This is a genomic window from Streptomyces sp. NBC_00568, assembly GCF_026341855.1.
GTDB lineage: Bacteria > Actinomycetota > Actinomycetes > Streptomycetales > Streptomycetaceae > Streptomyces.
In genome coordinates, this window is the sequence record NZ_JAPENW010000001.1 from 6,034,993 (window position 1) to 6,092,663 (window position 57,671).

Sequence of the window (57,671 nt, forward strand, 5' to 3'; positions counted from 1 at the left end):
CGCCGCATCGCCGAGGGCGCGGCCATGATCCGCTCCAAGGGCGAGGCCGGCACCGGCAACGTCGTCGAGGCCGTCCGTCACCTGCGCCAGATCAAGAACGAGATCGCCAAGCTGCGCGGCTTCGACAACAACGAGCTCTACGCCGCCGCCAAGGAGCTGCGCGCCCCGTACGAGATCGTCAAGGAGGTCGCCGAGCTCGGCAAGCTCCCGGTCGTGCTGTTCTCCGCCGGTGGCGTGGCCACCCCGGCCGACGCCGCGCTGATGCGCCAGCTCGGCGCCGAGGGCGTCTTCGTCGGCTCCGGCATCTTCAAGTCCGGCGACCCGGCCAAGCGTGCCGCCGCCATCGTGAAGGCCACCACCTTCTACGACGACCCCAAGATCATCGCGGACGCGTCCCGCAACCTCGGCGAGGCCATGGTCGGCATCAACTGCGACACCCTCCCCGAGACCGAGCGCTACGCCAACCGCGGCTGGTAGTCACCCATGAACACTCCTGTCATCGGTGTCCTGGCTCTCCAGGGCGACGTACGGGAGCACCTCATCGCCCTGGCCGCGGCGGACGCCGTGGCCAGGCCGGTGCGGCGCCCCGAGGAGATCGCGGAGGTGGACGGTCTGGTCATACCCGGCGGCGAGTCCACCACCATCTCCAAGCTGGCCGTCCTCTTCGGAGTGATGGAGCCCCTCCGCGCGCGCGTGCGGGACGGCATGCCCGTCTACGGCACCTGCGCCGGCATGATCATGCTCGCCGACAAGATCCTCGACCCGCGCTCGGGCCAGGAGACCATCGGCGGCATCGACATGATCGTGCGCCGCAACGCCTTCGGACGGCAGAACGAGTCCTTCGAGGCGGCGGTCGACGTCCGGGGTGTCGAAGACGGTCCTGTGGAGGGCGTCTTCATCCGCGCCCCCTGGGTCGAGTCCGTGGGCGCCGAGGCCGAGGTGCTCGCCGAGCACGGAGGCCACATCGTCGCGGTACGCCAGGGCAACGCGCTCGCCACGTCGTTCCACCCGGAGCTGACCGGCGACCACCGTGTGCACGGCCTGTTCGTCGACATGGTCCGCGCGAACCGGACAGCCACCTCCTAGTAGGATCTGGAGGTCCCCCCAGGCTCGCAACGTCCGGGGGAGTTCGTACCGGTTGGGTAACGCGAAGGAGACAGGCAGATGTCCGGCCACTCTAAATGGGCTACGACGAAGCACAAGAAGGCCGTGATCGACGCCAAGCGCGGCAAGCTCTTCGCGAAGATGATCAAGAACATCGAGGTCGCGGCCCGCACTGGTGGCGCTGACCCGGCCGGAAACCCGACGCTGTTCGACGCCATCCAGAAGGCCAAGAAGAGCTCGGTCCCCAACAAGAACATCGACTCCGCGGTCAAGCGCGGCGCCGGCCTCGAGGCCGGCGGCGCGGACTACGAGACGATCATGTACGAGGGCTACGGCCCGAACGGTGTGGCCGTGCTCATCGAGTGCCTCACCGACAACCGCAACCGCGCGGCCTCGGACGTCCGCGTCGCCATGACCCGCAACGGCGGGAACATGGCCGACCCCGGCTCCGTGTCGTACCTCTTCAACCGCAAGGGCGTCGTCATCGTCCCCAAGGGCGAGCTGGCCGAGGACGACGTCCTCGGCGCCGTGCTCGACGCGGGCGCCGAAGAGGTCAACGACCTCGGCGAGTCCTTCGAGGTCCTCTCCGAGGCCACCGACCTGGTCGCGGTGCGCACCGCGCTCCAGGAGGCCGGCATCGACTACGACTCCGCCGACGCCAACTTCGTCCCGACCATGCAGGTCGAGCTCGACGAGGAGGGCGCCCGGAAGATCTTCAAGCTGATCGACGCCCTGGAGGACAGCGACGACGTGCAGAACGTCTTCGCCAACTTCGACGTCAGCGACGAAGTCATGGAGAAGGTCGACGCCTGAGGGCTTGCGCAGCGCGACGGGCCGACGGGACACACCCGTCGGCCCGTCGCTTTGTCAGTGGCACCCGATAGCCTGCACGAACTGGGGAATCTCCCGGTGGTGAGCGGGGGACGTCGAAGGAGGGGCTCGGGTGCGGGTGCTGGGTGTTGACCCCGGGTTGACCCGGTGCGGTGTCGGGGTGGTCGAAGGAGTCGCCGGCCGGCCCCTGACCATGCGCGGCGTCGGCGTCGTACGCACCCCGGCGGACGCCGAGTTGGGCCTGCGGCTGGTCGCCATCGAGCAGGGCATCGAGCAGTGGCTCGACGAGTACGAGCCCGAATTCGTCGCCGTGGAGCGGGTGTTCAGCCAGCACAACGTCCGCACGGTGATGGGCACCGCCCAGGCCAGCGCCGTCGCCATGCTCTGCGCCGCCCGGCGCGGCATCCCCGTGGCCCTGCACACCCCGAGCGAGGTCAAGGCCGCCGTCACCGGCAGCGGCCGCGCGGACAAGGCCCAGGTCGGCGCCATGGTCACCCGCCTGCTCCGGCTCGCCGCGCCCCCCAAACCCGCCGACGCGGCGGACGCCCTCGCGCTCGCCATCTGCCACATCTGGCGCGCCCCCGCCCAGAACAGACTCCAGCAGGCCGCCGCGCAGAACCGGCCCCAGCAGGCCGTCGCGCAGAACAGACTCCAGCAGGCCGCAGCCGCGCACGCCTCGCACCAAGCATCGAAAGGCCGTACCGCATGATCGCCTTCGTCAGCGGCCCGGTCGCCGCCCTCGCCCCCGACTCCGCGGTCGTCGAGGTCGGCGGTATCGGGATCGCCGTCCAGTGCTCGCCCAATACGCTCGCGGGGCTCCGCGCGGGACAGCAGGCCAAGCTCGCCACCTCCCTCGTCGTCCGCGAGGACTCGCTCACCCTCTACGGCTTCGCCGACGACGACGAACGCCAGGTCTTCGAGCTGCTCCAGACCGCGAGCGGGGTCGGCCCGCGCCTGGCCCAGGCGATGCTCGCCGTGCACAGCCCCGACGCCCTGCGCCGTGCCGTGTCCACCGGCGACGAGAAGGCGCTCATCGCCGTCCCCGGCATCGGCAAGAAGGGCGCACAGAAGCTGCTGCTGGACCTCAAGGACCGGCTCGGCGAGCCCCTCGGACCCGGCGGCCCGGCCATCGGCACGGCGGTCACCGCCGGCTGGCGCGACCAGCTGCACGCCGCGCTCGTCGGCCTCGGGTACGCGACCCGCGAGGCCGACGAGGCGGTCTCCGCCGTCGCCCCGCAGGCCGAGGCCGCCGAGGGAACCCCGCAGGTCGGCCAGCTCCTCAGGGCCGCCCTGCAGACCCTGAACCGAGCCCGCTGAACGGCCCCGGCCCCCGGGACGGCCGCGCGCCCCGGTGCGGTCCGCGCCCGCCCACCCGCCGACCGCCCCACCACCACGAGACCGCGAGGCACCACCGATGAACTGGGACGACACGACCGACGAAGCCGCCGCCGAGGGGCTCGTCGGCCCCGCCGCGGAGCGGTTGGTGGGATCGGTCGCCGACCGTGAGGACCAGGCCGTCGAGGCCGCGCTGCGCCCCAAGGACCTGGACGAGTTCATCGGCCAGGAGAAGGTCCGCGAGCAGCTCGACCTGGTCCTGCGGGCCGCTCGGGCGCGCGGAGCCACCGCCGACCACGTGCTCCTCTCCGGAGCTCCCGGCCTCGGCAAGACCACCCTCTCCATGATCATCGCGGCCGAGATGGGCGCCCCCATCCGCATCACCAGCGGCCCCGCCATCCAGCACGCCGGAGACCTCGCCGCGATCCTCTCCTCCCTCCAGGAGGGCGAGGTCCTGTTCCTCGACGAGATCCACCGCATGTCCCGGCCCGCCGAGGAGATGCTCTACATGGCGATGGAGGACTTCCGCGTCGACGTCATCGTCGGCAAGGGCCCCGGCGCCACCGCCATCCCGCTGGAGCTGCCCCCGTTCACCCTGGTCGGCGCCACCACGCGCGCGGGACTGCTGCCGCCGCCGCTGCGCGACCGCTTCGGCTTCACCGCGCACATGGAGTTCTACGAGCCCGCCGAGCTGGAGCGCGTCATCCACCGCTCCGCCGGCCTCCTCGACGTCGAGATCGACACCGAGGGCGCCGCGGAGATCGCCGGACGCTCCCGCGGCACGCCCCGTATCGCCAACCGCCTGCTGCGCCGTGTGCGCGACTACGCGCAGGTCAGGGCGGACGGGAGCATCACCCGGGAGATCGCCGGGGCGGCGCTCAAGGTCTACGAGGTCGACGCGCGGGGCCTGGACCGTCTCGACCGCGGTGTCCTCGACGCCCTGATCAAGCTTTTCGGCGGCGGCCCTGTCGGATTGTCCACACTCGCTGTCGCTGTGGGGGAGGAGCGTGAGACGGTGGAAGAGGTCGCCGAGCCCTTCCTCGTACGAGAGGGACTCCTCGCCCGTACTCCCCGTGGCCGGGTGGCGACACCCGCGGCATGGACACATCTCGGCCTCACGCCGCCGAGCCGCTCAGCAGGCGGAAACGGACAACAGGACCTGTTCGGGGCGTGACGGCGCGCGTAGGTACCGGGGCAGGAACCCCGGTGCCATGCTGAGCGTTGTTCCCTGAGTGCGGACTCGCTTAGACTCCGCCGATGCCGCCCTTGTCGACGGCATACATACCCCCATCCAGCAGGCCGTTCACCATTGCGGTCGAAGAAGGAAGTTCCGACCCGTGAGTCTCGTGACCCTCCTCCCGTTCATCGTGCTCATCGGGGCCATGTTCCTGATGACCCGGTCGGCCAAGAAGAAGCAGCAGCAGGCGGCTTCCATGCGCAACGAGCTGCAGCCCGGCTCCGGCGTGCGCACGATCGGCGGTATGTACGCCACAGTCAAGGAGGTCAACGAGGACACGGTTCTCCTTGACGCCGCCCCGGGCGTGGACCTGCTCTTCGCGAAGAACTCGATCGGCGCCGTCCTCACGGACGACGAGTACAACCGCATCGTCCACGGCATCGAGCACGACCTGAAGCACGACGGCTCCGTCGTGCCGGACGACGCCTCCTCCCTCACCGAGACCGACGAGCCCGCCGCCGACGCCTCTTCCGACGCCTCCGACGACAAGCCCCTCGACCTCGGCAAGAAGGACACGGCGGACAAGCCGGCCGACGAGGTCGCCGAGGCGAAGGCCGAGAAGGCCGCCGACATCGACGCGGCAGAGGCGAAGAAGACCGACGGCGAGGCCGACGCGAAGTAGTCACGACCCGGGAGCACGGCGCGACCGACCGCGCCGGCACCTCCCGGGACGTGCTGTTCTCGCACGGAGTCCCGACACCATGGCATGGCCGTCCCGCGCTCACCCGGCGCAGGGCGGCCCGAGAGGGAGTACGAGAAGGTGGCAGCACCGAAGAAGGGCCGGAGCGCGAGCGCCCAGAGCAGGCCGGGGCGCTCGCTGGCCCTGATCCTGATCGCCATCGCGGCGCTCACCGGGGGGATGTTCGCCTCCGGGCAGACGACTCCGCGTCTCGGCATCGACCTCGCCGGCGGCACGAGCATCACGCTCACGGCGAAGAACGAGCCGGGCCAGCCCAACGCGATCAACAAGACCAACATGGACACCGCGGTCGACATCATGAACCGCCGTGTCAACGGTCTCGGTGTCTCCGAGGCCGAGGTTCAGACCCAGGGACGCGACAACATCATTGTCAACATCCCCAAGGGCACGAACTCCAAGCAGGCCCGTGAGCAGGTAGGCACCACCGCCAAGCTCTACTTCCGTCCCGTGCTGACCACCGAGGTCTCCGGGGCCGACGCGTCGGCAAGCCCGTCGCCGAGCGCCTCCGGCAAGGCGACGGACAAGGCGACGGACAAGGCCACGGACAAGGCGACCTCGTCCTCCTCGGCCTCCGCGACGCCGTCGGCCACCGCCACCTCCCAGGGCCGTGCGGTCACCGACGCCCTGAAGGCCGACTCCACGCCGTCGGCGAGCGGCTCCCCGAGCTCCTCGGCCTCCTCCAGCGCCTCGCCCTCCGCGAGCGCCAGCGTGGACCCCGCGACCGCAAAGCTGCAGGCCGCGTACGCCGCGCTCGACTGCTCGAAGGCGGACGTCCGCGCCAAGGCCGGTGACGGCGCCAAGCCGTCCGAGCCGACCGTGGCCTGTGGCCAGAACTCCTCGGGCCAGTGGCAGAAGTACGTCCTCGGCCCGGCCGAGGTCGCCGGCACGGACATCAAGAAGGCCGGCGCCGTCTTCGACACCCAGAGCGCCGCGGGCTGGAAGGTCACCATGGACTTCACGTCCGGTGGCTCCAAGAAGTTCGCCGCCATCACCGGCAAGCTCGCCCAGCAGCAGCCCCCGCAGAACCAGTTCGCCATCGTCCTCGACGGCGAGGTCGTCTCCGACCCGTCCGTCAGCCAGTCGCTGAGCGGAAGCGCGGAGATCTCCGGCAGCTTCTCCCAGACCGAGGCCGAGGACCTGGCCAACATGCTGAAGTACGGCGCGCTGCCGCTCAGCTTCAAGGAGTCCAGCGTCACCACGGTGACCGCCGCGCTCGGCGGCGAGCAGCTGCACGCCGGTCTGATCGCGGGCGCCATCGGCCTCGCCCTGGTCGTCATCTACCTGGTGATCTACTACCGGGGCCTGTCGATCGTCGCCATCGCCTCCCTGCTGGTCTCCGCCGTCCTCACGTACGTGCTCATGGCGCTGCTCGGCCCGGCCATCGGCTTCGCGCTGAACCTTCCGGCCGTCTGCGGAGCGATCGTCGCGATCGGAATCACAGCGGACTCGTTCATCGTGTTCTTCGAACGCATCCGGGACGAGATCCGCGAGGGACGCTCCCTGCGGCCCGCCGTCGAGCGCGCCTGGCCGCGTGCCCGGCGCACGATCCTGGTCTCCGACTTCGTGTCGTTCCTCGCCGCCGCGGTGCTCTTCATCGTCACCGTCGGCAAGGTCCAGGGCTTCGCGTTCACCCTCGGTCTGACCACGGTCCTCGACGTCGTCGTCGTGTTCCTGTTCACCAAGCCGCTGATGACGATCCTCGCCCGCAAGAAGTTCTTCGCGGAGGGTCACAGCTGGTCCGGCCTCGACCCGAAGCGACTGGGCGCCAAGCCGCCGCTGCGCCGCACCCGTCGCGCGTCCGCCCCCGTCGACACGAAGGAGGCGTGAGATGTCGAAACTCGGCACCCTCGGCGCCCGGCTCCACCGCGGCGAGATCGGCTACGACTTCGTCGGCAAGCGCAAGATCTGGTACGGCATCTCGATCCTGATCACCATCACGGCCATCCTCGGCCTGACGGTGCGGGGCCTGAACATGGGCATCGAGTTCCAGGGCGGCGCCGTCTTCACCACCGAGAAGACCAGCATCTCGGTCAGCCAGGCGGAGACCTTCGCGGAAGACGCCTCCGGTCACGACGCGGTCGTCCAGAAGCTGGGCAACGGCGGACTGCGCGTCCAGATCGCCGGCATCGACACCGACAAGTCGGACACGATCAAGGACCAGCTCGCCAAGGACCTGAAGGTCGACTCCGAGTCGATCAACGCCGACCTGGTCGGTCCCAGCTGGGGTGACCAGATCGCCAACAAGGCCTGGCAGGGTCTGGCGATCTTCATGGTCCTCGTCGTGATCTACCTGGCCATCGCCTTCGAGTGGCGCATGGCCATCGCGGCGCTGGTCGCCCTGATCCACGACATCACCATCACGGTCGGCATCTACGCCCTGGTCGGCTTCGAGGTCACCCCGGGCACCGTGATCGGTCTGCTCACGATCCTCGGTTACTCGCTCTACGACACGGTCGTCGTCTTCGACAGCCTCAAGGAGCAGACGAAGGACATCACCAAGCAGACCCGCTGGACCTACAGCGACGTCGCCGACCGCTCGATCAACAGCACCCTGGTGCGTTCCATCAACACCACGGTGGTCGCGCTGCTGCCGGTCGCGGGCCTGCTGTTCATCGGTGGCGGCGTGCTCGGAGCGGGCATGCTCAACGACATCTCGCTGTCGCTGTTCGTCGGCCTCGCGGCCGGTGCGTACTCCTCGATCTTCATCGCCACGCCGCTCGTCGCCGACCTCAAGGAGCGCGAGCCGCAGATGAAGGCCCTGCGCAAGCGGGTCCTCGCCAAGCGGGCCCAGGCCGCAGCCAAGGGCGAGTCCCTGGAGCCGCAGGTCGCGGGCGCCTCGTACGAGGACGACGAGCCGGAGGACGCCACCCCGGCGGTCGTCGGCCCCCGCAACCAGCCCGCGTCCCGCGCCCGCGGCCGCGGCCGGCCCTCGGGGAAGCGCCGATGACCGGCATCGAAGAGCTGTTGTCCAGCCGTATCCGTGACGTGGCGGACTACCCGGAGCCGGGTGTGATGTTCAAGGACATCACCCCGCTCCTGGCCGACCCGGCCGCGTTCGGCGCGCTGACCGACGCCCTGGCGGACATCGCCGTGAGCACTGAGGCCACCAAGATCGTCGGTCTCGAGGCCCGTGGCTTCATCCTCGGCGCACCGGTCGCCGTCCGCGCCGGGCTCGGCTTCATCCCTGTGCGCAAGGCGGGCAAGCTCCCCGGAGCGACCCTGTCGCAGGCCTACGACCTGGAGTACGGCTCCGCCGAGATCGAGGTGCACGCCGAGGACCTGAGCGCGGGCGACCGGGTGCTGGTCGTCGACGACGTCCTCGCCACCGGCGGCACCGCCGAGGCCTCGCTCCAGCTCATCCGCCGGGCGGGCGCCGAGGTCGCGGGCGTCGCCGTGCTGATGGAGCTCGGCTTCCTCGGCGGCCGCGGCCGTCTGGAGCCGGCTCTGGCCGGAGCTCCCCTGCAGGCGCTCCTCACGATCTGAGGCCCGTCCGCGCACCACCTGGGAGACGACCCAGGGAGAGGCCCCCGAAAGGCCTGAGACACCCGTAGGACACCGTGGAGGCGGGCCCGGAGGAATCCGGTGCCCGCCTCTGGCGTTCTCCTTGTACGAGACCGCCCCCGGCGGCCGACCGCGAGTCCGGCGCCCGGGATCGCTACCATGGGGTTTCCGGAGCCTGACCGGGGGACCCGGATCGCGCACGAGGAGCCCTCTTGCCAGACGAGGCCCAGCCACTCGCCCCCAGTGCTGAACGCCTGGGGGGAACCGCCTCCACCAAGCCCGAGCCCGCCTCGGACCCCGCGGCGACGCCCGCGGGGAACGCCGCGAGCGGGCCGGTGGAGCACGCCCAGTCGGCGCCCGACGACTCGGCGGCCGAGCAGCCACGTCCCAAGCCGGCCCCTCCCGAGCGCCCCGCGGCCACCCCGGCGGTCCGTCCCGCGGCGGGCCAGCCCGCGCGCTCCGGCGGATCGTCCAACCGCGTCCGCGCCCGCCTCGCCCGTCTCGGCGTCCAGCGCTCGAACCCGTACAACCCGGTTCTGGAGCCGCTGCTGCGGATAGTGCGCAGCAACGACCCCAAGATCGAGACGGCGACGCTCCGGCAGATCGAGAAGGCGTACCAGGTCGCCGAGCGCTGGCACCGCGGCCAGAAGCGCAAGAGCGGCGACCCGTACATCACGCACCCGCTCGCCGTCACCACCATCCTCGCCGAGCTGGGCATGGACCCGGCGACGCTGATGGCCGGTCTCCTGCACGACACGGTCGAGGACACCGAGTACGGCCTCGACACCCTGCGCCGCGACTTCGGCGACCAGGTCGGGCTGCTCGTCGACGGCGTCACCAAGCTGGACAAGGTCAAGTTCGGCGAGGCCGCCCAGGCCGAGACCGTGCGCAAGATGGTCGTCGCCATGGCGAAGGACCCCCGCGTCCTGGTCATCAAGCTCGCCGACCGGCTGCACAACATGCGCACCATGCGGTATCTCAAGCGCGAGAAGCAGGAGAAGAAGGCGCGCGAGACCCTGGAGATCTACGCGCCGCTCGCCCACCGCCTGGGCATGAACACCATCAAGTGGGAGCTGGAGGACCTCGCCTTCGCGATCCTCTACCCCAAGATGTACGACGAGATCGTGCGCCTGGTCGCCGAGCGCGCCCCCAAGCGCGACGAGTACCTCGCCATAGTGACCGACGAGGTCCAGTCCGACCTGCGCGCCGCCCGCATCAAGGCGACCGTCACCGGCCGCCCGAAGCACTACTACAGCGTCTACCAGAAGATGATCGTCCGCGGCCGTGACTTCGCGGAGATCTACGACCTGGTGGGCATCCGCGTCCTCGTGGACACCGTCCGCGACTGCTACGCGGCGCTCGGCACCGTCCACGCGCGATGGAACCCGGTCCCCGGCCGGTTCAAGGACTACATCGCGATGCCGAAGTTCAACATGTACCAGTCGCTCCACACGACGGTCATCGGCCCCAACGGCAAGCCCGTCGAACTCCAGATCCGTACGTTCGACATGCACCGCCGAGCCGAGTACGGCATCGCCGCGCACTGGAAGTACAAGCAGGAGACCGTCGCCGGCTCCTCCAAGATCCGTACGGACGTGCCCCGGGCGGCCAAGGGCAGCGCGGGCCAGGACACCGTCAACGACATGGCGTGGCTGCGCCAGTTGCTCGACTGGCAGAAGGAGACCGAGGACCCCAGCGAGTTCCTCGAGTCCCTGCGCTTCGACCTGTCGCGCAACGAGGTCTTCGTCTTCACGCCGAAGGGCGACGTCATAGCGCTTCCGGCCGGTGCGACGCCGGTGGACTTCGCGTACGCGGTCCACACGGAGGTCGGCCACCGGACCATAGGAGCGAGGGTCAACGGCCGGCTCGTACCGCTCGAATCCACCCTGGACAACGGCGACCTGGTGGAGGTCTTCACCTCCAAGGCGGCCGGCGCGGGCCCGTCCCGGGACTGGCTCGGCTTCGTGAAGTCGCCGCGCGCCCGCAACAAGATCCGCGCCTGGTTCTCCAAGGAACGCCGCGACGAGGCGATCGAGCACGGCAAGGACGCCATCGCCCGCGCGATGCGCAAACAGAACCTGCCGATCCAGCGCATCCTCACCGGCGACTCCCTGGTCACCCTCGCGCACGAGATGCGCTACCCCGACATCTCGTCGCTCTACGCGGCGATCGGCGAGGGCCATGTCACCGCGCAGAGCGTCGTCCAGAAGCTCGTCCAGGCGCTCGGCGGCGAGGAGGCGGCCTCCGAGGAGATCGACGAGTCGGTACCGCCCGCGCGGGGCCGCGGCCGCAAGCGGCGCAGCAACAACGACCCCGGTGTGGTGGTCAAGGGCGTCGACGACGTGTGGGTCAAGCTCGCCCGGTGCTGTACGCCGGTGCCGGGTGACCCGATCATCGGTTTCGTCACCCGCGGAAGCGGTGTATCGGTCCACCGCAGCGACTGCGTCAACGTCGACTCGCTGTCGCGCGAACCCGAACGCATCCTCGAGGTCGAATGGGCGCCCACCCAGTCCTCGGTCTTCCTGGTCGCCATACAGGTCGAGGCCCTGGACCGGTCCCGGCTCCTGTCGGACGTCACGCGCGTCCTGTCCGACCAGCACGTCAACATCCTGTCCGCGGCCGTCCAGACCTCCCGCGACCGTGTCGCCACCTCCCGCTTCACCTTCGAGATGGGCGACCCCAAGCACCTGGGGCACGTCCTGAAGGCCGTACGGGGCGTGGAGGGCGTGTACGACGTGTACCGCGTGACGTCGGCCCGCCGGCCCTCCGAGGCCTGACGCCCGCCGGTGCCCGGCCCGGTGGCCGGGCACCACGCGAAGGGGCTCCCGTACGGACCGTACGGGAGCCCCTTCGCGTGTCTGCGACGTGTCAGCCGCCGAACTCCTGAAGACCCTTCAGAGCCTGGTCCAGCAGCGCCTGACGGCCGTCCAGCTCCTTCTGGAGCTTGTCGGCCTTCGCGGTGTTGCCCGCGGAGCGCGCCGTCTCGATCTGGCCCTGGAGCTTGTCCACGGCGGCCTGCAGCTGACCGGTGAGACCCTCGGCACGCGCGCGTGCCTCCGGGTTCGTCCGGCGCCACTCGGTCTCCTCGGACTCCTGGAGGGCCCGCTCGACCGCGTGCATCCGGCCCTCGACCTTCGGGCGGGCGTCGCGCGGCACGTGCCCGATGGCCTCCCAGCGCTCGTTGATGGAACGGAAGGCCGCACGGGAGGCCTTCAGGTCCTGCACCGGGACGAGCTTCTCGGCCTCCTCGGCCAGCTCCTCCTTGAGCTTCAGGTTCTCCGTCTGCTCCGCGTCCCGCTCGGCGAAGACCGAGCTGCGCGCCGCGAAGAACACGTCCTGGGCGCCGCGGAAGCGGTTCCACAGGTCGTCCTCGTGCTCGCGCTGGGCACGGCCCGCGGCCTTCCAGTCCGCCATCAGCTCGCGGTAGCGGGCCGCCGTCGGACCCCAGTCCGTCGAGCCGGACAGCGACTCGGCCTCGGCGACCAGCTTCTCCTTGGTCTTGCGGGCCTCCTCGCGCTGCGCGTCCAGCGAGGCGAAGTGCGCCTTGCGCCGCTTGGAGAACGCCGAGCGGGCATGCGAGAAACGGTGCCACAGCTCGTCGTCCGACTTGCGGTCGAGTCGCGGCAGCCCCTTCCACGTGTCCACCAGGGCACGCAGCCGTTCACCGGCCGACCGCCACTGGTCGCTCTGCGCCAGCTCCTCGGCCTCGACGACCAAGGCCTCCTTGGCGTGCCGCGCCTCGTCGGACTGCTTGGCCCGCTGGACCTTGCGTTCCTCACGGCGCGCGTCGACCGTCTCCACGAGCTTGTCCAGCCGCACCTTCAGCGCCGCCAGATCGCCGACCGCGTGGTGGGCGTCCACCTGCTCACGGATGTGATCGATCGCGGTCTGGGCGTCCTTCGCCGACAGGTCGGTGGTCTTCACTCGCTTTTCGAGGAGGCCGATCTCGACAACCAGGCCCTCGTACTTGCGCTCGAAGTAGGCCAGCGCCTCATCAGGGGTGCCGGCCTGCCAGGAACCGACGACCTGCTCGCCGTCGGCCGTACGCACGTACACGGTCCCCGTCTCGTCGACGCGGCCCCACGGGTCGCTGCTCACAGCGCCTCCTCCACATGATGCCTGTGAGGGGCGTCACGCCCCCTGGCATCGTCCACAGTTTCGTCACGGCCAACATAGGCGACCGGCGGGGCGGCTGTCCGCATCCCGCGCGACCGAAATTAAGCAGCCGGCGGTCAGGATTTCGTCACGGTCATCTTGTTGATGACGACGGTCGCGTTGGGTGCGCCGTCGCCCTGGCCCGTACTCTCGCCGGCCGCCGCGACCTTCTTGAGGACCGTCATGCCGGACTTGGAAATAGTTCCGAACGGTGTGTAACTGGGCGGAAGCTTACTGTCCTGGTAGACGAGGAAGTACTGGCTGCCGCCCGTGTGCGCCTGGCCGGTGTTGGCCATCGCGATCGTGCCCGCCGGGTACACACCGTCCTTCAGGGTTTCGTCCTTCAGGTTCTCGTCCGGGATCGTGTAGCCGGGACCGCCGGAACCCTGGGCCGTCGGGTCACCGCACTGCAGCACGTAGATGCCGTTCGTGGTGAGCCGGTGGCACTTCGTGTGGTCGAAGTAGCCCTTGCCCGCGAGGAAGGCGAACGAGTTCACCGTGTGCGGGGCGGCGGACGCCTTGAGAGCGATGTCTATGTCGCCGCAGGTCGTCGCCATCTTCATCGTGTAGCCCGCGGACTTGTCGATGGTGACCGCCGGCTCCTTCTTCCAGCTCAGCGACTCCACCTTGCCCTCGGCGGGCTTCTCGCACGGATCGGGCGCCTTGCTCGGCGTGGCGCTCGGCGTCACCTCGGCGCCCGCGTTGGTCTTCTTGTCGTCGTTCTTGAAGACCCCGGTCACGTACGACAGCGCACCGCCCGCGACGAGCACGCCGACGACCGACGCGATCACCGCGTTGCGTGTATGGGTCTTGCGTCGCGCGGCCGTGCGGCGCTGCTGCTGTCGCAAGAACTTCTCCCGGGCGAGCTGACGCCGCCGCTGTTCCTGGCTGACCACCGGGTTTCTCCTCGTGCGTCTCGTACGTCGTGTGGGACGCGTGCGTCTTGTGAGCCGACCGCCTGCGTGTGCCCCGTACCGTATATGGGTTCGCTGAGGAATCGGCAGCGCCGGTAGGCTCTGATCCACAGCCACCCGCCCCGTACGACACCAGCGCGTACGCCACCACGAAGGACGATCGTGCTCATTGCCGGGTTCCCCGCCGGGGCCTGGGGGACCAACTGTTACCTGGTCGCCCCCGCCGCGGGTGAGGAGTGCGTGATCATCGACCCGGGCCATCAGGCCGCCCAGGGAGTCGAGGAAGCACTCGCCAAGCATCGGCTCAAGCCCGTCGCGGTCATCCTCACCCATGGCCACATCGACCACGTCGCCTCGGTCGTTCCCGTGTGCGGGGCGCACGACGTGCCCGCCTGGATCCACCCCGAGGACCGGTACATGATGAGCGACCCCGAGCGGGCGCTCGGCCGGTCCATCGGAATGCCGCTGATGGGCGAACTGACCGTGGGGGAGCCGGACGACGTGCGGACGCTGACCGACGGCACCGAGCTGAAGCTGGCGGGTCTCGATCTCTCCGTCGCGCACGCGCCCGGCCATACGAAGGGGTCGGTGACCTTCCGGATGCCCGAGAGCGCGGACATCCCGTCCGTGTTCTTCTCCGGGGATCTGCTCTTCGCCGGCTCCATCGGACGCACCGACCTGCCGGGCGGCGACATGGACGAGATGCTCGGCTCGCTGGGCCGCGTGTGCCTGCCGCTCGACGACTCGACCGTGGTGCTGTCCGGCCACGGCCCCCAGACGACCATCGGCCAGGAGCGCGCCACCAACCCGTATCTGCGGCAGGTGGCCGCCGGCCTGGGAGCGGACCCGACCTCCGCTCCTCGACGAGGAATGTGACGAGAGACTTCGTGAGCACCTTCAAGGCCCCCAAGGGCACGTACGACCTGATTCCGCCGGACAGCGCCAAGTACCTCGCGGTCCGCGAGGCGATCGCCGCGCCGCTGCGCAACTCCGGCTACGGCTACATCGAGACCCCCGGCTTCGAGAGCGTCGAACTGTTCGCGCGCGGTGTCGGTGAGTCCACCGACATCGTGACCAAGGAGATGTACGCCTTCGAGACCAAGGGCGGCGACAGGCTGGCCCTGCGCCCCGAGGGCACCGCCTCCGTGCTGCGCGCGGCCCTCGAGGCCAACCTGCACAAGCTGGGCAACCTCCCCGTCAAGCTCTGGTACTCGGGCTCGTACTACCGCTACGAGCGCCCCCAGAAGGGCCGTTACCGCCACTTCTCCCAGGTGGGCGCCGAGGCGATCGGAGCCGAGGACCCGGCGCTCGACGCCGAGCTGATCATCCTGGCGGACCAGGCGTACCGCTCGCTCGGCCTGCGCGACTTCCGGATTCTGCTCAACAGCCTGGGCGACAAGGAGTGCCGTCCGGTCTACCGGGCCGCTCTGCAGGACTTCCTGCGCGGCCTGGACCTCGACGAGGAGACGCTGCGCCGCGCGGAGATCAACCCGCTGCGCGTCCTCGACGACAAGCGCGAGGACGTCCAGAAGCAGCTGGGCGGGGCGCCGTTGCTGCGGGACTACCTCTGTGACGGCTGCAAGGCGTACCACGAGGAGGTGCGCGACCTGATCACGGCCGCGGGCGTCTCCTTCGAGGACGACCCGAAGCTGGTGCGCGGGCTCGACTACTACACGCGGACGACGTTCGAGTTCGTGCACGACGGTCTCGGTTCGCAGTCCGCGGTGGGCGGCGGTGGCCGCTACGACGGGCTGTCCGAGATGATCGGCGGCCCCGCGCTGCCGTCCGTCGGCTGGGCGCTCGGCGTCGACCGTACGGTGCTGGCGCTGGAGGCGGAGGGCGTGGAGCTCGAACTCCCCTCGTCCACCAGCGTGTTCGCGGTGCCGCTCGGGGAGGAGGCCCGCCGGACGCTGTTCGGTGTGGTCACCGAACTGCGCAGGCTCGGTGTCGCCGCCGACTTCTCGTACGGCGCGAAGGGGCTCAAGGGCGCGATGAAGAACGCGAATCGCAGCGGGGCGCGCTTCACGATCGTCGCCGGCGAGCGTGACCTCGCCGAGGGCGTCGTGCAGCTCAAGGACATGGAGTCCGGCGAGCAGGCGGCGGTCGCGGTCGACGCGATCGTGGCCGAACTGCGGTCGCGCCTGGGCTGAGGCGGGTTCTCCGCCCCGGCGGGCACCCCGCCGGGGCCGGTCTCCCGGCCGGCCCGGTCAGGTACCGGACCGCCTCTTGCGACGGGGTTCTCCCGGGGAGGTGGCGGCCCCGGCGACGTCGGGCCCGCCGGTGTCGGGCGGACGGTTTCCGCTGTCCGTCCGGCCCCGGGGCTCCACCCCGGACCCTCTCAGCGAACGCCGGAGAGGCTGGAGGACTTCAGCCCCTCCGGCCTCGGGGAAGCGGCAGGACCGGGCGGGGGAGCCTCACTCCAGCAACCCGAAGCGCATCGCGCTCGTCACCGCGGCCGTCCGGTCGTCCACTCCCAACTTCCCGAAGACCCGCAGCAGATGGGTCTTCACGGTGGACTCGCCGATGAAGAGCCGGCGTCCGATCTCCGCGTTCGTGCAGCCCTCGGCGACCAGCCGCAGCACCGCGGTCTCCCGCTCGGAGAGGCGGGGCCGCTCCGGCCTGGTGCGGAGCTGGTCGACCAGCCGGGCGGCGACGGAGGGGGCCAGCACGGTCTCGCCCCGCGCGGCGGCCCGTACGGCGTCCGCCAGTTCGGCACGCGGCAGATCCTTCAGCAGATACCCGGCGGCCCCGGCCTCCACCGCCCGCAGGATGTCCCGGTCCGTCTCGTACGTCGTCAGCACGATGACCCGGCACGGCAGCCCGGCCCGCGTCATCCGCACGATCGCGTCGACGCCCCCGCCCTCGGGCATCCGCAGGTCCATGAGCACGATGTCGGGCCGGAGTTCGGCGGCCAGCGCCTCCGCGCGGGGCCCGCTGGACGCGTCGGCGATCACCTCGAGATCGGGTTCGGCGCTGAGCATCGCGCGCAGCCCTTCGCGTACGACGGGATGGTCGTCGGCGAGGATGATCCGGATCACTCGTCACTCCCGGGGACGGGCAGGCACACGGTGACGGTCGTGCCGTCGCCCGGCGCGCTGCGGATCAGTGCCGTACCGCCCACCTCGGCGGCCCGCGCGCGCAGCCCTGCCAGCCCGTACCCGGCGACCGGCACGGCGGGGTCGAAACCCCGGCCGTCGTCGCGCACGGAGAGGGCCAGCGAGTCGGCGGTGTAGGCGAGGGTGACGGCGACCGCGGGGGAACTCCCGGCGTGCTTGCGGGTGTTGGCCAGGGCCTCCTGGCACGAGCGGAGGATCACCACCTCGGGGCCCGCGGGCAGCGGGCGTACCGGGCCGGTCACATCGAGGCTCGCGCTGTGGCGGGCGGCCAGCCGGCGCAACGCGTCGGGCAGCGTGGCGCCGTCCAGGTCGGCGGGCGCACCCCCGGTGACCAGGGCCCGCGCCTCGGCGAGGTTCTGCCGGGCGGTCTCGTTCATCAGGGCCAGATGGCGGCGGGCCTGCGGCAGATCGTGGTCGAGCTCGGCCTCGACGGCCTGGACCAGCATCAGCAGGCTGGTGAAGCCCTGGGCGAGGGTGTCGTGGATCTCCCGGGAGAACCGTTCGCGCTCGGCCAGCGCCCCGTGCGCGGCCGAGAGCCGGGCGATTTCGTGGCGGCCGGCGTCCAACTCGGTGATCAGCTCGGCCCGTTCGCGGCTCTGCTCCATGATGCGGATGATCCAGCTGCCCAGGGCCGCCGAGAACACGAGCGTGACCACGGCGAAGACCGTGTTGAAGAAGAGATCCTGCCCCTCGGGCCGCCACAGCAGGGCCCAGCCCGCCACCGGCGCGATGTTGATAAGGGTCGTGGCGGCGAACGCCCGGCGCAGCCGCAGGGCGATGAAGCACTGGGGGATGAGCGCGAAGGTCATCAGGCGGGTCTCGCCCACCAGCACCCCGGGCGGCAGGAACAGCAGGAACGCGCCCGCGATGTAGCCGAGTGCGCGGCGCTCGTCGGGTTCGTCGGCCGTGAGGACGGGGCGCCCGACCAGCAGGTACCACGGGATCAGCAGCAGAAGCAGCCCGCCGGCCGCGAGACGGACGCGCACCCCCGGGTGCGCCGTGCCGAGCACGAACACCAGGGTGGCCACCCACACGATCGCGAAGTACGAGTCCCAGAGCCGGAACGAGAGCTCCCAGGTGTTCGAAGCGCGGGCCGCGCCCGCCACCGGACCTGTCGGCGTCCCGTCCTGCACCGGCCCTGGCACCGGACCTGTCGGCGTTCCGTCCTGCACCGGCCCTGGCACCGGACCTGTTGGAGTCCTGCCCGGCACCGGCACGGGCCGCTCCTGGCCCGGCCCCGGCCGGGTCCCGCCCGACGCGGGGCGCGCGGGAGCCCCGCTCGGCTCCGGCGCCGAACGCACCGCGTCCGGAGCCGAGTCGGGGCGCGCGGCCGGAGTCCTCATCCGTCGCGCCGGTTCTTCCATCGGAAGGTCAGCAGGCACAGCAGCAATCCTCCGACGCACCATGCCCCGAGCACCAGGGCGATCCGCCCGAACTCCCAGCCGCCCGCCTGTTCGAGGACCTGGGCGGACTCGGGCAGGAACACCCCGCGCAGCCCCTGGCACATCCACTTGAGGGGGAACAACGCGCCGATGTTCAGCATCCAGTCCGGGATGGTGTCGATGGCGATGTAGACGCCGGAGATGAACTGGAGGACCAGGAAGGGCAGGACGACCACCGACGTGGCACTCTTGCCCGACTTCGGAACCGAACTGATCGCGATGCCGAGCAGGGCGCAGGCCGTGAGCCCCAGGACGAAGACCCAGGCGAAGTCCGCCCACTTGCCGGGGTCGGAGGGCAGGTCGACGTCGTACAGCGTGGTGCCGACGAGGAGCAGGATCGCCGTCTCCAGGGCGCCCGTGGCGAGAACAAGCCATATCTTGCCGAGGAAGTACGCGGCGGGCGGCATCGGCGTCCCGCGCAGCCGGCGCAGCACCTTCTCGTCCCGCTCGATCGCGATCGAGATGCCGAGGGACTGGAAGCTGGTCGACATGATGCCCGCGGCCATCATCGCCGGGACGTACAGCTGCGAGGCGGTGATGCCCGCGCCCGCCACGTCGTCGCTGAAGATCGACGCGAACAGGAACAGGAAGACGACCGGGAAGGCGAAGGTGAACATCACCTGGTCGCGCTGCCGGAAGAACTGCCGGATCTCCAGGGCGCCGCGCCGCAGCCCCAGCCCCCAGGCACCGGGCAGCCTGCCCGCCGCGGTCTTCGTGCGCACGCGTACGTCGGTGGTGGTCATCGCGCGTCCTCCAGGCCGGTCAGTCGCAGATAGACGTCCTCAAGGGTGGGGCGGCTCACCCGGAGCCCCGGGATCTCCCCGTCGAAGCGGCGCGTGAGCGCGGCGACGGTCCTGGTGGGGGTGTCCGTGCGTTCGCTGCGCGGGCTGCCGTCGGCCTCCGTCCACTCGACCGTGGCCTCGGTGCCGAAGCGCTCGCGGAGCGCGGCCGGTTCGCCCTCGGCGACGACACGGCCCCGCGCGACGACCGCCAGCCGGTCCGCGAGGGCTTCCGCCTCCTCCAGGTAGTGCGTGGTCAGCAGGATGGTCGTGCCCTCGTCGGCCAGCTTGCGGATCAGGTCCCAGAACTGCCGTCGCGCCGCCGGGTCGAAGCCCGTCGTCGGCTCGTCCAGGAGGAGCAGTTCGGGGCCGCCGATCACGCCGAGGGCCACATCGAGCCGTCGCCGCTGACCGCCCGACAGGGACTTGATCCTGCTGTCCGCCTTCTCCTCCAGACCGACCAGGCCGATGACTTCCTCCGGATCGCGAGGATTCGGGTAATAACGGGAGAAATGCCGCACCGTCTCGCCCACCGTCAACTCGGCGGGCGCGGATTCGTCCTGCCAGACGATTCCGACACGAGACCGCCACGCGCGCGAGGCGGTCGCCGGGTCCGAGCCGAGCACGGAGACCTCGCCCGCGTCCCGACGGCGGTTGCCCTGAAGGATCTCCACAGTGGTGCTCTTGCCCGCCCCGTTCGGTCCGAGCAGGCCGAACACCTCGCCCCGCCGGATGCCGAGATCGATGCCGTCGACGGCGGTCACGTCCCCGTACTGCTTGCGCAGCCCCCGTACGTCCACCGCGAGCCGGTCCGCGTCTGTTGTCATGACGGCGAGCCTCCCGCCGAACCGAACGCTCCGGGACGACCGTGCGTACCTTCTTATGTCCACCGAACGGTGGACAAGCGGGCGCGTGCGGCACAATGAGCCTGCCCCGCAGGCCCCTTCGAAGCTACGGAAACGGCGTGATGAGCAAGACGACAGTCAAGGACATCCCGACCGACCAGGAACGCCCCGCCGCTCCGCGGACGGCCGGCGGCAGCCGTGCCCTCGCCCTGCTGCTGGTGATCACGGGCGCGGCCGGCCTCCTTGCCGCGTGGGTCATCACGATCGACAAGTTCAAGCTGCTGGAGAACCCGAACTTCGTCCCGGGGTGCAGCCTGAACCCGGTCGTCTCCTGCGGCAACATCATGAAGAGCGACCAGGCCTCGGCCTTCGGGTTCCCGAATCCCATGCTGGGTCTCGTCGCCTACGGCATCGTGATCGGCGTCGGTGTGAGCCTGCTCGCCCGGGCCACCTTCCCGCGCTGGTACTGGCTGACCTTCAACGCGGGCACGCTCTTCGGCGTCGGATTCTGCACCTGGCTCCAGTTCCAGTCGCTGTACCGGATCAACTCGCTGTGTCTGTGGTGCAGCCTCGCCTGGGTCGCCACGATCATCATGTTCTGGTACGTGACCTCCTTCAACGTCCGCAACGGCTTCCTGCCCGCCCCGCGCTGGATGAAGAGCTTCTTCGGCGAGTTCACCTGGGTCCTGCCGACGCTGCACATCGGCATCATCGGGATGCTGATCCTGACCCGCTGGTGGGACTTCTGGACCAGCTGACGGTCCCGCGGGGATTGTCAGTGGGGTGACATAGGGTTTCGGACGTGGAGCCCGACCTGTTCACCGCCGCCGCCGAAGAGCGCCAGGAGAAGGACCCGTCCGCCAGCCCGCTGGCGGTGCGGATGCGCCCGCGTACCCTCGACGAGGTCGTGGGGCAGCAGCATCTGCTGAAGCCGGGCTCGCCCCTGCGCAGACTCGTCGCCGAGGGGAGCGGCGGCCCCGCCGGACCGTCCTCGGTGATCCTCTGGGGCCCCCCGGGCACCGGCAAGACGACCCTCGCGTATGTCGTCTCCAAGGCCACCGACAAGCGCTTCGTCGAGCTCTCCGCGATCACCGCGGGCGTCAAGGAAGTGCGCGCGGTCATCGAAGGAGCCCGCCGCGCCACCGGCGGCTACGGCAAGGAGACCGTCCTCTTCCTGGACGAGATCCACCGCTTCAGCAAGGCCCAGCAGGACTCCCTCCTCCCGGCCGTGGAGAACCGCTGGGTGACGCTGATCGCCGCGACCACCGAGAACCCGTACTTCTCGGTGATCTCGCCGCTGCTCTCCCGCTCCCTCCTGCTCACCCTCGAACCCCTCACCGACGACGACCTGCGCGGTCTGCTGCGCCGGGCGCTCGCCGACGAGCGCGGTCTCAAGGAGGCGGTCGCCCTCCCCGAGGACGCCGAGGAGCACCTGCTGCGGATCGCCGGCGGCGACGCCCGCCGCGCCCTGACCGCCCTGGAGGCCGCGGCCGGCGCGGCGCTCGACAAGGGCGAGCCGGAGATCACCCTCCAGACGCTGGAGGAGACGGTCGACCGCGCCGCCGTGAAGTACGACCGCGACGGCGACCAGCACTACGACGTGGCGAGCGCCCTCATCAAGTCCATCCGCGGCTCCGACGTGGACGCCGCCCTGCACTACCTGGCCCGGATGATCGAGGCGGGCGAGGACCCCCGCTTCATCGCCCGCCGCCTGATGATCTCCGCCAGCGAGGACATCGGCCTGGCAGACCCGAACGCGCTGCCCATAGCCGTCGCCGCCGCCCAGGCCGTCGCGATGATCGGGTTCCCCGAGGCGGCGCTCACCCTCAGCCACGCCACGATCGCCCTCGCCCTGGCCCCGAAGTCCAACGCGGCGACCATGGCGATCGGCGCCGCGATGGAGGACGTGCGCAAGGGCCACGCCGGCCCGGTGCCGACGCATCTGCGCGACGGGCACTACAAGGGCGCGGCCAAGCTCGGGCACGCCCAGGGGTACGTGTATCCGCACGACCTGCCGGAGGGCATCGCCGCCCAGCAGTACGCGCCGGAGGAGCTCAAGGACCGGGAGTACTACACACCGACCCGGCACGGCTCCGAGGCGCGCTACGCCGACGCGGTGGAGTGGACCAGGAAGCGCCTCGGTAGAGGACGCTCCTGAGCACCCTGTACGATGTCTCGAAGCGCTGAGTCCCGTGTCCGGCTCCGGTCGGCACCACCAGAACGGGACATCCAGCCGGAGCCCCCGCCTCCACGGGGGGATTCCAGGAGCGTCGCGCACCGTCGAAGGTGTCGCGGGCAGCCCATCACCACCCGGATCTCCGGGACCGGTCGGTGGGCCACTCGCGTGCTGCACTTATGTGCCCAGACCCAGGAGCGGCTGCCCGCCCCGTCCCCGTGGATCTTCACGGCGGCGAGGAGGGTTTCCCGGGCTGCGGATTGCGACCTCCCCTAACCCTGGTGAAGCCGTATTCGCATCAGAGACATGAGGTGTTTGGTTCATGGCGAACCAGTCCCGCCCCAAGGTCAAGAAGTCGCGTGCCCTCGGCATCGCGCTGACCCCGAAGGCCGTCAAGTACTTCGAGGCCCGCCCCTACCCGCCGGGCGAGCACGGCCGCGGCCGCAAGCAGAACTCGGACTACAAGGTCCGTCTGCTCGAGAAGCAGCGTCTGCGCGCGCAGTACGACGTGTCCGAGCGCCAGCTCGTCCGCGCCTACGAGCGTGCCGCCAAGACGCAGGGCAAGACCGGTGAGGCTCTGGTCATCGAGCTGGAGCGTCGTCTCGACGCGCTGGTCCTTCGTTCGGGCATCGCCCGCACGATCTACCAGGCCCGCCAGATGGTCGTCCACGGCCACATCGAGGTCAACGGCGGCAAGGTCGACAAGCCGTCGTTCCGTGTCCGTCCCGACGACGTCGTGATGGTCCGCGAGCGCAGCCGCAGCAAGACGCTGTTCGAGGTCGCCCGTGCCGGTGGGTTCGCCCCCGACGGCGAGACCCCGCGCTACCTCCAGGTGAACCTCGCCGCCCTGGCCTTCCGCCTGGACCGTGAGCCGAACCGCAAGGAGATCCCGGTGATCTGCGACGAGCAGCTCGTCGTCGAGTACTACGCCCGCTGATCTTCTTCCGGCGGACGTAGCACCACCTGCGCGTCAGTGTCAGCCCGTCGTCTCCCCGCCCTTCGAGGTGGGCGAGACGGCGGGCTTTCGCATGTCCGGAGGCAGCCTGCGCGGCGACGGCACCGCCCCGAGCGGCAGAGCCCCCGCCCCGCCGAGCGCACGGGCGACCGCCGCGTCCTGCCCAAGCAGCTCTCCCGCCCGTACGCACTCCTCGTACCGTTCGTCGCCCAGCCGCTGCCGGGCCAGGGCGGCGCAGCGCTCGTGCGGCGCGTTGTAGTACGCCGAGCCGAACAGCGGCAGGCCCACCGACGGCCACATCCGCGATGCCGCCCCCTGGAGCAGCGCCGCCTCCGCCGGATCGCCCTCCACCGCCGTGACCAGGGCGAGCAGCTCGACCGCGAGGACGGCGCCGAGCAGATCGTGGAAGGTGTGCGCGATACCGAGGCTCTGCTCCAGGAGGTCGCGGGCACGGACCTGATCGCCCTGGACCTGGGCCTCGTACGCCAGGACGTACAGCGCGTACGCCAGCGCCCAGCGTTCCCCGTGGTCCTCGCAGACCCGGCGGACGTCCTCGCACAGCTTCACCGCGCCCGGCAGATCGCCCTGGAAGGCGAGCGCCATCGCCAGCTCGACCTGGCCCATCAGGACATTGCTGTTGAGCTCGCCGATCTCGTGATAGCGGTCCAGCGCCGAGCGCAGCAGGGTCTCGGCGCGCGTCATGTCGTCCGTGACCAGGGCCAGACAGCCGGTGCGATGCTCGGCGTAGGCGACCGCCACGGCGTTCTTGGAGCGTTCCGCCTCCTCGCGGCACTCCTGGAGCGCGGACAGGGCGGGCACCGCGTCGCCCTGGAGGACCGCCACATAGCCGAGCACCCACAGGGCCTTCAGCCGTGACTGATCACGGTCGCCGTCGAGTTCGACACTGCGCTCCAGCCAGTGCCGGCCCTCCGAGAGCCGGCCGCAGCCGACCCAGTAGAACCACAGGGCACCCGCCAGGTACTGGCCCAGATGCGCCTCGTCCGGCTCGGTGAGCGAGTACTCCAGCGCGCAGCGCAGATTGGGCAGTTCCGTCTCGACGCGGACCGCCACCTCGCCCTGCCGCGGCGAGAACCAGTCCAGTTCGCACCAGGTGGCCAGTCCCATGTACCAGTCGCGGTGGCGGCGGCGCAGCCGCTCCGCGTCACCCGTCGCCGCCAGCCAGTCCGCGCCGTAGGCCCGGACCGTGTCCAGCATCCGGTAGCGCACCCCCGCCGCCGTCTCCTCGCGCGACAGCACCGACTGCGCGAGCAGGGCGCCGAGCACGTCGAGGACGTCGTCGGCGGGCAGTCCGTCCCCGCTGCACACGTACTCGGCGGCCTCCAGGTCGAACTGCCCGGCGAACACCGACAGCCGTGACCACAGCAGCCGTTCCTCCGGCGTGCACAGTTCATGGCTCCAGCCGATCGCCGTCCGCAGCGTCTGGTGCCGGGGCGGCGCGTCACGCCCCCCACCGGTGAGCAGCCGGAACCGGTCCTCCAGCCGGGCGAGCAGCTGAGCGGGGGAGAGGGCGCTGAGACGTCCGGCCGCCAGTTCCAGTGCCAGCGGGATTCCGTCCAGGCGCCGGCACAGCTCCTGTACGTCCGACCGGTTCCCGTCGTCCAGCGTGAACCCGGGCACCCGGGCCGCCGCCCGGTCCGCGAACAGCTCCGCCGCCTCCGCCGCGGCCAGCGGAGCCAGCGGGAACACCCGTTCACCCGCGACGTCCAGCGGTCTGCGGCCGACGGCCAGCACCCGCAGCCCGGGCGACCGCCGCAGCAACTCGCCCACCAGCGAGGCGCTCACCTCCACCAGATGCTCGAAACCGTCCAGGACGAGGAGGAGCCGCCGTCCGGCGAGATGGTCGAGCAGCACCTGCCGCGGGGGCTTCGCGGTGTGGTCCGTCAGTCCGAGCGCCTCGACCACCGCGTACTCGACGAGTTCCTGGTCGTGCACCGCGGACAGGTCCACGCGCCACACACCGTCGCGCACATCCGTCCGCGCCGCCGCGTGGGCCGCGAACCGTGACTTGCCGACGCCTCCCATGCCGGTCACGGTGACCAGGCGGACCGTCTTCAGCACCTCGGCCAGCCGCACGAGTTCGGTGGAGCGTCCTACGAACGCGTCGAGTTCCAGGGGCAGATTGCCGGGATCCGCAGGACCGGAGGACCGGGCGCGGTGAGAACGCGTCATGAAATACGGAGCGTACTGGCCTGCTAGCACTCCGTACAATCGCTTCGGGCAAGTCCACGCCCCGGCGCCGTTAATGCGGTACGGAGCGGCGGCCCCGGCGCGATAGGGTCGGGTGACGACTTTTCGATGTTCAGGCACGCAGTCAGGGAGCGGGTGCAACAGTGTCCGGTGGTGAGGTGGCCGGGATTCTGGTGGCCGTCTTCTGGGCGATCCTGGTCTCCTTCCTCGCCGTCGCGCTGGCGAGGCTGGCCCAGACGCTCAGGGCGACCACCAAGCTCGTGGCGGACGTGACCGACCAGGCCGTCCCGCTCCTGGCGGACGCATCGGCGGCGGTGCGCTCCGCGCAGACGCAGATCGAGCGCGTCGACGCCATCGCGTCGGACGTCCAGGAGGTCACGTCGAACGCGTCCGCGCTGTCGACGACCGTCGCCTCCACGTTCGGCGGCCCGCTGGTCAAGGTCGCGGCGTTCGGCTACGGCGTGCGCCGGGCCATCGGAGGCCGTCGTGAGAATGTGCCCGACAAAGCGTCCCGGCGTACCGTGATCGTGGGCCGCACCGTCCCGTCCGCGCGGCGGGGAAAGCGGAAGAAGGACTGACGCAGCGATGTTCCGCCGTACGTTCTGGTTCACCGCAGGCGCAGCCGCGGGTGTATGGGCCACCACCAAAGTCAACCGCAAGCTCAAGAAGCTGACCCCCGAGAGCCTCGCGGCACAGGCCGCCAACAAGGCGATCGACGCGGGCCACCGGCTCAAGGAGTTCGCGCTCGACGTCCGCGACGGGATGGCCCAGCGAGAGGCCGAACTCGGCGAGGTGCTCGGTCTGAACGAGCGCCCGGACCCCGAACTGCCCGCGCAGCGCCGTATCGCCGCGATCGGCGACGGCAAGCAGCTCGGCAACAACAAGCAGATCAAGTACATCGAGAACACGACGTACACGTACAACCGGAATGAGGACCACTGATGGAGTCGGCTGAAATCCGCCGCCGCTGGTTGAGCTTCTACGAGGAGCGCGGTCACACCGTCGTCCCTTCGGCGTCGCTCATCGCGGACGACCCGACTCTGCTCCTCGTCCCCGCCGGCATGGTCCCCTTCAAGCCGTACTTCCTCGGCGAGGTCAAGCCGCCGTGGTCGCGCGCCACCAGCGTGCAGAAGTGCGTGCGCACACCCGACATCGAAGAGGTCGGCAAGACCACGCGGCACGGCACGTTCTTCCAGATGTGCGGCAACTTCTCCTTCGGCGACTACTTCAAAGAAGGCGCCATCACCTACGCCTGGGAGCTGCTCACCTCGCCCCAGGACAAGGGTGGTTACGGCCTCGACCCCGAGCGTCTGTGGATCACGGTCTACCTCGACGACGACGAGGCCGAGACCATCTGGCGCGACAAGATCGGCGTCCCGGCCGAGCGCATCCAGCGCCTCGGCAAGAAGGACAACTACTGGTCCATGGGCGTCCCGGGCCCCTGCGGCCCGTGTTCCGAGATCAACTACGACCGCGGCCCCGAGTTCGGCGTCGAGGGCGGCCCGGCCGTCAACGACGAGCGCTACGTGGAGATCTGGAACCTGGTCTTCATGCAGTACGAGCGCGGCGAGGGCCTCTCGAAGGACGACTTCGAGATCCTCGGCGACCTGCCCAGCAAGAACATCGACACCGGCCTCGGCATGGAACGCCTCGCCATGATTCTGCAGGGCGTGCAGAACATGTACGAGATCGACACTTCCATGGCCGTCATCAAGAAGGCCACCGAGCTGACGGGCGTCGAGTACGGCGCCGCCCACGACTCCGACGTCTCGCTGCGCGTGGTCACCGACCACATGCGCACCTCCGTGATGCTGATCGGCGACGGCGTGAGCCCCGGCAACGAGGGCCGCGGCTATGTGCTGCGCCGCATCATGCGCCGCGCCATCCGCAACATGCGGCTGCTCGGTGCCACCGGTCCCGTCGTCAAGGACCTCATCGACGTCGTGATCGAGATGATGGGCCAGCAGTACCCGGAGCTGGTCAGCGACCGGCAGCGGATCGAGACCGTGGCCCTCGCCGAGGAGGCCGCCTTCCTCAAGACGCTGAAGGCCGGCACGAACATCCTCGACACGGCCATCACCGACACCAAGGAGTCCGGCGGCACGGTCCTCGCCGGCGACAAGGCCTTCCTGCTCCACGACACGTGGGGCTTCCCGATCGACCTCACCCTCGAAATGGCCGCCGAACAGGGCCTGTCGGTGGACGAGGACGGCTTCCGCCGTCTGATGAAGGAGCAGCGGGACAAGGCCAAGGCCGACGCCCGCGCCAAGAAGACCGGTCACGCCGACCTCGGCGCCTACCGTCAGATCGCCGACGCCGCCGGCGAGACCGACTTCATCGGCTACGACCGCACCGAGGCCGAGTCGACGGTCGTCGGCATCCTCGTCGACGGTGTCTCCTCCCCGGCCGCCACCGAGGGCGACGAGGTCGAGATCGTCCTCGACCGCACCCCGTTCTACGCCGAGGGCGGCGGTCAGATCGGTGACACGGGCCGCATCCGCGTCGACACCGGTGCCGTCATCGAGATCCGCGACTGCCAGAAGCCCGTCCCGGGCGTGTACGTCCACAAGGGCGTCGTCCAGGTCGGCGAGGTCACCGTCGGCGCCAAGGCCCAGGCCACCATCGACGTACGCCGTCGTACGGCCATCGCCCGCGCCCACTCGGCCACGCACCTCACGCACCAGGCGCTGCGCGACGCTCTCGGCCCGACGGCCGCCCAGGCCGGTTCCGAGAACCAGCCCGGCCGCTTCCGCTTCGACTTCGGCTCCCCGTCCGCCGTCCCGACGGCCGTGATGACCGATGTCGAGCAGCAGATCAACGAGGTGCTCGCCCGCGACCTGGACGTGCACGCCGAGATCCTGAGCCTCGACGAGGCCAAGAAGCAGGGCGCCATCGCCGAGTTCGGCGAGAAGTACGGCGAGCGCGTCCGCGTCGTGACCATCGGCGACTTCTCCAAGGAGCTGTGCGGCGGCACCCACGTGCACAACACCTCCCAGCTCGGCCTGGTCAAGCTGCTCGGCGAGTCGTCCATCGGCTCCGGCGTGCGGCGCATCGAGGCCCTGGTCGGCGTCGACGCGTACAACTTCCTCGCCCGTGAGCACACGGTCGTCGCCCAGCTCCAGGAACTGGTCAAGGGCCGCCCGGAGGAGCTTCCGGAGAAGGTCTCCGCCATGCTCGGCAAGCTGAAGGACGCCGAGAAGGAGATCGAGAAGTTCCGCGCGGAGAAGGTCCTCCAGGCCGCCGCCGGTCTCGTCGAGTCCGCCAAGGACGTCAACGGCGTCGCGCTGGTCACCGGCCAGGTCCCGGACGGCACAGGCGCCGACGACCTGCGCAAGCTGGTCCTCGACGTGCGCGGCCGCATCCAGGGCGGACGGGCCGCCGTGGTGGCCCTGTTCACGGTCGCGGGCGGCAAGCCCCTGACGGTCATCGCCACCAACGAGGCCGCCCGCGAGCGCGGTCTGAAGGCCGGTGAACTGGTCCGCGCCGCCGCCAAGACGCTCGGCGGCGGCGGTGGCGGCAAGCCGGACGTCGCCCAGGGTGGCGGCCAGAACCCCGCCGCCATCGGTGACGCCATCGACGCGGTCCAGCGCCTCGTCGCCGAGACGGCCAAGTAGAGGCCGCGGACATGCGCAGAGGACGTCGGCTCGCGATCGACGTCGGGGACGCCCGGATCGGGGTCGCCTCGTGCGACCCCGACGGGATCCTCGCGACACCGGTGGAGACGGTCCCGGGACGTGACATCCCGGCCGCCCACCGCCGGTTGCGGCAGCTCGTCGAGGAGTATGAGCCGATCGAGGTCGTCGTCGGGCTCCCTCGCTCCCTCAAGGGGGGCGAGGGCCCCGCCGCGGTCAAGGTCCGTGCCTTCGCCCAGGAGCTCGCGGGCGGGATCGCTCCCGTTCCGGTGCGGCTCGTGGACGAGCGAATGACCACGGTCACGGCCAGTCAGGGCCTGCGCGCCTCGGGCGTGAAATCGAAGAAAGGCCGGTCGGTGATCGACCAGGCCGCCGCCGTCGTCATTCTCCAGCAGGCGCTGGAATCCGAACGAGTGTCAGGCAAGTCTCCCGGCGAGGGCGTCGAAGTGGTCATGTGATCGCGATACGGTAACGTTCCGCCCGATGCGGTGGTGTTCGAACAGCCCTCGCACATTAAAGAGGCGGACGGGAGCCGAGCCAATGGAGCCGGCCGCTGCCGGCTCGCGGCTCGTAGGGGATCGATGACTGAGTATGGCCGGGGCCCAGGCTCCGAACCGTGGCATCCGGAGGACCCGTTGTACGGGGACGTCGGATGGGGCGGACAGGCCGCCGACGGCCAGTCCGCCTACGACGGCGGCCAGCCGCAGCACTATCCGCAGCAGCAGGCGCAGCAGGGCGACTGGGGCCAGGGTCAGCAGCAGTACCCGGGGCAGGGCCAGCAGCAGTACCCCGGCCAGGGGCAGCAGTACCCGGGTCAGGGGCAGCAGCAGTACCAGGACCAGCAGCAGTACCCCGGCCAGGGCCAGCAGCAGTACCAGGGTCAGCAGCAGTACCCCGGCCAGGGCCAGCATGGGTACGCGGACCAGGGACAGCAGCAGTACAACGGTCAGGGTCAGCAGCAGTACCCCGGACAGGGCCAGCAGCAGTACCCGTCCCAGGGCGGGCAGCAGCAGTACACCGACGGCGGCTGGAACACCGGGGCACAGCCTCAGATGCCGTACGCCGCCGACCCGGCCGACCCCTACGCGGGCCAGTACGCCGGTGAGCAGCCCGACTACTACGGCACCCCGGACGCCTACCCGCCGCCCGAGCCGCCGGCCCGGCGCCGTGCCGAGCCCGAGCCGGAGCGCGCGCCCGAACCCGAGCCGAAGCCGGACTGGGATCCGGGACCGGACCAGGGCGAGCACGCGTTCTTCGCCGGTGGCGACGATGACGACGACTTCGACGACGATGACGACCCGAAGGGCCGCCGGGGCCGCGGTGACCGCAAGGACCGGGGCGGCGGCAAGGGCAAGAAGCGCCGCAGTGGCTGCGCCTGCCTGGTGGTCGTCATGGTCTTCGGAGGCGGTCTCGCCGGCGCCGGATATTTCGGCTATCAGTACTACCAAAATCGTTTCGGCTCCGCTCCCGACTACTCGGGCGAGGGCACGGGACAGGTGCCCGTCGAGATCACCAAGGGCCAGGGTGGCTACGCGATCGGCCAGAAGCTCAAGGATCTCGGTGTCGTCAAGAGCGTGGACGCTTTCGTCTCCGCTCAGGCGGATAATCCCAAGGGCAAGTCGATTCAGGCGGGCGCCTATCTCCTGCGGAAGGGGATGTCGGCCTCGAGCGCCGTCGCGTTGATGCTCGACCCCAAGAGCCAGAACAACGTGGTCGTGTTTCCCGGTGCCCGCAATTCCCAGGTGTACGCGGCGATCGACAAGAAGCTCGGACTTTCCCGCGGCACCACCGCCAAGGTCGCGAAGAAGGAATACAAGAGCCTGGGGCTCCCGAAGTGGGCGAACACCGACAAGGACATAAAGGATCCGCTGGAAGGATTCCTCTACCCGCTCACGTATCCCGCCGCCAAGGGCATGAAGCCCGAGACCGTGCTGAAGAGCATGGTCGCGCAGGCCAACAAGAAGTACGCGGCGATGGAACTCGAAGCGAAGGCGAAGGCCTTCAAGCTCGACGATCCGTTGCAGGTGATCACGGTCGCGAGCCTCGTCCAGGCCGAGGGCAAGACGCACGACGACTACCGCAAGATGGCCGAGGTCGTCTACAACCGCCTGAAGATCACCAATACCGAGACCAACCAGAAGCTGCAGTTCGACTCGACCTTCAATTACCTGAAGGGCCAGAGTAAGATCAACATTGGCGAGTCCGAGATCAACAGCAATCCGGACCCGTACAACACGTATTACCACAGGGGCCTGCCGCCCGGTCCGATCGGCAACCCGGACGACGATGCCTTCAGGGCGGTGTTCAACCCCACGAAGGACGGCTGGATGTATTTCGTGGCGACCGACGGTCAGAACAATACGGAATTCGCCAAGACGCTGGCCCAGTTCGAGAAACTCAAGGACAAATTCAATGCCAGCTCGGGCAACTGACGCTCGCCGGGCTGCTGTGCTCGGTTCGCCGATCGCGCACTCCCTCTCGCCGGTGCTGCATCGCGCCGCGTACCGCGAGCTGGGCCTCGGGGACTGGACGTACGACCGCTTCGAGATCGACGAGGCGGCGCTGCCCGCTTTCGTCGAGGGACTCGGACCGGAGTGGGCCGGGCTGTCGCTGACCATGCCGCTGAAGCGGGCCGTGATGCCGCTGGTCGACGAGATCAGCGAGACGGCCGCTTCCGTCGAGGCGGTCAACACCGTCGTGTTCACGGAGGACGGGCGGCGCGTCGGCGACAACACCGACATCCCCGGGATGGTCGCCGCGCTGCGCGAGCGGGGCATCGAGCAGGTCGACTCCGCCGCCGTTCTCGGTGCCGGCGCCACCGCCTCCTCCGCGCTGGCTGCCCTCGCCCGGATCTGCACCGGCGAGGTCGTCGCGTACGTCCGCAGCAAGGAGCGGGCCGCCGAGATGCGGCAGTGGGGCGAGCGGCTCGACATCGAGGTGCGCACCGAGGACTGGGCGGACGCGGAACAGGCCCTGCGGGCGCCGCTGGTGATCGCCACGACTCCGGCGGGGACCACGGACGCGCTGGCCGCCGCCGCTCCGGAGCGCCCCGCGACCCTCTTCGACGTGCTGTACGACCCCTGGCCGACCGCTCTCGCGGCGCGCTGGTCGGCGTACGGCGGAGCCGTGGTCGGCGGACTCGACCTGCTCGTGCACCAGGCGGTGCTCCAGGTAGAGCAGATGACCGGGCGCACGCCCGCGCCGCTCGGCGCCATGCGCAAGGCGGGCGAACACGCGCTGGCGGCCCGGTAGGCGACCCCGGTCGAGGCCGTGACGCTTCCCGGGATGCCCGCCGGCACGGCCGGGGAGCCGGTCGCCGAGACGGCCGGGGCAGGCCCGCTCCGGCGCTCCTGGGGGCGTACGCGGGACGACGCGACCCGGCCGGGTGCGTCCGCCTGATGGACCTGCGGCCGGTTCCCGCCGCCGAACGTGGGAGGATCGGAGGCGGCGGGCCAGGGCCGCGCACCCGGTCGCGCCGTCGCCGTACGCGAGGACGCGTGTACGCAGCAGCAGTACCAGGGCGCGAGCATGAGGAGCACCGTTGAGCAGGTTGCGCTGGCTGACCGCGGGGGAGTCCCACGGTCCCGCACTTGTCGCGACGCTGGAGGGCCTTCCCGCCGGCGTCCCGATCACCACGGAGATGGTGGCGGACCACCTCGCCCGGCGGCGCCTGGGTTATGGACGCGGTGCCCGGATGAAGTTCGAGCGTGACGAGGTCACCTTCCTCGGCGGCGTCCGGCACGGCCTGACCCTCGGCTCCCCGGTCGCCGTCATGGTCGGCAACACCGAGTGGCCCAAGTGGGAGCAGGTCATGGCGGCCGACCCGGTCGCCCCGGAGATCCTCGCCGACCTCGCCCGCAACGCCCCGCTGACCCGCCCCCGGCCCGGCCACGCCGACCTCGCCGGTATGCAGAAGTACGGCTTCGACGAGGCCCGGCCGATCCTGGAGCGCGCCTCCGCCCGCGAGACCGCGGCCCGCGTCGCGCTCGGCGCGGTCGCCCGCTCCTACCTGAAGGAGACGGCCGGGATCGAGATCGTCTCCCACGTCGTCGAGCTGGCCGCGGCCAAGGCGCCGTACGGCGTCTACCCGAAGCCTTCCGACGTGGAGAGGCTGGACGCCGACCCGGTGCGCTGCCTCGACGCCGACACCTCGAAGGCGATGGTCGCCGAGATCGACCAGGCCCACAAGGACGGCGACACGCTCGGCGGTGTCGTCGAGGTGCTCGCGTACGGCGTACCGGTGGGCCTCGGCTCGCACGTGCACTGGGACCGTCGTCTTGACGCCCGGCTCGCGGCCGCGCTCATGGGCATCCAGGCCATCAAGGGCGTCGAGGTCGGCGACGGCTTCGACCTGGCCCGGGTGCCGGGTTCCCAGGCCCACGACGAGATCGTCCACACCGCGGACGGCATCCGCCGTTCCACCGGCCGCTCCGGTGGCACCGAGGGCGGTCTGACCACCGGTGAGCTGCTGCGCGTCCGCGCCGCGATGAAGCCGATCGCCACCGTGCCGCGCGCGCTGGCCACCATCGACGTCGCCACCGGCGAGGCCGCCAAGGCCCACCACCAGCGCTCCGACGTCTGCGCGGTCCCGGCCGCGGGCATCGTCGCCGAAGCCATGGTCGCCCTCGTCCTGGCCGACGCCGTGGGCGAGAAGTTCGGTGGCGACAGCGTCCCGGAGACCCGCCGGAACGTGCAGAGCTACCTCGAGAACCTGGCCATCCGGTGACCGCGCCGCAGCTGGTCCTGGTCGGCCCGATGGGGGTCGGCAAGTCCACGGTGGGCGCGCTCGTCGCCGAGCGGCTCGGCTGCGCCTACCGGGACACGGACGACGACATCGTGGCCGCGCAGGGCCGCACCATCGCCGACATCTTCGTCGACGAGGGCGAGTCCGCCTTCCGCGCCATCGAGAAGCAGGCGGTGCGCGAGGCGCTCGCCGCGCACGACGGTGTGCTGGCGCTGGGCGGCGGTTCGATCCTCGACCCGGACACCCGCGCGCTGCTCGCCGGTCACCAGGTCGTCTATCTCTCCATGGACGTGGAGGAGGCGGTCCAGCGCACCGGTCTGAACGCGGCCCGTCCGCTGCTCGCCGTCAACCCCCGCCGGCAGTGGCGCGAGTTGATGGAAGCGCGCCGCCCTCTGTACACCGAAGTCGCCCGCGCGGTCGTGGCGACCGACGGCCGTACCCCCGATGAGGTCGCCCGAGCGGTCCTCGACGCAGTGGAGTTGAAGGAAGCATGAGCGAGGCAGTGACCCGCGTCCAGGTCGGCGGCACAGCGGGCACCGACCCCTACGAGGTCCTGATCGGCCGTCAACTCCTCGGCGAACTCGGCGGGTTGATCGGCGACAAGGCTCAGCGTGTCGCCATCGTCCACCCCGAGGCACTCGCCGAGACCGGCGAGGCGCTCCGCGCCGACCTGGCGGAGCAGGGCTTCGAGGCCGTCGCCATCCAGGTGCCGAACGCCGAGGAGGCCAAGACCGCGGAGGTCGCGGCCTACTGCTGGAAGGCGCTCGGCCAGTCCGGTTTCACCCGCACCGACGTCATCGTCGGCGTCGGCGGCGGAGCCACCACCGACCTGGCCGGTTTCGTGGCGGCGACCTGGCTGCGCGGGGTCCGCTGGATCGCGGTGCCCACCACGGTGCTCGGCATGGTCGACGCGGCGGTCGGCGGCAAGACCGGCATCAACACCGCCGAGGGCAAGAACCTCGTCGGCGCCTTCCACCCGCCCGCGGGCGTGCTCTGCGACCTGGCGGCGCTCGACTCGCTCCCGGTCAACGACTTCGTCTCCGGACTCGCGGAGATCATCAAGGCCGGATTCATCGCCGACCCGGTGATCCTGGAGCTCATCGAGTCCGATCCCCAGGCCGCCAGGACGCCCGCCGGCCCGCACACCGCCGAGCTGATCGAGCGCTCCATCAAGGTCAAGGCGGAGGTCGTCTCCGGCGACCTCAAGGAGTCGGGGCTGCGCGAGATCCTCAACTACGGCCACACGCTCGCGCACGCCATCGAGAAGAACGAGCGCTACAAGTGGCGGCACGGCGCCGCCGTCTCCGTCGGCATGCACTTCGCCGCCGAACTCGGCCGCCTCGCGGGCCGGCTGGACGACGCGACCGCCGACCGGCACCGCACGATCCTGGAGTCCGTCGGTCTCCCGCTGAGCTACCGCTACGACCAGTGGCCGAAGCTCGTGGAGAACATGAAGGTCGACAAGAAGTCCCGCGGCGACCTGCTGCGCTTCATCGTCCTCGACGGGCTGGCCAAGCCGACCGTCCTGGAGGGCCCGGACCCGGCCGTCCTGCTCGCGGCGTACGGCGAGGTCGGCGAGTAGCGGGCGGCACCCTCCGCGGACGTATGTTCCGAAGGACCCCTGCTCAACCCGTTTTGCCCCTCCGTCCCGGGCACTTCGCACCTTCCCCGGCCGTTCACACAACGGCGGCCGGGGAAGGTACCGTTCGGTAGCGGCGGGACCTGCGTCCCGTCCGCCAGCGCCCATTGCCTGTACGAGACGGAGTGGCACCGGATGCAGCACGCAGTGGGGGCTCCGCTGCCGCCGCCCCACCAGCCGGGGCAAGGACCGGCCGCCGGTTGGTCGCCGGCCGGACAGTATCCGGGGCAGCAGGGTCCCGCACCCGCTCCGGGGTTCGCCGGAGCGCCGGTGCCGCCCGGGGCTCCCCCCGCCCAGACCCCGCAGCATCATCTGCCGCCGCACCAGGTGCCCCCGCAGCACGCGCAGCCTCCGCAGCACGCGCAGCCTCCCCAGCACCATCCCGTCCCGCCCGCGCCGGACACCACCGGGCATGTGCAACTGCCTCCGGGCGCCCCGGTGGCCATGCCGAGCCCGCCGCACGCGACAGGCGCGCCCGATCCGGCGGCCACCACGCTCGCCGTCCTGCTCATCGGCCCCGCCGGCGCCGGGAAGACCAGTGTCGCCAAGTACTGGGCGGACCACCGCCGGGTGCCCACGGCCCACATCAGCCTCGACGACGTCCGCGAATGGGTGCGCTCGGGCTTCGCCGACCCGCAGTCGGGATGGAACGACCATTCCGAGGCGCAGTATCGTCTCGCCCGCCGTACCTGCGGCTTCGCGGCCCGCAACTTCCTGGCCAACGGCATCTCCTGCATCCTCGACGACGCTGTCTTCCCCGACCGTCCGGTCGTCGGACTCGGCGGCTGGAAGCGGCACGTCGGTCCCGGGCTGCTGCCGGTCGTGCTCCTGCCGGGCCTGGAGGTGGTCCTGGAGCGCAACGCGGAGCGCTCCGGGAACCGTCGGCTCAGCGACGAGGAGGTCGCGCGCATCCACGGCCGGATGGCCGGCTGGTACGGCTCCGGGCTCCCGATCATCGACAACTCGCAGCTCGACGTGGCGGCCACGGCCCGTGTCCTGGACGACGTCCTCGCCCGGTCGATCGCCAGCCCGCCGCAGTGGTGAGCGGGCCCCGGGTCCGCCCGTTCGGGCCCAGGCCTACCCGTCCGGCCCTCTGAACCGGCGACATCCGGCCGGCGCTCGTACGCTCGGTTCATGTCAGAGGTGTACGCGACCCGCAGAGGGCGGCTCCGGGAGCGCAGTACCGCGGGTGGCAGCGCGACCGCGCTCGTGACCCGTCCCGCCAACGTGAGGTATCTCGCCGGCGCGGCGCCGCACGGCTCCGTGCTTCTGCTCGGCACCGGCGAGGACATACTGCTGTGCGGCGGCCCGCCGACCGGCGAGGCCGTGGAAGGACGCCCGGACGAGGCGCTGAACGTGCGGGTGCTGCCGCGCGCCGGCGGTGATCCGGCCGTCGCGGCCGCCGGACTGGCGGCAGGCCAGGGCGCCGAGTCCCTCGCGGTCGAGGAGCACCACCTGACCGTGACGCGGCACCGCGCCCTCGGCTCGGTCGCGCCGCGGCTGCGCCTGGCCGACCTGGGCGGCGCGGTGGAACAGCTGCGTGTGATCAAGGACGAGGAGGAGATCTCCTGTCTGCGGATCGGTGCCGAGATCGCCGACCAGGCGCTGGGCGAACTCCTCGAATCCATCCTGGTCGGCCGGACGGAACGCCATCTCGCTTTGGAACTGGAGCGTCGGCTCGTCGACCACGGAGCGGACGGACCGGCCTTCGCGACCTCGGTCGGCACCGGCCCGAACTCGGGACGGCGCGGCCACCGGCCCACCGACCGGCGCGTCGAGGAGGGTGACTTCCTCTCCGTCTGTCTCGGCGCGACCTACCGCGGCTATCGGTGTGAGATCGGTCGTACGTTCGTGATCGGCACCTCGCCCGCCGACTGGCAGATCGAGCTGTACGACCTCGTCTTCGCCGCCCAGCGTGCCGGACGGGAGGCGCTGGCACCCGGCGCCGCCTACCGGGACGTGGACCGCGCGGCGCGTCAGGTACTGGACTCCGCAGGCCATTCCGAAGGCCTTCCGCCGCTGACGGGGCACGGTGTCGGGCTCGAAATCGACGAGGACCCGCAGCTTGCCCCCGCGGCCATGGGTAAACTGGACGCTTGCGTGCCGGTCACCGTCGAACCGGGGGTCCACATCCCGGGCCGGGGCGGTGTCAGGATCGATGACACGCTCGTCGTACGCCCTGAGGCGGACGGCGGACCCGAGCTACTCACCATTACGACCAAGGAGCTGCTCGCGCTCTAGCTTTCCGAGCTGTGCGCGTGCGCCGGGGTCGTCCACGTCAGTCCAGGAGATTCCGCAACCGTGGCTTCCACGAACGACCTCAAGAACGGCCTGGTGCTCAAGCTCGACGGAGGCCAGCTCTGGTCCGTCGTCGAGTTCCAGCACGTCAAGCCCGGCAAGGGCCCGGCCTTCGTGCGCACCAAGCTGAAGAACGTGCTCTCCGGCAAGGTCGTCGACAAGACGTTCAACGCCGGCGTCAAGGTCGAGACGGCCACGATCGACAAGCGCGACATGCAGTTCTCGTACATGGACGGCGAGTACTTCGTCTTCATGGACATGGACACGTACGACCAGCTCATGGTCGACCGCAAGTCCGTCGGCGATGCCGCCAACTTCCTGATCGAGGGCTTCACGGCCACCGTCGCCCAGCACGAGGGCGAGGTGCTCTTCGTCGAGCTGCCCGCCGCCGTCGAGCTGGTCATCCAGGAGACCGAGCCCGGCGTCCAGGGTGACCGCTCCACCGGTGGCACCAAGCCCGCCATCCTGGAGACCGGCCACCAGATCCAGGTCCCGCTCTTCATCACCACCGGTGAGAAGATCAAGGTCGACACCCGCAGCAGCGACTACCTCGGCCGGGTGAACAGCTAACCGTGGCTGCCCGCAACACGGCCCGCAAGCGCGCCTTCCAGATCCTCTTCGAGGGCGACCAGCGCGGCGTGGACGTCCTGACGGTTCTCGCGGACTGGATCCGGCACTCCCGGTCCGACACCCGGCAGCCGCCGGTGAGCGAGTACACGATGCAGCTGGTCGAGGGCTACGCCACCAAGGTGCGCCGGATCGACGACCTCATCGCGCAGTACGCCGTCGGCTGGACGCTGGACAGGATGCCGGTCGTCGACCGCAACATCCTGCGCCTCGGTGCCTACGAGCTGATCTGGGTCGACGAGACCCCGGACGCCGTGGTGCTCGACGAGGCGGTGCAGTTGGCCAAGGAGTTCTCCACGGACGAGTCGCCCTCGTTCGTGAACGGCCTGCTGGGCCGTCTGAAGGACCTGAAGCCGTCGCTCCGCCGCGACGACGCCTAGGCGGCAGGCAGAGACAGGCGTACGGCCCCGAGGGGTCGTACGGAACGCCGGAGGGCCCGCAGCGCGATCGCTGCGGGCCCTCCGGCGTTCCCGTACCTCTGAGGCCTCCGAGGCCCGCAGAAAGGCGCCGGGGTGGCCGGAACCATCAGGTTCCGGCCACCCCGGCGGCACGTTTCTGCTGAGTGTCCTAAGGGGTCAGCCCTCGTCGTGGGCGACCGCGCGGCGCGCGTCCGCGTCCAGCACACCCCAGCTGATCAGCTGCTCGGTCAGGACCGAGGGGGACTGGTCGTAGATGACGGCGAGGGTGCGCAGGTCGTCCTGGCGGATCGACAGCACCTTGCCGTTGTAGTCGCCGCGCTGCGACTGGATCGTCGCCGCGTAGCGCTGGAGCGGGCCCGCCTTCTCGGCCGGCACGTGGGCCAGCCGCTCCAGGTCGAGGACCAGCTTCGGCGGCGGCTCGGCGGCCCCGCCCGGAGTGGTGCCGGGCAGCAGCTCCTGGACCGGAACCCCGTAGAAGTCCGCCAGCTCGGCAAGGCGCTGCACGGTGACGGCGCGGTCGCCGCGCTCGTACGAACCGACCACGACCGCCTTCCAGCGGCCCTGGGACTTCTCCTCGACGCCGTGGAGGGAAAGGCCCTGCTGGGTGCGGATCGCGCGGAGCTTGGCCCCGAGCTGTTTGGCGTATTCGCTGGACATATAGCTCCCCGGACGCTGTATCAACGTGCGGCTCCGCCGCGCGGCTGGTGACTCACTGTGAGGTTACGCAGCGTTACTCTCCCCCGTCAAGCCGAAGGATTTTCGACCGGCCCTCGCACGGGTGTCACCGGGGGTGGCTCAAAGGTGGGTGATCAGGTCCGTTGCCGGGCTGGTACCGTTGATGGCGCAAATCCGACGTCCTTTAATGATCCGTCCCGTGAGGCGGAGAAGGAGGTCCGTTTCTTATGGACACCGAGCACGACAAGCAGCAGTACGAAGCCGATGCGCGGCCCGTTCTCGAGGCGCCCGACATCGCGCGGGTGCTGACCCGCATCGCCCACGAGATCGTCGAGCGCGCCAAGGGCGCCGACGACGTGGTGCTCCTCGGCATCCCGACCCGCGGTGTCTTCCTGGCCCGCAGGCTGGCCGACAAGCTCGAAGAGATCACCGACCGCAAGATCCCGGTCGGCTCCCTCGACATCACCATGTACCGCGACGACCTGCGCATGCACCCGCCCCGTGCGCTGGCCCGCACCGAGATCCCCGGTGACGGCATCGACGGCCGCCTCGTCGTCCTCGTCGACGACGTGCTCTTCTCCGGCCGCACCATCCGCGCCGCGCTCGACGCCCTGAACGACATCGGCCGGCCGCGCGCCGTGCAGCTCGCGGTCCTCGTCGACCGGGGCCACCGCGAACTGCCCATCCGCGCCGACTACGTCGGCAAGAACCTCCCCACGTCGTTGCGGGAGACGGTCAAGGTCCAGCTCGCCGAGGAGGACGGTCGCGACACCGTGCTGCTCGGTGCCAAGCGGACCGCCCCGGGCGAGCAGCAGTAGCACTCCGGCCCACGCCGCCGAGTGCGCTCCCGCGCGCCCGCATGCCCGAATCCTCCCTGAACTTCCTTACGGAGCCTGACAGATGCAGCGTCATCTCATCTCGGCCGCCGACCTCACCCGCGACGACGCCGTCCTGATCCTCGACACCGCCGAGGAGATGGCCCGGGTCGCCGACCGGCCGATCAAGAAGCTGCCGACCCTGCGCGGCCGCACCGTGGTCAACCTCTTCTTCGAGGACTCGACCCGTACCCGGATCTCCTTCGAGGCCGCCGAGAAGCGGCTCTCCGCGGACGTCATCAACTTCACCGCCAAGGGGTCGAGCGTCTCCAAGGGCGAGTCCCTCAAGGACACCGCCCAGACCCTGGAGGCCATGGGGGTCGACGCCGTCGTCATCCGGCACGGCGCCTCCGGAGCCCCGTACCGGCTCGCCACCTCCGGCTGGATCGACGCCGTCGTCATCAACGCGGGCGACGGCACCCACCAGCACCCCACCCAGGCCCTGCTCGACGCCTTCACCATGCGCCGCCGCCTCGTCGGCCGGGACGCCGGGATCGGCCAGGACCTGTCCGGCAAGCGCATCACGATCGTCGGCGACGTCCTGCACTCCCGCGTCGCGCGCTCCAACGTCGACCTGCTGCACACCCTCGGCGCCGAGGTCACCCTCGTCGCGCCGCCCACGCTGGTGCCGGTCGGCGTGGAGACCTGGCCCTGCGAGATCTCGTACGACCTCGACAGCACGCTCTCCAAGTCCGACGCGGTGATGATGCTGCGCGTGCAGCGCGAGCGGATGAACGCAGCGTTCTTCCCGACCGAGCGCGAGTACTCGCGTCGCTACGGGCTCGACGGCGACCGCATGGCGAGGATGCCCGAGCACGCCATCGTGATGCACCCCGGCCCGATGGTCCGCGGCATGGAGATCACCGCCGAGGTCGCCGACTCCGACCGCTGCACCGTCGTCGAGCAGGTCGCCAACGGCGTCTCGATCCGCATGGCCGTGCTCTATCTGCTGCTGGGCGGCAACGAGCCCGCCGTCACCCACACCCGTACCGAGGAGAAGTAAGACGATGAGCAAGATTCTGATCCGTGGTGCGAAGGTGCTCGGCGGCGAGCCGCAGGACGTCCTGATCGACGGCGAGGTCATCGAGGCCGTCGGCACCGGGCTGTCCGCCGAGGGCGCGGAGGTCGTCGAGGCCGACGGCAAGGTGCTGCTGCCGGGCCTGGTCGACCTGCACACCCATCTGCGCGAGCCCGGCCGCGAGGACTCCGAGACCGTGCTGACCGGCACGCGCGCCGCGGCGAGCGGCGGCTTCACGGCCGTGTTCGCCATGGCCAACACCTTCCCGGTCGCCGACACCGCCGGTGTGGTCGAGCAGGTCTACCGGCTCGGCCAGGAGCACGGCTACTGCGACGTGCAGCCGATCGGCGCCGTCACCGTCGGCCTGGAGGGCAAGAAGCTCGCCGAGCTCGGCGCCATGCACGAGTCCGCCGCCGGCGTCACGGTCTTCTCCGACGACGGCAAGTGCGTCGACGACGCGGTGATCATGCGCCGCGCGCTGGAGTACGTGAAGGCCTTCGGCGGCGTCGTCGCCCAGCACGCGCAGGAGCCCCGCCTCACCGAGGGCGCCCAGATGAACGAGGGCGTCGTCTCCGCCGAGCTCGGTCTCGGCGGCTGGCCCGCCGTGGCCGAGGAATCGATCATCGCCCGCGATGTCCTGCTCGCCGAGCACGTCGGCTCGCGCGTGCACATCTGCCACCTGTCGACCGCCGGCTCCGTCGAGATCGTCCGCTGGGCCAAGTCCCGCGGCATCGACGTGACCGCCGAGGTCACCCCGCACCACCTGCTCCTCACGGACGAGCTGGTGCGCTCGTACAACCCGGTCTACAAGGTCAACCCGCCGCTGCGCACCGAGCGGGACGTCATGGCGCTGCGCGAGGCGCTCGCCGACGGCACGATCGACATCGTCGCGACCGACCACGCGCCGCACCCGCACGAGGACAAGGACTGCGAGTGGGCCGCCGCCGCCATGGGCATGGTCGGCCTGGAGACCGCGCTGTCCGTCGTCCAGCAGACGATGGTCGAGACCGGGCTGCTCGACTGGGCCGGCGTCGCCGACCGCATGTCCGTCAAGCCCGCCGCGATCGGCCGGGCCACCGGCCACGGACGTCCCGTCTCGGCAGGTGAGCCCGCCAACCTCACGCTGGTCGACACGGCATACCGTGGGACGGTGGACCCCGCTGGCTTCGCCTCGCGCAGCCGCAACACCCCCTACGAGGGACGTGAGCTGCCGGGCCGGGTCACCCACACCTGGCTGCGGGGCAAGGCCACCCTCGTCGACGGGAAGCTCGCGTGACACCTCTCATCTCCATGGCCGCCGAACAGAAGTCGGCGGAAGTGACCGACTGGGCCGCCCGGATCGGCTGGCTCGTCGGCCTCGCCCTCTTCATCGCGCTCGTCTACTGGCTGATGCGCGAGGGCTGGAAGTGGCGCGGCACCCTCCAGGGCGACCTGCCCGAGCTTCCCACCGCGCCGGAAGACCCCGGCCCGGTGAAACTGAGCATGAGCGGCCGCTACCACGGCTCCACCACCGCCGGACAGTGGCTCGACCGCATCGTGGCGCACGGCCTGGGCACCCGCAGCCGGGCCGAGCTCACCCTGACGGACGCGGGACTGGACGTCGTACGCCCCGGCGCGAACGACTTCTTCGTCCCGGCCGCGCAGCTGCGCGAGGCCCGGCTCGACAAGGGCATCGCGGGCAAGGTCCTCACCGAGGGCGGACTCCTCGTCGTCACCTGGGCGCACGGCGACAGGCTCCTCGACTCCGGCTTCCGCTCGGACCGCGCGGCCGAGCACAACGAATGGGTCGACACCCTGACCGGCATGATCAACAAGACGGAAACGGAAGGCGCACGATGACGACCTCCACTCAGGGGAACGCCTCGCAGAGGCAGAAGGCGCTTCCCGCCGTACTCGTCCTGGAGGACGGCCGGGTCTTCCACGGCCGCGCCTACGGGGCCGTGGGGGAGACCTTCGGCGAAGCGGTGTTCTCCACCGGCATGACCGGCTACCAGGAGACCCTCACCGACCCGTCGTACCACCGCCAGGTCGTCGTGATGACCGCCCCGCACGTCGGCAACACCGGCGTCAACGACGAGGACCCCGAGTCGCAGCGGATCTGGGTCGCCGGGTACGTCGTCCGCGACCCCGCGCGCGTGCCCTCCAACTGGCGCTCCCGGCGCTCGCTGGACGAGGAACTGCGCAACCAGGGTGTCGTCGGCATCAGCGGCATCGACACCCGCGCCCTCACCCGCCACCTGCGTGAGCGCGGCGCCATGCGCGTCGGCATCTTCTCCGGCAACGCGCTGCCCGACGCGGGCACCATGCTCGCCGAGGTGCGCCAGGCGCCCGAGATGAAGGGCGCGAACCTCGCCGCCGAGGTCGCCACCAAGGAGACGTACGTCGTCCCCGCGATCGGCGAGAAGAAGTTCACGGTCGCCGCCGTCGACCTGGGTATCAAGGGCATGACCCCGCACCGGATGGCCGAACGCGGCATCGAGGTGCACGTGCTGCCCGCGACGGCCACCGCCGAGGACGTCTACGCCATGAACCCCGACGGCGTGTTCTTCTCCAACGGCCCCGGCGACCCGGCCACGGCCGACGGGCCGGTCGCGGTGATGCAGGAAGTGCTCGCCCGCAAGACCCCGCTCTTCGGCATCTGCTTCGGCAACCAGATCCTCGGCCGCGCCCTCGGCTTCGGCACCTACAAGCTGAAGTACGGCCACCGCGGCATCAACCAGCCCGTGCAGGACCGTACGACCGGCAAGGTCGAGGTCACCGCGCACAACCACGGCTTCGCCGTCGACGCCCCGCTCGACAAGGTCTCCGAGACCCCCTACGGCCGCGCCGAGGTCTCCCACGTCTGCCTCAACGACAACGTGGTGGAGGGCCTCCACCTGCTCGACCAGCCGGCCTTCAGCGTCCAGTACCACCCCGAAGCGGCAGCCGGCCCGCACGACGCCGCCTACCTGTTCGACCGCTTCGTTTCCCTGATGGAGGGCCAGCGTGCCTAAGCGCACCGATATCCAGTCCGTCCTGGTCATCGGCTCCGGCCCGATCGTCATCGGCCAGGCCGCCGAGTTCGACTACTCCGGCACCCAGGCGTGCCGCATCCTGCGCGCCGAGGGCCTGCGGGTCATCCTCGTCAACTCCAACCCGGCGACGATCATGACCGACCCGGAGATCGCCGACGCCACGTACGTCGAGCCGATCACCCCCGAGTTCGTCGAGAAGATCATCGCCAAGGAGCGCCCGGACGTCCTGCTGCCGACGCTCGGCGGCCAGACGGCCCTCAACACCGCGATCTCCATGCACGAGCAGGGTGTGCTGGAGAAGTACGGCGTCGAGCTGATCGGCGCCAACGTCGAGGCGATCAACAAGGGCGAGGACCGCGACCTCTTCAAGGGCGTCGTCGAGGCCGTGCGCGAGAAGATCGGCCACGGCGAGTCCGCCCGGTCCGTGATCTGCCACTCCATGGACGACGTGATCGCGGGCGTCGAGACGCTCGGCGGCTACCCCGTCGTCGTCCGGCCCTCCTTCACCATGGGCGGCGCCGGTTCCGGCTTCGCCCACGACGAGGAGGAGCTGCGCCGGATCGCCGGTCAGGGCCTCACGCTCTCCCCGACCACCGAGGTGCTCCTGGAGGAGTCCATCCTCGGCTGGAAGGAGTACGAGCTGGAGCTGATGCGCGACAAGAACGACAACGTCGTGGTCGTCTGCTCCATCGAGAACTTCGACCCGATGGGCGTCCACACCGGCGACTCCATCACCGTCGCCCCGGCGATGACGCTGACCGACCGCGAGTACCAGCGGCTGCGCGACATCGGCATCGCGATCATCCGCGAGGTCGGCGTCGACACCGGCGGCTGCAACATCCAGTTCGCGGTCAACCCCGAGGACGGCCGCATCATCGTCATCGAGATGAACCCGCGTGTCTCGCGGTCGTCCGCGCTCGCCTCCAAGGCCACCGGCTTCCCGATCGCCAAGATCGCCGCCAAGCTGGCCGTCGGCTACACGCTCGACGAGATCCCGAACGACATCACCGAGAAGACCCCGGCGTCCTTCGAGCCGACCCTCGACTACGTCGTCGTCAAGGCTCCCCGCTTCGCCTTCGAGAAGTTCCCGTCCGCCGACTCCACCCTCACGACCACCATGAAGTCGGTCGGCGAGGCCATGGCGATCGGCCGCAACTTCACCGAGGCGCTGCAGAAGGCGCTGCGCTCGCTGGAGAAGAAGGGCAGCCAGTTCGCCTTCGTCGGCGAGCCCGGCGACAAGGCAGAGCTGCTGCGCGAGGCCGTCCGGCCCACCGACGGCCGCATCAACACCGTCATGCAGGCCATCCGGGCGGGCGCCACGCAGGAGGAGGTCTTCGAGTTCACGAAGATCGACCCGTGGTTCGTCGACCAGCTGTTCCTGATCAAGGAGATCGCGGACGAGCTGGCCGCCGCCGACAAGCTCGGCCCCGAGCTGCTCGCCGAGGCCAAGCGCCACGGCTTCTCCGACGCCCAGATCGCCGAGATCCGGGGGCTGCGCGAGGACGTCGTGCGCGAGGTGCGGCACGCGCTGGGTGTGCGCCCGGTGTACAAGACGGTCGACACCTGCGCCGCCGAGTTCGCGGCGAAGACGCCGTACTTCTACTCCTCCTACGACGAGGAGACCGAGGTCGCACGGCGCGAGAAGCCCGCCGTGATCATCCTGGGCTCCGGCCCGAACCGCATCGGCCAGGGCATCGAGTTCGACTACTCCTGCGTCCACGCCTCCTTCGCGCTCAGCGACGCGGGCTACGAGACCGTGATGGTCAACTGCAACCCGGAGACCGTCTCCACGGACTACGACACCTCCGACCGCCTGTACTTCGAGCCGCTGACGCTGGAAGACGTGCTGGAGATCGTGCACGCGGAGTCGCTGGCCGGTCCCCTCGCGGGGGTGATCGTGCAGCTCGGCGGCCAGACCCCGCTCGGTCTCGCGCAGGCGCTCAAGGACAACGGCGTGCCGGTCGTCGGCACCCCGCCCGAGGCGATCCACGCCGCCGAGGACCGCGGCGCCTTCGGGCGGGTCCTCGCGGAGGCGGGCCTGCCGGCTCCCAAGCACGGCACCGCCACCACCTTCGCCGAGGCCAAGGCGATCGCCGACGAGATCGGCTACCCGGTCCTCGTCCGGCCCTCGTACGTCCTCGGCGGGCGCGGCATGGAGATCGTGTACGACGAGACGCGGCTGTCCTCGTACATCGCCGAGTCGACCGAGATCAGCCCCTCCCGGCCGGTTCTGGTCGACCGGTTCCTCGACGACGCGATCGAGATCGACGTCGACGCGCTGTACGACGGCGAGGAGCTCTACCTCGGCGGCGTCATGGAGCACATCGAGGAGGCCGGCATCCACTCCGGCGACTCGGCGTGCGCGCTGCCGCCGATCACCCTCGGCGGGTTCGACATCAAGCGGCTGCGCGCCTCGACGGAGGCCATCGCCAAGGGCGTCGGCGTCCGCGGGCTGATCAACATCCAGTTCGCGATGGCCGGTGACATCCTCTACGTCCTGGAGGCCAACCCGCGGGCCTCGCGCACCGTCCCCTTCACCTCGAAGGCGACCGCGGTGCCGCTGGCGAAGGCCGCCGCCCGTATCTCGCTGGGCGCGACCGTGGCCGAGCTGCGCGCCGAGGGCCTGCTCCCGGCGAACGGCGACGGCGGCACCCTGCCGCTCGACGCGCCGATCTCCGTCAAGGAGGCCGTCATGCCGTGGTCGCGCTTCCGCGACATCCACGGACGCGGCGTCGACACGGTGCTCGGCCCGGAGATGCGCTCCACCGGCGAGGTCATGGGCATCGACTCGGTGTTCGGGACGGCGTACGCGAAGTCGCAGGCGGGCGCGTACGGTCCGCTGCCCACCAAGGGCCGCGCCTTCATCTCGGTCGCCAACCGCGACAAGCGCTCGATGATCTTCCCGGCACGGGAACTCGTCGCCCACGGCTTCGAGCTGATGGCCACCTCCGGCACGGCCGAGGTGCTCAAGCGCAACGGCATCAACGCCACGGTCGTGCGCAAGCAGAGCGAGGGCGAGGGCCCGAACGGCGAGAAGACCATCGTCCAGCTGATCCACGACGGCGAGGTCGACCTCATCGTCAACACGCCGTACGGCACCGGTGGCCGCCTCGACGGCTACGAGATCCGTACGGCGGCCGTGGCCCGGTCGGTCCCGTGTCTGACGACCGTGCAGGCGCTCGCCGCCGCCGTCCAGGGCATCGACGCGCTGAACCACGGCGACGTGGGCGTGCGGTCGCTCCAAGAACACGCCGAGCATCTGATCGCCTCGCGCGACTAGCGGCCCCGAGGGGGACACCGGAGACCGGTGTCCCCCTCTTCATGAGGCCCCCGCCCCCTGATGAGGCCCCACCGGGCTCTTTCGAGGACATGATCATGTACAAGCTCTTCTTCAACCTCGTCTTCAAGCGGATGGACCCGGAGCAGGCCCACCATCTGGCCTTCCGCTGGATCCGGCTCGTCGCCCGCGTCCCCGTCCTGCGCACCTTCGTCGCCGCCGCGCTCGCGCCCCGCTTCAAGGAGCTGCGCACCGAGGCGTTCGGGCTGCGCATGCACGGCCCCTTCGGACTCGCGGCGGGCTTCGACAAGAACGCCGTCGCCATCGACGGGATGTCGATGCTCGGCTTCGACCACATCGAGATCGGCACGGTCACCGGGGAGCCGCAGCCCGGCAACCCCAGGAAGCGGCTGTTCCGCCTCGTGCCGGACCGCGCGCTGATCAACCGCATGGGATTCAACAACGAGGGCTCCGCGGCCGTCTCCGAGCGCCTGGCGGCCCGTACGCCCGTGTTCAGGACCGTCGTGGGCGTCAACATCGGCAAGACCAAGGTCGTACCGGAGGCCGAGGCCGCCGCCGACTACGTGAAGTCGACCGAGCGGCTGGCCGCGCACGCCGACTACCTCGTGGTCAACGTCAGCTCCCCGAACACACCCGGTCTGCGCAACCTCCAGGCCACGGAGTCGCTGCGCCCGCTGCTGACGGCCGTCCGCGAGGCCGCCGACCGCGCCGTCACCGGCCGGCGCGTCCCGCTCCTGGTCAAGATCGCGCCCGACCTCGCCGACGAGGACGTCGACGCGGTCGCCGACCTCGCCGTCGAACTCGGCCTGGACGGGATCATCGCCACCAACACGACCATCGCGCGCGAGGGACTCGGTCTGGCATCCGAACCCTCGCTGGTGAAGGAGACCGGCGGGCTGTCGGGCGCGCCGCTCAAGGCACGCTCCCTGGAGGTGCTGCGCCGCCTCTACGCGCGCGTGGGCGACCGCATCACCCTGGTGGGTGTAGGCGGCGTCGAGAACGCCGAGGACGCCTGGCAGCGCATCCTGGCCGGCGCCACGCTGGTCCAGGGCTACAGCGCCTTCATCTACGAGGGGCCCTTCTGGGGCCGCGCCATCCACAAGGGGCTCGCCGCCCGCCTGCGGACGAGCCCGTACGCCACCCTCGCCGACGCGGTCGGCGCCGACGTGAGGAAGTCCGTATGAGCCTGGAACCCTTCGGCGCACGCCTTCGCCGTGCCATGGACGAGCGCGGTCCCCTGTGCGTCGGCATCGACCCGCACGCGTCCCTGCTCGCCGACTGGGGGCTCGGCGACGACATCGCCGGTCTGGAGCGCTTCAGCCGCACGGTCGTCGAGGCGCTCGCCGAACGGGTCGCCGTCCTGAAGCCGCAGAGCGCCTTCTTCGAGCGGTTCGGGTCGCGCGGGATCGCGGTCCTGGAGAAGTCGGTCGAACAGGCGCGGGCGGCCGGGGCGCTGGTCGTGATGGACGCCAAGCGCGGCGACATCGGCTCGACCATGGCCGCGTACGCCGAGACCTTCCTGCGCAAGGACGCGCCGCTCTTCTCGGACGCGCTGACCGTGTCGCCGTACCTGGGCTACGGCTCCCTGAGGCCCGCGGTCGAGCTGGCGCGTGAGAGCGGGGCCGGGCTCTTCGTCCTCGCGCTCACCTCCAACCCGGAGGGCGGCGAGGTGCAGCACGCCGTACGGGCGGACGGGCGCAGCGTCGGAGCGACGATGCTCGGGCACCTGGCCGCCGAGAACGCGGACGAGAGGCCGCTCGGCTCCTTCGGAGCGGTGGTCGGCGCCACCCTGGGCGATCTCTCCTCGTACGACCTGGAGATCAACGGTCCGCTCCTGGCGCCCGGAATCGGTGCCCAGGGAGCGACGGCGGCCGACCTGGCGGGCGTCTTCGGGTCCGCCGTGCGCAATGTCGTCCCGAACGTGAGCCGGGGTGTTCTGCGTCACGGTCCCGACGTCGTGGCGCTGCGCGAGTCGGCGGAGGGGTTCGCGGAGGAGATCAGGGCGGCCGTGGCGGCCGCCTGAGCCCTCCGACAGCCGTTCGACAGCCCTCCGGTGAGTGCCTCGCGGGCGCCCCGAGTCTGAATACATTCTCAAATCCGGGGAGTTATGTCGGAAATGTCGGGCTCCAGGGAGGCTGACCAGGACTTTTCCGCTGTTCTCGCTGACTCCGGCGCACTTGCCCGCTAGTCTCCGACGAGTGGTGGCACCTCCCACGCTCTCAAGGCATCGGGGGAGGTCGGGCAAGCGTGTTGCTCGTAGCCACCCAGGTGTGGGGCGACTAGGTTCCTCACCGGTCCGTATCCGACAGTTCGACATCCGAGGTGACGTAGGCGTGGCTCTTCCGCCCCTTACCCCTGAACAGCGCGCAGCCGCGCTCGAAAAGGCCGCCGCGGCTCGCCGGGAGCGGGCCGAGGTCAAGAATCGACTCAAGCACTCCGGCGCCTCCCTCCACGAGGTCATCAAGCAGGGTCAGGAGAACGACGTCATCGGCAAGATGAAGGTCTCCGCCCTCCTGGAGTCCCTGCCGGGCGTGGGCAAGGTCCGCGCCAAGCAGATCATGGAGCGACTCGGGATCTCCGAGAGCCGCCGTGTACGCGGTCTCGGCTCGAATCAGATCGCCTCTTTGGAGCGCGAGTTCGGCGGTTCCGGCGCCTGAGTCCTGGGCACCCCAGGATTGCTGGAATAATCGCTGCATGAGTGAACGTTCGCGGCTGACCGTGCTCTCCGGCCCCTCAGGGGTCGGCAAGAGCACGGTCGTCGCTCATATGCGCAAGGAACACCCCGAGGTCTGGCTCTCGGTGTCGGCGACGACCCGCAAGCCGCGCCCCGGTGAGAAGCACGGAGTCCACTACTTCTTCGTCTCCGACGACGAGATGGACAAGCTGATCGCCAATGGCGAGCTCCTGGAGTGGGCCGAATTCGCCGGCAACCGCTACGGAACTCCGCGGGCCGCCGTCCTGGAGCACCTGGAATCGGGTGTGCCGCTCCTCCTGGAGATCGACCTCCAGGGTGCCCGGCAGGTCCGCGAGTCCATGCCCGAGGCGCTGCTCGTGTTCCTGGCTCCGCCTTCCTGGGAGGAGCTGGTGCGCAGGCTCACCGGGCGGGGCACCGAACCGCCGGAGGTGATCGAGCGCCGCCTGGAGGCGGCCAAGGTCGAACTCGCGGCCGAGCCGGAGTTCGATGTCACCCTGGTCAACACCTCCGTCGAGGACGTGGCGCGCGAGCTGCTAGCCTTGGTGGAAGTTGTTTGATCTTTCAGGTCAATTTTCCACCTTTCGGAAGGCAGAGCGTGTCCTCTTCCATCACTGCTCCCGAGGGCATCATCAACCCTCCGATCGACGAGCTTCTCGAGGCCACCGACTCGAAGTACAGCCTGGTGATCTACGCGGCCAAGCGTGCCCGCCAGATCAACGCGTACTACTCGCAGCTCGGCGAGGGCCTCCTCGAGTACGTCGGTCCGCTCGTCGACACCCACGTCCACGAGAAGCCGCTGTCGATCGCCCTGCGCGAGATCAACGCGGGTCTGCTGACGTCCGAGGCCGTCGAGGGTCCCGCTCAGTAGTCGTTCATCTGCTCATCCCAGGCCCGGCGGCGCGACTGCCGGGCCTGTGGTGTGTCATGGAGTCGTACGTTTCCGAGCTCGGGGAGAGACGGTGGACAAGCCGAAGGTCGTTCTGGGCGTCAGCGGTGGCATCGCCGCGTACAAGGCCTGTGAGCTGCTGCGACGACTGACGGAGTCGGGCCACGACGTGCGCGTCGTGCCCACCGCGTCCGCGCTGCACTTCGTCGGCGCCGCCACCTGGTCGGCGCTGTCCGGCCATCCCGTCTCCACCGAGGTCTGGTCGGACGTCCACGAGGTCCCGCACGTCCGCATCGGGCAGCACGCCGACCTCGTGGTGGTCGCCCCCGCGACCGCCGACCTGCTCGCCAAGGCCGCCCACGGACTGGCCGACGACCTCCTCACCAACACCCTGCTCACCGCCCGCTGCCCGGTCGTCTTCGCGCCCGCCATGCACACCGAGATGTGGGAGCACCCGGCCACCCAGGAGAACGTGGCGACCCTGCGGCGGCGCGGTGCCGTGGTCGTCGAGCCCGCCGTGGGACGCCTCACCGGCGTCGACACCGGCAAGGGGCGGCTGCCCGACCCGGGGGAGATCTTCGAGGTCTGCCGCCGCGTCATGGCCCGGGGGGTCGCCGAGCCGGATCTCGCCGGCCGTCATGTCGTCGTCAGCGCGGGCGGCACCCGTGAGCCCCTCGACCCCGTCCGCTTCCTCGGCAACCGTTCCTCCGGGAAGCAGGGGTACGCGCTCGCCCGCACCGCCGCCGCGCGCGGCGCCCGGGTCACGCTGATCGCGGCGAACACGGGCCTCGCGGACCCGGCCGGGGTCGACGTGGTCCAGGTCGGCACCGCCGTGCAGATGCGGGAAGCCGTACTGAAGGCGGCCCCGGACGCCGACGCGATCGTGATGGCGGCCGCGGTGGCGGACTTCCGCCCGGAGTCGTACGCGGCCGGGAAGATCAAGAAGAAGGACGGCAAGGAGCCCGAGCCGATCGTCCTGGTCCGCAATCCGGACATCCTCGCGGAGATCTCCGGGGACCGTCCGCGTCTCGGCCAGGTGGTCGTCGGGTTCGCCGCCGAGACGGACGACGTCCTCGCCAACGGACGGACGAAACTGGAGCGCAAGGGCTGCGATCTCCTGGTGGTGAACGAGGTGGGGGAGCGCAAGACCTTCGGATCCGAGGAGAACGAGGCGGTGGTGCTCGGGGCCGACGGCAGCGAGACCCCGGTGCCCCACGGACCCAAGGAAGCACTGGCCGAGACGGTGTGGGACCTCGTGACACGCCGACTGGTGTGAAGTCTCGTCCATCCCACCAGTCACCGCAAAGCTCGCAAAATCGGGCGTGGCGACCCTGGCGGAGAGCGACGGCCATGGCGCAGAATGCCCGTGCCGCAGGTCACAGGCCTTCCGAGAGGCGAGACAGGGGTCCCGCGGTGGAGTGCGACCGATAAACTGTTCTCGGACGACGCCGGGCGCAGCCCCCGTCCCGTCCACCAATGATCAGCCAGCAGCCGCTGCAACCACAGGGAGCGTTGTGTCCCGTCGCCTGTTCACCTCGGAGTCCGTGACCGAGGGTCACCCCGACAAGATCGCTGACCAGATCAGCGACACCATTCTCGATGCGCTCCTGCGCGAGGACCCGACATCCCGGGTCGCCGTGGAGACGCTCATCACGACCGGCCTGGTGCATGTGGCCGGAGAGGTCACGACCAAGGCGTACGCGCCGATCGCCCAGCTGGTCCGCGACAAGATCCTGGAGATCGGCTACGACTCGTCGAAGAAGGGCTTCGACGGGGCGTCCTGTGGCGTGTCGGTGTCGATCGGTTCCCAGTCCCCGGACATCGCGCAGGGTGTCGACACCGCGTACGAGTCCCGGGTCGAGGGCGACGAGGACGAGCTGGACAGGCAGGGCGCCGGCGACCAGGGCCTGATGTTCGGGTACGCGACGGACGAGACCCCGAACCTGATGCCGCTCCCGATCCATCTCGCGCACAAGCTCTCGCGCCGGCTGTCCGAGGTCCGCAAGAACGGGACCATCCCGTACCTGCGCCCCGACGGCAAGACCCAGGTCACCATCGAGTACGACGGCGACAAGGCGGTCCGTCTGGACACCGTCGTCGTCTCCTCGCAGCACGCGTCGGACATCGACCTGGAGTCCCTGCTCGCCCCTGACATCCGCGAGTTCGTGGTCGAGCCGGAGCTGAAGGCCCTCCTCGACGACGGCATCAAGCTGGAGACCGAGGGCTACCGCCTGCTGGTGAACCCGACCGGCCGCTTCGAGATCGGCGGCCCGATGGGTGACGCCGGCCTCACCGGCCGCAAGATCATCATCGACACGTACGGCGGCATGGCCCGCCACGGCGGCGGCGCCTTCTCCGGCAAGGACCCGTCCAAGGTCGACCGCTCCGCCGCGTACGCCATGCGCTGGGTCGCGAAGAACGTCGTCGCCGCGGGCCTCGCCTCGCGCTGCGAGGTCCAGGTCGCCTACGCCATCGGCAAGGCCGAGCCGGTCGGTCTGTTCGTCGAGACCTTCGGCACCGCCAAGGTCGACGCGGAGAAGATCGAGACCGCCATCACCGAGGTCTTCGACCTCCGCCCGGCGGCCATCATCCGCGACCTCGACCTGCTCCGCCCGATCTACTCCCAGACCGCCGCCTACGGTCACTTCGGCCGCGAGCTGCCCGACTTCACGTGGGAGCGGACGGACCGGGTGGACGCGCTGCGCAAGGCCGCGGGTCTGTAGTCCCAGATCTTCGTCACAGCCGTGAGGCCCGGCACCCCCAGGGGTGCCGGGCCTCACGGCTGCCGTGCGGAATTCGGTGGCCCCGGCGGGCCGGAATTCGTACGCTGGTGATCTCCCGGTGCGATGGCCGCGGTTACTTCGGTGGAGCACGCTTATGGCGTGCGGTGAATCTGGAACACGTTCCGCTGCCGCTACTGATCTCGGGAGATCCGGCACCACCCTGCCCGGTGCGATGGCCGCGGGTACTTCCGGGGATGTCCCCTCGCGGGTTCGAATCCCGCTGCCGGTCCTGGACTGTCCTGGACCGGTATGGCCGAGCGGCCCATGGCAGAAGCGCCCGCAGGGCGTTCACGATCCGCGGCCGGCCTGATCTCGGGCGCGTGGCGCTGTCAGTGCGGTCTGGTAGGAATACAGCTGTGAGCAGCGCGAACGGGCGACCCGCAGACGGCGCGGACGGTGCGCCGCCCGAGCAGCTTGCGCTGATCCGGGAGGCCGTGCGCCAGGCCAAGGCGCCCAAGGCGAAGCCACGGACCTGGCGGGGGGCTGCGCTCGCCAAGGAGCTGCCCGTCGCGCGGGTGCTCGTCGACAAAGGCGTGCTGCACCTCGACCGCTACTTCGACTATGCCGTGCCCGAGGACCTGGACGAGGCCGCGCAGCCTGGCGTGCGCGTGCGGGTGCGCTTCGGCGCCGGGGGACGCAATGTGCGCGAGGGGCGGCGCGAGGGCGGCGGTCTGATCGACGGCTACCTGGTCGAGCGGGTCGCCGAGTCCGACTACTCCGGGCCGTTGGCCGCCCTCGCGCAGGTCGTCTCGCCCGAGCCCGTCCTCGGGCCCGAACTGCTGGGACTCGCCCGCGCCGTCGCCGACCGGTACGCGGGATCGCTCGCCGACGTGCTGCAACTCGCCGTTCCGCCCCGGCACGCCCGCGCCGAGGCACGGGAGTCGCCGGTACCCCCGCCGCCGCCCACCGCACCCGACCCCGGGACCTGGCGGAGGTACGGGAGGGGGGCGGACTTCCTCGCCTCGCTGGCCTCCGGCGGGGCCCCGCGCGCCGTGTGGACCGCGCTGCCCGGTCCCGAGTGGGCCGACGAGATCGCCAGGGCCGTGCAGGCGACACTCGCCTCCGGGCGCGGCGCGCTCGTCGTCGTACCGGCCGGACGGCCCGCCGCCCGGGTGGACAGTGCCCTCAAGGCCTTGCTGGGGGAGGGGCAGCACGCCGTGCTGACCGCCGACGCCGGACCGGAGCGGCGCTACCGGGAGTGGCTCGCGGTCCGGCGCGGGGCCGTGCGGGCCGTCGTCGGCACGCGGGCCGCCATGTTCGCGCCCGTACGGAATCTGGGACTTGTCGTCGTCTGGGACGACGGTGACGCCGGACACAGCGATGACAACGCTCCCTTCCCGCATGTCCGGGAAGTGCTGGAGCTGCGCGCGTCACGCGACAAGTGCGGCTTCCTGCTGGGGAGTTGGACGTGCACGGTGGAGGCGGCGCAGCTGGTCGAGAGCGGTTGGGCGCTGCCGCTGGCCGCGGACCGGGAGAAAGTGCGCGGCGCGGCGCCGCTGGTGCGGACCGTCGGGGACGGAGACCTCGCGCGCGACGAGGCCGCCCGGGCCGCTCGGCTGCCCACGCTCGCCTGGCAGATCGTCAGGGAGGGGCTGCGGCAGGGGCCCGTCCTGGTCCAGGTGCCCCGGCGGGGATATGTGCCGAGGATGGCGTGCGCGCAGTGCCGGACGCCCGCGCGCTGCCGGCACTGCGCGGGGCCCTTGGAGGCGCAGGACGCCCAGGCACTGCACTGTGCGTGGTGCGGGCGGGAGGAGAGTGCCTGGCACTGCCAGGAGTGCGGAGGGTTCCGGCTGCGGGCGCAGGTCGTCGGTGCCCGCCGGACCGCCGAGGAACTGGGGCGGGCGTTCCCCGCCGTACCGGTGCGCACGTCCGGGCGGGAGCAGGTGCTGGACACGGTGTCCGAGGCGCCCGCGCTGGTGGTGAGCACCCCGGGGGCCGAACCTGTCGCCGAGGGCGGATACGCGGCCGCGTTGCTGCTCGACGGCTGGGCGATGCTCGGACGGCCCGATCTGCGGGCCGGCGAGGACGCGTTGCGCCGGTGGATAGGGGCCGCCGCGCTGGTCCGTCCGCAGGGCGAGGGCGGCACGGTCGTGGTCGTGGCCGAGCCGACCCTGCGGCCCGTGCAGGCGCTCGTGCGGTGGGATCCCGTCGGGCACGCGGTGCGGGAGCTCGCCGAGCGGGCCGAGCTGGGTTTTCCGCCCGTCTCCCGGATGGCGGCGGTGTCCGGGACGCCGGAGGCGCTCGCCGGGTTCCTCGCCGCCGCCGAACTGCCGCGTGACGCCGAGGTGCTGGGCCCCGTACCGCTGTCGGTCACCGAGGCAGGCCGGCCCCGGCGGGCCGGTGGGCCGCCTCCTGGCGAGGTCGGGGAACGGGTGCTCGTCCGGGTGCCCCCGGGCAGCGGCGCCGCGCTGGCGACCGCGCTGAAGAGCGCGCAGGCGGCGCGCATGGCGCGTGGGGGGAACGAGCCCGTACGGATCCGGATCGATCCGCTCGACATCGGGTGAGTCCGGGTGAGGTCCCGTGGATCCGCGAATCGGGCGGGTCGGCGTCACCGGGCTCGCGAAGTGCGGGTGACGACGCGGGCGTTGGGCGGCTGCCGCGGGCATGGCCTGCGGATGTGAACCGCCGGCACGGGCGGTGGTCGCGAACCGCGGACAGGGCTGGCCACCGGGTGTGAAGGGGGGCACGGCGGCGTGCGCGAGCCGCGGGCGTCTGCTGCGGGCACAGGGTGGGCAGGGGACTGCCTCCCGGGTCCTGGCGCCGGGAGGCAGCTGTTGTCGCGGTACCGGGTCAGCCGTTGCGTGGGCCCGGGAAGGCCGTGGGCCGCACCTCGTCGCGGAGCGTGGGGCTGCCGGCCGTCGGCTGGGTCGGCATGGAGCGGGCGGCGGGGACGGTCGGCACCGCGGGGATCACGGTGTCGACGGCGACCGTGCGGGTGCTCGCCGTCTCCGTGGCGCGCTCCGCCTCCGCGGCGGCCTGGGCGGCCGCGCGGCGGGCGCCGTAACGACGGTGCACCGCCTGCTTGGTGACCCCGAGGGCCGAGCCCACCGCGTCCCACGAGAATCCGAGTGAGCGGTCGAAGTCCACGGCGGCCGTGACCAGGGTCTCGACGCTGTCCCGCAGCTCCTGGGCGAGACGGACGGTCGGGGCGGGAGCGCGTCCGTAGACGACGAAGCCCGTGGAGGGTCCGGAGCGGCGCGGACGGTAGACATTGCCCAACTGGGCGGTCAGCGTGCGCAGTGCGTCCACCTGTCGGCGGACCCGCTCGATGTCCCGCACCAGCAAGTGCAGGCTGGCCCGAGCCTGGGCGTCGTGGGTTGCGTGGTCGGCCATGAACAAGCCTCTCGAACAGGCGTTGAAAAGGATCGGGCCGCGAATTTGCAGCCCGCTGTGGTCAACTCTTTCTTGACCAACGCGTGGACGGGTGAGTGGTCACGCTGCGGGGGCGCAGGGGCATATGCACGGGGCGCGTCCCAGGATGTACGCCCCCCGGCGTATGGTGCGCGCGCCCCACGTGCCGTGCCGGTGAGCGAGCCGCACCACCCGTGCGGGCCGGAGGAGATGGCACCCCGGAAGAACCCCCGAGCCCTGGTGCTCCGCGCGGCATAGACTGGTGCGCTGCCCCGCGCTTCGCCTCCACCGGCACGCCCGCGGGGGATGGAAGAGCTCCCGCCCGAGAGGCCAACCGCCACCCATGAAGCTCGTCTTCGCAGGTACCCCCGAGGTCGCCGTTCCCGCCCTGGACGCCCTGATCGCCTCCGGGCGGCACG

The 57,671-nt window shown here is 70.6% G+C and carries 53 protein-coding genes (2 of these 53 only partly in view); 44 read left to right on the forward strand and 9 right to left on the reverse strand.

Annotation, left to right across the window (positions count from 1 at the left end; genetic code table 11):
- From pdxS to OOK38_RS26315, 11 genes are all read left to right on the forward strand, one after another.
- Positions 1 to 477, forward strand: the 3' portion of a protein-coding gene (gene pdxS / locus OOK38_RS26265) for a pyridoxal 5'-phosphate synthase lyase subunit PdxS (protein WP_323178828.1). Its footprint begins 447 nt before the window's first position; only the last 477 of its 924 coding nucleotides appear in the window; its start codon lies off the left edge, out of view; the stop codon is at positions 475 to 477.
- Between the two features lie 6 nt (positions 478 to 483).
- A complete protein-coding gene (gene pdxT, locus OOK38_RS26270) occupies positions 484 to 1,086 on the forward strand; it encodes a pyridoxal 5'-phosphate synthase glutaminase subunit PdxT (RefSeq protein WP_266756554.1) in 603 nt (200 codons plus the stop codon).
- A gap of 78 nt (positions 1,087 to 1,164) precedes the next feature.
- The gene (locus tag OOK38_RS26275) at positions 1,165 to 1,917 is read left to right on the forward strand and encodes a YebC/PmpR family DNA-binding transcriptional regulator (RefSeq protein ID WP_266756552.1); all 753 of its coding nucleotides are present in this window, start codon (positions 1,165 to 1,167) and stop codon (positions 1,915 to 1,917) included.
- Between the two features lie 130 nt (positions 1,918 to 2,047).
- Complete coding sequence (ruvC, locus tag OOK38_RS26280; protein ID WP_266756551.1) at positions 2,048 to 2,644, forward strand: crossover junction endodeoxyribonuclease RuvC; 597 nt, start codon at positions 2,048 to 2,050, stop codon at positions 2,642 to 2,644.
- On the forward strand, positions 2,641 to 3,252 hold the full coding sequence (gene ruvA, locus OOK38_RS26285; RefSeq protein ID WP_266756549.1) for a Holliday junction branch migration protein RuvA: 612 nt from the start codon (positions 2,641 to 2,643) through the stop codon (positions 3,250 to 3,252). Before ruvC ends, ruvA begins: the two co-directional genes overlap by 4 nt.
- 97 nt (positions 3,253 to 3,349) lie before the next feature.
- Positions 3,350 to 4,444 carry a Holliday junction branch migration DNA helicase RuvB gene (ruvB, locus tag OOK38_RS26290; protein ID WP_266756547.1) on the forward strand — a complete coding sequence of 365 codons (1,095 nt, stop codon included), beginning with the start codon at positions 3,350 to 3,352 and terminating at the stop codon, positions 4,442 to 4,444.
- A gap of 163 nt (positions 4,445 to 4,607) precedes the next feature.
- Positions 4,608 to 5,129 carry a preprotein translocase subunit YajC gene (yajC, locus tag OOK38_RS26295; RefSeq protein WP_266756545.1) on the forward strand — a complete coding sequence of 174 codons (522 nt, stop codon included), beginning with the start codon at positions 4,608 to 4,610 and terminating at the stop codon, positions 5,127 to 5,129.
- 138 nt (positions 5,130 to 5,267) lie between these two features.
- On the forward strand, positions 5,268 to 7,034 hold the full coding sequence (gene secD / locus OOK38_RS26300; RefSeq protein ID WP_266756543.1) for a protein translocase subunit SecD: 1,767 nt from the start codon (positions 5,268 to 5,270) through the stop codon (positions 7,032 to 7,034).
- Between the two features lies 1 nt (position 7,035).
- A complete protein-coding gene (gene secF / locus OOK38_RS26305) occupies positions 7,036 to 8,154 on the forward strand; it encodes a protein translocase subunit SecF (RefSeq protein WP_266756541.1) in 1,119 nt (372 codons plus the stop codon).
- The gene (locus tag OOK38_RS26310; RefSeq protein ID WP_266756539.1) at positions 8,151 to 8,690 is read left to right on the forward strand and encodes an adenine phosphoribosyltransferase; all 540 of its coding nucleotides are present in this window, start codon (positions 8,151 to 8,153) and stop codon (positions 8,688 to 8,690) included. The genes secF and OOK38_RS26310 overlap by 4 nt, the downstream gene beginning before the upstream one ends.
- A 230-nt stretch (positions 8,691 to 8,920) precedes the next feature.
- Positions 8,921 to 11,485, forward strand: coding sequence for a bifunctional (p)ppGpp synthetase/guanosine-3',5'-bis(diphosphate) 3'-pyrophosphohydrolase (locus OOK38_RS26315; protein WP_266756537.1), 2,565 nt, complete (start codon positions 8,921 to 8,923; stop codon positions 11,483 to 11,485).
- A 91-nt stretch (positions 11,486 to 11,576) separates the two neighbouring features.
- Here the strand turns inward: OOK38_RS26315 and OOK38_RS26320 are convergent, their stop codons facing one another.
- Both OOK38_RS26320 and OOK38_RS26325 read right to left on the reverse strand, forming a co-directional pair.
- Positions 11,577 to 12,806, reverse strand: a complete 1,230-nt coding sequence (locus OOK38_RS26320; protein WP_266756535.1) for a DUF349 domain-containing protein — start codon at positions 12,804 to 12,806, stop codon at positions 11,577 to 11,579.
- A gap of 134 nt (positions 12,807 to 12,940) precedes the next feature.
- Positions 12,941 to 13,759, reverse strand: a complete 819-nt coding sequence (locus tag OOK38_RS26325) for a peptidylprolyl isomerase (protein WP_266756533.1) — start codon at positions 13,757 to 13,759, stop codon at positions 12,941 to 12,943.
- 180 nt (positions 13,760 to 13,939) lie between these two features.
- Here OOK38_RS26325 and OOK38_RS26330 point away from each other — a divergent pair, with 180 nt between their 5' ends.
- On the forward strand, positions 13,940 to 14,653 hold the full coding sequence (locus OOK38_RS26330; protein ID WP_266756532.1) for an MBL fold metallo-hydrolase: 714 nt from the start codon (positions 13,940 to 13,942) through the stop codon (positions 14,651 to 14,653).
- An 11-nt stretch (positions 14,654 to 14,664) separates the two neighbouring features.
- Positions 14,665 to 15,927, forward strand: coding sequence for a histidine--tRNA ligase (gene hisS, locus OOK38_RS26335; RefSeq protein WP_266756531.1), 1,263 nt, complete (start codon positions 14,665 to 14,667; stop codon positions 15,925 to 15,927).
- Between the two features lie 264 nt (positions 15,928 to 16,191).
- Here hisS and OOK38_RS26340 read toward each other — a convergent pair whose 3' ends face one another.
- The 4 genes from OOK38_RS26340 to OOK38_RS26355 form a co-directional block, all read right to left on the reverse strand.
- A complete protein-coding gene (locus OOK38_RS26340; protein WP_266756529.1) occupies positions 16,192 to 16,815 on the reverse strand; it encodes a response regulator transcription factor in 624 nt (207 codons plus the stop codon).
- Positions 16,812 to 17,999 (reverse strand): sensor histidine kinase, encoded by a 1,188-nt coding sequence (locus tag OOK38_RS26345; protein ID WP_266765589.1) that lies wholly within the window; start codon positions 17,997 to 17,999, stop codon positions 16,812 to 16,814. The genes OOK38_RS26340 and OOK38_RS26345 overlap by 4 nt, the downstream gene beginning before the upstream one ends.
- 233 nt (positions 18,000 to 18,232) lie before the next feature.
- Positions 18,233 to 19,078: an ABC transporter permease gene (locus OOK38_RS26350; protein WP_266756527.1), complete on the reverse strand. Its 846-nt coding sequence runs from the start codon at positions 19,076 to 19,078 to the stop codon at positions 18,233 to 18,235.
- On the reverse strand, positions 19,075 to 19,941 hold the full coding sequence (locus OOK38_RS26355; protein ID WP_266756525.1) for an ABC transporter ATP-binding protein: 867 nt from the start codon (positions 19,939 to 19,941) through the stop codon (positions 19,075 to 19,077). Before OOK38_RS26355 ends, OOK38_RS26350 begins: the two co-directional genes overlap by 4 nt.
- 140 nt (positions 19,942 to 20,081) lie before the next feature.
- Between OOK38_RS26355 and OOK38_RS26360 the strand changes: the two genes are divergently transcribed.
- From OOK38_RS26360 to rpsD, 3 genes are all read left to right on the forward strand, one after another.
- Positions 20,082 to 20,717, forward strand: a complete 636-nt coding sequence (locus OOK38_RS26360; RefSeq protein WP_266756523.1) for a vitamin K epoxide reductase family protein — start codon at positions 20,082 to 20,084, stop codon at positions 20,715 to 20,717.
- 44 nt (positions 20,718 to 20,761) lie between these two features.
- Positions 20,762 to 22,117, forward strand: a complete 1,356-nt coding sequence (locus tag OOK38_RS26365) for a replication-associated recombination protein A (protein WP_266756521.1) — start codon at positions 20,762 to 20,764, stop codon at positions 22,115 to 22,117.
- A gap of 340 nt (positions 22,118 to 22,457) precedes the next feature.
- Positions 22,458 to 23,072, forward strand: a complete 615-nt coding sequence (gene rpsD, locus OOK38_RS26370) for a 30S ribosomal protein S4 (RefSeq protein ID WP_148007813.1) — start codon at positions 22,458 to 22,460, stop codon at positions 23,070 to 23,072.
- A 39-nt stretch (positions 23,073 to 23,111) separates the two neighbouring features.
- Here rpsD and OOK38_RS26375 read toward each other — a convergent pair whose 3' ends face one another.
- Positions 23,112 to 25,280 (reverse strand): regulator, encoded by a 2,169-nt coding sequence (locus OOK38_RS26375; RefSeq protein WP_266756519.1) that lies wholly within the window; start codon positions 25,278 to 25,280, stop codon positions 23,112 to 23,114.
- A gap of 161 nt (positions 25,281 to 25,441) precedes the next feature.
- Here OOK38_RS26375 and OOK38_RS26380 point away from each other — a divergent pair, with 161 nt between their 5' ends.
- The 13 genes from OOK38_RS26380 (at position 25,442) to nusB (ending at position 38,618) form a co-directional block, all read left to right on the forward strand.
- On the forward strand, positions 25,442 to 25,876 hold the full coding sequence (locus OOK38_RS26380) for a DUF948 domain-containing protein (protein ID WP_266756517.1): 435 nt from the start codon (positions 25,442 to 25,444) through the stop codon (positions 25,874 to 25,876).
- A 7-nt stretch (positions 25,877 to 25,883) separates the two neighbouring features.
- Positions 25,884 to 26,240 (forward strand): DUF6167 family protein, encoded by a 357-nt coding sequence (locus OOK38_RS26385; RefSeq protein WP_266756516.1) that lies wholly within the window; start codon positions 25,884 to 25,886, stop codon positions 26,238 to 26,240.
- Complete coding sequence (gene alaS / locus OOK38_RS26390; protein ID WP_266756515.1) at positions 26,240 to 28,912, forward strand: alanine--tRNA ligase; 2,673 nt, start codon at positions 26,240 to 26,242, stop codon at positions 28,910 to 28,912. The genes OOK38_RS26385 and alaS overlap by 1 nt, the downstream gene beginning before the upstream one ends.
- A gap of 11 nt (positions 28,913 to 28,923) precedes the next feature.
- Positions 28,924 to 29,388, forward strand: a complete 465-nt coding sequence (gene ruvX, locus OOK38_RS26395; protein ID WP_266756513.1) for a Holliday junction resolvase RuvX — start codon at positions 28,924 to 28,926, stop codon at positions 29,386 to 29,388.
- Between the two features lie 123 nt (positions 29,389 to 29,511).
- The gene (gene mltG, locus OOK38_RS26400; protein WP_266756511.1) at positions 29,512 to 31,362 is read left to right on the forward strand and encodes an endolytic transglycosylase MltG; all 1,851 of its coding nucleotides are present in this window, start codon (positions 29,512 to 29,514) and stop codon (positions 31,360 to 31,362) included.
- Positions 31,343 to 32,182, forward strand: a complete 840-nt coding sequence (locus tag OOK38_RS26405) for a shikimate dehydrogenase (protein ID WP_266756509.1) — start codon at positions 31,343 to 31,345, stop codon at positions 32,180 to 32,182. The genes mltG and OOK38_RS26405 overlap by 20 nt, the downstream gene beginning before the upstream one ends.
- Before the next feature lie 289 nt (positions 32,183 to 32,471).
- The gene (gene aroC, locus OOK38_RS26410; RefSeq protein ID WP_266756507.1) at positions 32,472 to 33,656 is read left to right on the forward strand and encodes a chorismate synthase; all 1,185 of its coding nucleotides are present in this window, start codon (positions 32,472 to 32,474) and stop codon (positions 33,654 to 33,656) included.
- 29 nt (positions 33,657 to 33,685) lie between these two features.
- Positions 33,686 to 34,168, forward strand: a complete 483-nt coding sequence (locus OOK38_RS26415; RefSeq protein WP_266765588.1) for a shikimate kinase — start codon at positions 33,686 to 33,688, stop codon at positions 34,166 to 34,168.
- Positions 34,165 to 35,256, forward strand: coding sequence for a 3-dehydroquinate synthase (gene aroB / locus OOK38_RS26420; RefSeq protein WP_266756505.1), 1,092 nt, complete (start codon positions 34,165 to 34,167; stop codon positions 35,254 to 35,256). Before OOK38_RS26415 ends, aroB begins: the two co-directional genes overlap by 4 nt.
- Positions 35,257 to 35,448: 192 nt before the next feature.
- Positions 35,449 to 36,357: a Pro-rich N-terminal domain-containing protein gene (locus tag OOK38_RS26425; RefSeq protein ID WP_266756503.1), complete on the forward strand. Its 909-nt coding sequence runs from the start codon at positions 35,449 to 35,451 to the stop codon at positions 36,355 to 36,357.
- Between the two features lie 90 nt (positions 36,358 to 36,447).
- Positions 36,448 to 37,554, forward strand: a complete 1,107-nt coding sequence (locus tag OOK38_RS26430) for an aminopeptidase P family protein (RefSeq protein WP_266756501.1) — start codon at positions 36,448 to 36,450, stop codon at positions 37,552 to 37,554.
- Positions 37,555 to 37,614: 60 nt separating this feature from the next.
- Positions 37,615 to 38,181 (forward strand): elongation factor P, encoded by a 567-nt coding sequence (gene efp / locus OOK38_RS26435; RefSeq protein ID WP_266756500.1) that lies wholly within the window; start codon positions 37,615 to 37,617, stop codon positions 38,179 to 38,181.
- Positions 38,182 to 38,183: 2 nt separating this feature from the next.
- Positions 38,184 to 38,618, forward strand: a complete 435-nt coding sequence (nusB, locus tag OOK38_RS26440) for a transcription antitermination factor NusB (RefSeq protein WP_266756498.1) — start codon at positions 38,184 to 38,186, stop codon at positions 38,616 to 38,618.
- A 195-nt stretch (positions 38,619 to 38,813) separates the two neighbouring features.
- Here nusB and bldD read toward each other — a convergent pair whose 3' ends face one another.
- Entirely contained in the window at positions 38,814 to 39,314 is a 501-nt protein-coding gene (bldD, locus tag OOK38_RS26445) for a transcriptional regulator BldD (protein ID WP_037621142.1), read from the reverse strand.
- A gap of 245 nt (positions 39,315 to 39,559) precedes the next feature.
- Here bldD and pyrR point away from each other — a divergent pair, with 245 nt between their 5' ends.
- From pyrR to OOK38_RS26515, 14 genes are all read left to right on the forward strand, one after another.
- The gene (gene pyrR, locus OOK38_RS26450; RefSeq protein WP_266756496.1) at positions 39,560 to 40,150 is read left to right on the forward strand and encodes a bifunctional pyr operon transcriptional regulator/uracil phosphoribosyltransferase PyrR; all 591 of its coding nucleotides are present in this window, start codon (positions 39,560 to 39,562) and stop codon (positions 40,148 to 40,150) included.
- Positions 40,151 to 40,232: 82 nt separating this feature from the next.
- A complete protein-coding gene (locus OOK38_RS26455; RefSeq protein WP_266756494.1) occupies positions 40,233 to 41,210 on the forward strand; it encodes an aspartate carbamoyltransferase catalytic subunit in 978 nt (325 codons plus the stop codon).
- A gap of 4 nt (positions 41,211 to 41,214) precedes the next feature.
- Positions 41,215 to 42,501, forward strand: a complete 1,287-nt coding sequence (locus OOK38_RS26460) for a dihydroorotase (protein WP_266756492.1) — start codon at positions 41,215 to 41,217, stop codon at positions 42,499 to 42,501.
- The gene (locus tag OOK38_RS26465; RefSeq protein ID WP_266756490.1) at positions 42,498 to 43,064 is read left to right on the forward strand and encodes a hypothetical protein; all 567 of its coding nucleotides are present in this window, start codon (positions 42,498 to 42,500) and stop codon (positions 43,062 to 43,064) included. The genes OOK38_RS26460 and OOK38_RS26465 overlap by 4 nt, the downstream gene beginning before the upstream one ends.
- Positions 43,061 to 44,218: a glutamine-hydrolyzing carbamoyl-phosphate synthase small subunit gene (carA, locus tag OOK38_RS26470; protein ID WP_266756488.1), complete on the forward strand. Its 1,158-nt coding sequence runs from the start codon at positions 43,061 to 43,063 to the stop codon at positions 44,216 to 44,218. Before OOK38_RS26465 ends, carA begins: the two co-directional genes overlap by 4 nt.
- Entirely contained in the window at positions 44,211 to 47,519 is a 3,309-nt protein-coding gene (carB, locus tag OOK38_RS26475; protein ID WP_266756486.1) for a carbamoyl-phosphate synthase large subunit, read from the forward strand. Before carA ends, carB begins: the two co-directional genes overlap by 8 nt.
- 95 nt (positions 47,520 to 47,614) lie before the next feature.
- Positions 47,615 to 48,721 carry a quinone-dependent dihydroorotate dehydrogenase gene (locus OOK38_RS26480; protein WP_266848854.1) on the forward strand — a complete coding sequence of 369 codons (1,107 nt, stop codon included), beginning with the start codon at positions 47,615 to 47,617 and terminating at the stop codon, positions 48,719 to 48,721.
- A complete protein-coding gene (gene pyrF, locus OOK38_RS26485; RefSeq protein ID WP_266756483.1) occupies positions 48,718 to 49,560 on the forward strand; it encodes an orotidine-5'-phosphate decarboxylase in 843 nt (280 codons plus the stop codon). Before OOK38_RS26480 ends, pyrF begins: the two co-directional genes overlap by 4 nt.
- Positions 49,561 to 49,870: 310 nt before the next feature.
- Positions 49,871 to 50,194: an integration host factor gene (locus OOK38_RS26490; protein ID WP_016638838.1), complete on the forward strand. Its 324-nt coding sequence runs from the start codon at positions 49,871 to 49,873 to the stop codon at positions 50,192 to 50,194.
- A gap of 37 nt (positions 50,195 to 50,231) precedes the next feature.
- The gene (gene gmk, locus OOK38_RS26495; RefSeq protein WP_266756481.1) at positions 50,232 to 50,789 is read left to right on the forward strand and encodes a guanylate kinase; all 558 of its coding nucleotides are present in this window, start codon (positions 50,232 to 50,234) and stop codon (positions 50,787 to 50,789) included.
- A 38-nt stretch (positions 50,790 to 50,827) separates the two neighbouring features.
- Complete coding sequence (gene rpoZ, locus OOK38_RS26500) at positions 50,828 to 51,100, forward strand: DNA-directed RNA polymerase subunit omega (protein WP_003982715.1); 273 nt, start codon at positions 50,828 to 50,830, stop codon at positions 51,098 to 51,100.
- A gap of 91 nt (positions 51,101 to 51,191) precedes the next feature.
- On the forward strand, positions 51,192 to 52,394 hold the full coding sequence (gene coaBC, locus OOK38_RS26505) for a bifunctional phosphopantothenoylcysteine decarboxylase/phosphopantothenate--cysteine ligase CoaBC (protein WP_266848855.1): 1,203 nt from the start codon (positions 51,192 to 51,194) through the stop codon (positions 52,392 to 52,394).
- Positions 52,395 to 52,632: 238 nt separating this feature from the next.
- Positions 52,633 to 53,841: a methionine adenosyltransferase gene (gene metK / locus OOK38_RS26510; RefSeq protein WP_266756478.1), complete on the forward strand. Its 1,209-nt coding sequence runs from the start codon at positions 52,633 to 52,635 to the stop codon at positions 53,839 to 53,841.
- Positions 53,842 to 54,257: 416 nt separating this feature from the next.
- On the forward strand, positions 54,258 to 56,405 hold the full coding sequence (locus OOK38_RS26515; protein WP_266848857.1) for a primosomal protein N': 2,148 nt from the start codon (positions 54,258 to 54,260) through the stop codon (positions 56,403 to 56,405).
- A gap of 286 nt (positions 56,406 to 56,691) precedes the next feature.
- On the opposite strand, the gene OOK38_RS26520 is transcribed toward OOK38_RS26515, so the two are convergent.
- Positions 56,692 to 57,234 carry a hypothetical protein gene (locus OOK38_RS26520; protein WP_266756474.1) on the reverse strand — a complete coding sequence of 181 codons (543 nt, stop codon included), beginning with the start codon at positions 57,232 to 57,234 and terminating at the stop codon, positions 56,692 to 56,694.
- Positions 57,235 to 57,595: 361 nt separating this feature from the next.
- On the opposite strand from OOK38_RS26520, the gene fmt reads away from it, so the two are divergent.
- A protein-coding gene (gene fmt / locus OOK38_RS26525; protein WP_266756472.1) for a methionyl-tRNA formyltransferase crosses the window boundary here: on the forward strand, positions 57,596 to 57,671 show its beginning. The gene runs 857 nt beyond the window's last position; 76 of the gene's 933 nt are visible here — the first part of the coding sequence; it begins with the start codon at positions 57,596 to 57,598; its stop codon lies beyond the right edge, outside the window.

Coding starts and splice junctions, on each gene's coding strand:
- pdxT (WP_266756554.1), top strand. CDS start 484: ATGAACACTCCTGTCATCGGTGTCCTGGCTCTCCAGGGCGACGTACGG.
- OOK38_RS26275 (WP_266756552.1), top strand. CDS start 1,165: ATGTCCGGCCACTCTAAATGGGCTACGACGAAGCACAAGAAGGCCGTG.
- ruvA (WP_266756549.1), top strand. CDS start 2,641: ATGATCGCCTTCGTCAGCGGCCCGGTCGCCGCCCTCGCCCCCGACTCC.
- ruvB (WP_266756547.1), top strand. CDS start 3,350: ATGAACTGGGACGACACGACCGACGAAGCCGCCGCCGAGGGGCTCGTC.
- secF (WP_266756541.1), top strand. CDS start 7,036: ATGTCGAAACTCGGCACCCTCGGCGCCCGGCTCCACCGCGGCGAGATC.
- OOK38_RS26310 (WP_266756539.1), top strand. CDS start 8,151: ATGACCGGCATCGAAGAGCTGTTGTCCAGCCGTATCCGTGACGTGGCG.
- OOK38_RS26350 (WP_266756527.1), bottom strand. CDS start 19,078: ATGACCACCACCGACGTACGCGTGCGCACGAAGACCGCGGCGGGCAGG.
- OOK38_RS26355 (WP_266756525.1), bottom strand. CDS start 19,941: ATGACAACAGACGCGGACCGGCTCGCGGTGGACGTACGGGGGCTGCGC.
- OOK38_RS26360 (WP_266756523.1), top strand. CDS start 20,082: ATGAGCAAGACGACAGTCAAGGACATCCCGACCGACCAGGAACGCCCC.
- rpsD (WP_148007813.1), top strand. CDS start 22,458: ATGGCGAACCAGTCCCGCCCCAAGGTCAAGAAGTCGCGTGCCCTCGGC.
- OOK38_RS26375 (WP_266756519.1), bottom strand. CDS start 25,280: ATGACGCGTTCTCACCGCGCCCGGTCCTCCGGTCCTGCGGATCCCGGC.
- OOK38_RS26385 (WP_266756516.1), top strand. CDS start 25,884: ATGTTCCGCCGTACGTTCTGGTTCACCGCAGGCGCAGCCGCGGGTGTA.
- alaS (WP_266756515.1), top strand. CDS start 26,240: ATGGAGTCGGCTGAAATCCGCCGCCGCTGGTTGAGCTTCTACGAGGAG.
- ruvX (WP_266756513.1), top strand. CDS start 28,924: ATGCGCAGAGGACGTCGGCTCGCGATCGACGTCGGGGACGCCCGGATC.
- mltG (WP_266756511.1), top strand. CDS start 29,512: ATGACTGAGTATGGCCGGGGCCCAGGCTCCGAACCGTGGCATCCGGAG.
- OOK38_RS26405 (WP_266756509.1), top strand. CDS start 31,343: ATGCCAGCTCGGGCAACTGACGCTCGCCGGGCTGCTGTGCTCGGTTCG.
- OOK38_RS26415 (WP_266765588.1), top strand. CDS start 33,686: ATGGGGGTCGGCAAGTCCACGGTGGGCGCGCTCGTCGCCGAGCGGCTC.
- aroB (WP_266756505.1), top strand. CDS start 34,165: ATGAGCGAGGCAGTGACCCGCGTCCAGGTCGGCGGCACAGCGGGCACC.
- OOK38_RS26425 (WP_266756503.1), top strand. CDS start 35,449: ATGCAGCACGCAGTGGGGGCTCCGCTGCCGCCGCCCCACCAGCCGGGG.
- OOK38_RS26430 (WP_266756501.1), top strand. CDS start 36,448: ATGTCAGAGGTGTACGCGACCCGCAGAGGGCGGCTCCGGGAGCGCAGT.
- bldD (WP_037621142.1), bottom strand. CDS start 39,314: ATGTCCAGCGAATACGCCAAACAGCTCGGGGCCAAGCTCCGCGCGATC.
- pyrR (WP_266756496.1), top strand. CDS start 39,560: ATGGACACCGAGCACGACAAGCAGCAGTACGAAGCCGATGCGCGGCCC.
- OOK38_RS26455 (WP_266756494.1), top strand. CDS start 40,233: ATGCAGCGTCATCTCATCTCGGCCGCCGACCTCACCCGCGACGACGCC.
- OOK38_RS26460 (WP_266756492.1), top strand. CDS start 41,215: ATGAGCAAGATTCTGATCCGTGGTGCGAAGGTGCTCGGCGGCGAGCCG.
- carA (WP_266756488.1), top strand. CDS start 43,061: ATGACGACCTCCACTCAGGGGAACGCCTCGCAGAGGCAGAAGGCGCTT.
- OOK38_RS26480 (WP_266848854.1), top strand. CDS start 47,615: ATGTACAAGCTCTTCTTCAACCTCGTCTTCAAGCGGATGGACCCGGAG.
- pyrF (WP_266756483.1), top strand. CDS start 48,718: ATGAGCCTGGAACCCTTCGGCGCACGCCTTCGCCGTGCCATGGACGAG.
- gmk (WP_266756481.1), top strand. CDS start 50,232: ATGAGTGAACGTTCGCGGCTGACCGTGCTCTCCGGCCCCTCAGGGGTC.
- OOK38_RS26520 (WP_266756474.1), bottom strand. CDS start 57,234: ATGGCCGACCACGCAACCCACGACGCCCAGGCTCGGGCCAGCCTGCAC.